Genomic DNA, 54,927 nt, shown 5'->3' with positions numbered 1-54,927 from the left:
TCAACGGCGGCGACGTGTTGTTGCGAATGCTCCTGTTCTGGGCGATCTTCTTGCCCCTCGATTCGCGGTGGGCGGTCGACGCCCGTCGGGTAGATCGGTCCCAGTTGAGTCCGACCGTGGCGTCCGTCGGGACGATGGCGGTCCTGCTGCAGGTGCTGCTCATGTACGTGACCAACGCCATCCACAAATTCCAGAGCGAAAAGTGGACGGGCGGGGAGGCGGTCGCCTACATCTTCCAGGCCGATCACTTCACCTATCTGCTCGGAAACCACCTCGCCGACCAGATCCTGCTGCTGCGCGCGTTCACGTACGCGTGGATGGGACTGATCCTCCTGTCCCCGCTGCTCGTCCTCCTGACCGGACGCGGGCGCGCGGCGATCGCGACGGTGTTCGCCGGCATGCACCTCGGGATGCTCGTCACGCTCCGGATCGACCTGTTCCCGCTGATCGTGATCGCGGGACTGGTGTTGTTTTACCCACCCCGCGTCTGGGACGGCGTCTCCGCGATCGCGACGCGAATCGGGATCGCCGATCCGCTGCAGCGGCTTCTGGCGCGGTTCCAGGCGACGGCGCCCGTGCTGGCGGTTCCTCGACCGACCGAGATCGGCGGAGTTCGATCGCACGTCCCATCGCTCTCGGTCGTCACCGCTCGCGGCCGGGTCCTGTTCGCGACGGTGATTCCGTGGCTGTTGCTGGTGCTCGTCGTCCTCTCGAACGCGGAGGCGGTCGGCTACACGGAGGTTCCCGAGCCGGGAGCGGCAGCCCTCGATACGCTGCAAGCTGATCAGAGCTGGCGGATGTTCGCGCCGAACCCGATATCGACGGCCCAGTGGCTCGTCGTTCCGGGCGAACTGGAGGACGGATCGGAGGTCGACGTGTTGCACGAATCGGACGTCGACTGGGATCGGCCCCCGAACGTCGACGCGACCTACGACACCGCGCGCGAGCGAAAGTACATCTCGAACATGCGCTTCGCCGGCAATAGGAAACACCGGTCGTACTTCGCCAACTACCTGTGTGAACGCTGGAACCGCTCGCACGAGACCGACGTCGAACGGCTTACCGTCTACGGGCTGTCGGACCGGTCCGGGCCGTACGAGGACGAACCGGACGTCGTCGAGGTCAAGCTGATCGAATACGACTGCTCGGGCGAGTTCGTCCAGCGGACGTACTCCTGACGCCGCGAGCGAGTCTCGATCGGCGCCGTCTTTTTCGCGATCGACCGATCGCCGTCCTCGAACCCGTGCGGGGACGATCAGCACGCTGAAGCACCGGGACCGACCAGAAGTCGGTATGAGCGACCGGAGTTCGAACGGGACGACGCGCCATCGCGGAGGCGACGACTGATGGACGAACAAACCGAACGGACCGTACTGGCGCTCGCGATCGGGCTGCCGATCGGTCTCGCGATCGGCGCCGTATTCGTGATCGTCTTCGACGAGTTGCTGCTCGGGTTGTCGTCCGCGCTGACGTTCGGAATCGTCATCGCGGCGTTGCTCGCGAATCGGTGGAGAGAGAAGTCGAACTAGTCGTCGGCGGCAGCGGCCTCGGTCTCGGTGCTCGCGTTCGCCCGTTCGAGGTCTTCGAGGTACTCATCAGCGTCGAGGGCGGCCTTGCTGCCCATGCCGGCCGCGGTCACGGCCTGCTGGTAGTGGTAATCGACGACGTCGCCGGCGCCGAAGATGCCGGGCACGTCCGTCTCGGTCTGGCCGCCGCCGTCGCCGCCCTGGGTGCGGAGGTAGCCCTCGTCGTCCATCTCGACGCCAGTCTCTTCGAGGTACTCGGTGTTCGGGGTGTGACCGATCGCGAAGAAAACGGCGCCGACGTCGAACTTGAACTCCTCGGTTTCGGGATCGGCGATTCGATCGGTCGGATGGCCCTGCTCGTTGTGGACGAGGGTGACGCGGTCGACGCCCTCCTCCTGAGAGCCGTGGATTTCGATCAGTTCGGTGTTCTTCATGATCTCGATTTCGCCCTCTTCGACCTTCTCGTGGACGCGGTCGACCCAGTAGTCTTCGGCGCGGAACTCGTCGCGACGGTGGGCGATGTAGACGGTGTCGGCGAACTTCGTCAGGAAGGTGGCCTCCTCCATGGCGGCGTCGCCGCCGCCGACGACGAGCATATCCTCGTCGCGGAAGAACGCGCCGTCGCAGGTCGCGCAGGTAGAGAGCCCGTAGCCCATGAGTTCGTCCTCGCCGGGGATGCCCAGCGTGCGGGCGCTCGCACCGGAGGCGGCGATGATGGCGTCGGCGGTGTAGACGTCGCCGTTGGTCAGTTCGACGCGGAACGGGCGGGTGTCGGTGTCGACGCGTTCGACGACGCCGTTGATGAGATCGGCACCGAACTTCTTCGCCTGCGCTTTCATGTTATTCACGAGTTCGGGGCCGCTGATCCCCTCGGGGAAGCCGGGGTAGTTCGCGACGTCGGTCGTGAGCGTGAGCTGGCCGCCGGGTTCGTCACCCTCGATGACCAGCGGCTCGTTGTTCGCGCGGCCGGCGTAGATCGCGGCGGTGAGGCCGGCGATGCCGGTGCCGGCGATGATCAGCTTGCGGTGTTCCACCTCGTTGTCGCCGTCGTCGTCGATCCCCAGTTTCTCGTCGAGTTCGCCGGTTTCGTCGAGGGCACTGGTGTCGTCCCAGCCGCCGATCAGTTCGTCGTCGATGAACACTTCGGGTGCGGTTTTGCGGCCGTCCGCGCGCTCGACCATCTCTTCGAAGCGATCGTCGTCTCCGGTGACGTTGTAGGTCTCGTACTCGACTCCCTTGCTGTCGAAGAGATCCGTTGCCTTCTCACAATAGGGGCACTCCTCTTTGGTATAGATCTCGACACGAGGCTGATCGCTCATGCCAGACACTTGGGAAACTGCGCCTAAACCCCTTGCGTTCTCAGCAACGGCACCCGTTTGCTACGACGCACCGAATGCAGTCACTGACGCGCCGGCGTCCCCACCCGGACGGCTTCGTCCCCTCCACGAACTCGATGGTGACGGATACCTCCTCTCTAATCCGCTCGTCGATCGCGGACTCGATCGACGTCGCTTCGTTCCACGGTCCGGACGTAGTCGATCTCTTCGCGCCCGAGCGTTCGGAACACCTCGGTCCGTTTGCGACCCGGGACGAGGACCTGGATCGGTCGCACTTGCAGCGTCCACGACGATTCGCGTAAAACCGATACGCCGACGCGGTATCTCCTCGTGGCGTCGATCGGCCCTCGACGGATTTACGGACTCGACCGGCGTCGTCCCGGGTATGACCGCGGATCTCGAAGAGAAAACGGATCGGTACGGCGACCTGCTCGCCGAAGCGCTCGAAGCGGCGACGATCGCCCCGCCGGAGGGTACGCCGATGGCGACGGCAGCCGAAGAATGCCGAGAGATGGCCGCGTCGTACCTCGCCGACGGCGATCACTTTCGAGAGAACGGCGACCTCGTCAACGCGCTCGCGTCGTTTTCGTACGGACACGCGTGGCTCGACGCCGGTGCGCGAGTCGGATTGTTCGATGTTCCAACGGACGGCCACCTATTCACGGTTTGAGCCGGCTTCGGCGGTTCCAGGAGACGCGAGCTCCAATCTGTGTGGGTACTACTGTTTTATCCGTCCGGAATGGACGTCCGAACGACGAGGTGGTCCCGTGCCGTCGTCTCCCGCGACCGAATCCGGCTTCGCCCGGTCACCGACGATCGACGCGGCGAGTATCGCCGGGTGGGCAACCCACACATTCCGAACGATTAATAACCATATAACCGAAACATATATAACAGGATATCCAGACAGTTTATAAGCTGGCCGAAATCTTTATATCCCTTACGGCCTTACTCTATGTTAGCTGAGGCGACCGGGTTTCTTCTGGTTACCCCACCCGGGAGCCCCGAGTAACCGACCCGATATCCCATGACAGACACCAATATCCGAACGTACGAGAGAGAGGCGGAGGAGGAATCGACGCCGCGAACCGACGAGCGCGAGCACTGTCCGGAGTGCGGTGGTCGACTCGTTTCGGACACGGAGCACGCCGAGACCGTCTGCGAGGATTGCGGACTGGTCGTCGAGGAGGACGAGATCGATCGCGGGCCGGAGTGGCGCGCGTTCGACGCCGCCGAGAAGGACGAGAAGAGCCGCGTGGGCGCCCCGACGACGAACATGATGCACGACCAGGGGCTCTCGACCAACATCGGTTGGCAGGACAAAGACGCCTACGGCCGGACGCTCTCCAGTCGCCAACGCCAGAAGATGCAGCGCCTGCGCACCTGGAACGAGCGCTTTCGCACCCGCGACTCCAAGGAGCGCAACCTCAAGCAGGCGCTCGGCGAAATCGATCGAATGGCAAGCGCGCTCGGCCTCCCCGAGAACGTCCGCGAGACCGCCTCGGTCATCTACCGCCGCGCGCTCGAAGAGGACCTCCTCCCCGGCCGATCGATCGAGGGTGTCGCCACGGCCTCGCTGTACGCCGCCGCCCGACAGGCGGGGACGCCGCGCAGCCTCGACGAGATTTCGGCCGTCAGCCGCGTCGACAAGATGGAGCTCACCCGCACGTACCGGTACGTGATTCGCGAGCTCGGCCTCGAGGTCAAACCGGCCGATCCCGAACACTACGTCCCGCGGTTCGTCAGCGACCTCGATCTCTCCGACGAGACCGAGCGAATGGCACGGGAACTGCTCGAATCGGCCCGTCAGAAGGGCGTCCACAGCGGCAAGTCGCCGGTCGGCCTCGCGGCCGCGTCGGTCTACGCCGCGGCGCTGCTGACCAACGAGAAGGTCACCCAGAACGACGTCAGCGAGGTCGCCAGCATCTCCGAAGTGACCATTCGCAACCGCTACAAGGAACTGCTCGAAGCGTCGGACACCGCGGCGCCGGCCTGAAGACTGGTATCCGGGTCGGCGTCTCGACGTTCGGTTCAGCTTGACTTGTCGGATTTTCGCGGTGCCGTCGTACGCGCGACAAAGCTTTTGTCGCCCCGTGTGCAAACGGGTATCATGGATGAAACGACCGTTCAACTGTTGTGTCCCGAGTGTGCGAAAGATTGGCAGCTTTCGCCGGACAAACTCCCGACGCCCGCCGAAATGTTCCACTGCCCGAACTGTCACGCGTCTCGGCGTACGTCCGAGTTTATGCGGACGGACCGCGATCTCCAGACGTTGAAACAACTCGGTTGATCGGTCGCGCTCGTTCCGTTTTCGCCCGTCATATTTTTTCGTCGTGGCGGCCGTTTAGCTCTCGAACGAACCGCTGTCAAAAGATGGAGAGAAACAGCGCCTTACGGCGATAACGCAGCGTTTACGAGCCCAGTGGAATCGAGATTATCGACAGTAGGCGACGGTTTCGATCGGTCTCATAAACTGATACACTAGTAATCGAACAGGGGCTGCATGTTAACGCGACTCAAGATAATAATATAACCCTGCAGTGGATACCATTGGATGGTTATGAAGAAGCAGGAGCTCATTCACCTTCACGGCCTTCTCGCCGAAGTATCGAACCAGTGCGCGGAGTGGAACGACTGCCAGATCGATCTCGAAGAGTACGAATCGCTCGGTATTCGACCGACATCGATTCACAAATCAAAAACCGACCACAAGGCTGCTGTTTTTGCACTCGCAGGGGGAATCACGACGAACATGCGAGAGGGGGAGCAGGAAGCCGTCGCCGCTACCGCAGACTGAGTTTTACGCTGCACCTCTGACCGAAATCGATTGCAGAGACGACCGTCTCTCGTTCTCCTCTTTGTCTCCGCTAAACTCGTTCCGACCGAAACGATCGTCGCGATCGGAGATCGGCGCCGGTGACGATCGATTACCGACTGTTTCAGCGGGAAACCGGGGCCGTACTATTCGACGAGGTCTTCGAACTCGGGAAGGATCTCCTCGTCGTCGTCGTCTTCGTCCGACGGCTCCGCGTCGGCGTCTGAATCCGACTCAGTATCGTCGGAGTCCGTCTCCGCGTCCGCCGTTTTCTCGTCGTCGTCCTCCTCTTCGAGCACGTCGACCTGGTTGACCTCCAGCGGGATGTTTTCGAGCCGTTGCCCGATCTCTTTGCGTGCGATTCGCGAGGCGTGTTCCTCGCGCTCGACGTTGAAGACGGTCATCTCCAGTTCGAGCGCGACGAGCGCCTCGTCCGCTGCGATGAACGCGGGCGGGAGTTCCTCCCCCGACGGTGAGGTCCGCTCGCCCATGTTGATCTCCACGTAGTTCAGATCAGGGTTCAACATCTCGCCCGTCTTCGAGATGGCGATACGGATCGCCTCGTCTTCCGTCTCCACGTCGAACACCGGCACCGCGGCTTCGACGACGACCCTGCAGTTCATACACGGTTATTGTATCGCATCCGGTATGAAGGTTCGCCTCGGTGACCCGGGATCCGGCCCGCGTACCGAGTCAGCGCCCCCGAGCGGCGGTTCTCTCGAGGTTCCCTCTGCAGGGGACCGGTTCGAAAGGGCCAAGCCGTTCCTCACCAACTCTCGTTCGAATGCAGACGGGCGCGATCGCGATCGACGACCTCGCGGGCGGACTCGACCTCTACCGGACGCTCGAAAGCGGCCAGAGCTACCTCTGGCGTCGATCGGACGGCGAGATGTACGGCGGCGACCCCGCGCCCGAGGCGTGGTACCACACGGTCGTCGACGGGCGCTTCGTCGGCGACGGCTCGTCTTCCGGGGAGGTGATCCGCGTTCGACAGCGAGACGGCGTACTGGAGTGGCGGTCGACGACCGACGCGGAACCGATCCTCCGCCGACTCCTGCGCCTCGACGACGACCTCGAGTCGATCGCCGCGGCCGCCCCCGAGGATCCGCTGGTCCGGGAGGCTTACGAGGCACACTGCGGGATGCGCCTCGTCGCGGATCCGCCCTTCGGGACGCTGATCTCCTTCATCTGCTCGGCCCAGATGCGCGTCAGGCGCATCCACCGCATGGTTTCGACGCTCGCCCGCGAGTACGGCGACGCGATCGAGTTCGACGGCGAGGCCGTGTACGCGTTCCCGACGCCGGAGCAGCTCGCGGCCGCGACCGAGTCGGAGCTTCGCGAGCTCGGACTGGGCTACCGCGCCCCGTACGTCGTGCGAACGGCCGAGATGGTCGCGAACGGCGAGGCCCACCCCGCCGAGGCGCGGGATCTCGAGTACGAGGCCGCCCGCGACTACCTCACCCGGTTCGTCGGCGTCGGGGACAAGGTGGCCGACTGCATCCTGCTGTTCTCGCTGGGCTTCGACGAGGCCGTCCCGCTCGACACCTGGATCAGGTCCGCGATCGAGGAGCACTACCCCGACTGCGATCGGGGCTCGTACGCGGCGACCTCGCGGGCCATCCGCCAGCGATTCGGCGGCGAGTGTGCGGGGTACGCGCAGACGTACGTGTTTCATCACCTCCGAACCGGCGAGTGAACCGGCTCAGACCCGCGCTCGCAGCCCGCACCGGCCGTGCGGAACAGTTTTGTTGGATAACCGTCAACTATCGCGTATGAGTACGGGAACGATCGTCTCCTTGCTCGTCGCGGCCGGATTCGTCGGCCTATTCGGAGCGCTGATCAAGTACGCAGGGATGGTCTCCCTGATCGCAGGGTACGATCCGGACGCCGTGACCGACGAGGAGGGACTCGCGGATTTCATCGGGACGAACACGCTGTACGTCGCCGCGCTCTTGCTCGCGGTCGCCGCCGTCGAGTACGCGGAACCGATCGACGCGAGCGAGGGCGTCTGGATCGCGTTCGTGGTCGGTGTCGGGCTACTAACCGTTCGAATGATTCGCGGTACCCGCCGGTACGAAACGGCTCGTTGAAACGATCAGCGGACGATCACTCGTCGTAGTCCTTTCTCCCCGTCACCGCCCAGTAGGCCTGCGAGGCGATCGTCACCGTGAACACGGCGGCCAACACTACGGCGACGCCGATCGCGGCCGTCCGTCCGGCCATGTAGTACGCGAGTCCGGCCGCGGCGAGGACGAACACGAGCGCGCCGACGGCGAGTTCGAGCAACTCCCGGATCGTCGCGCGGCGACTCGAGACGTCGACGAACTCGTCTTCGAGGCGATCGAGGACCCCCATCAGCAAAACTCCCCGAGCGTTCGCTGATCGCGTTTCAGCGGTCGCGCCCGGTAGCCGTACTCGGTCGCGAGCGCGTCCGCGAACGCCTCGTCGGAGCCGTGGTGGGTGTAGACGACCTCGGGATCGATCTCGCAGACTACCGAGACGAGTTCGTCGAAGTCACAGTGGTCGGTCAGCGGGAAGGTGGCGTCGTAGTTCCCCCGGTACCGAAAGGAGTCGTCGACGGCCCAGCCCGAAAAGCCGGCCTTCAGTCCGTCCTCGCGATCGACCGTCCGCTCGACCCACTCCGATCGGGCCTGGTTCGACGGCAGGATCACGATCTCGTCGGTCAGTCCGCGCAGCGAATCGTACGGCTGGCCGTCGAACGAGAGGTCGGTCGCCGACTCGATCGCTCGCGTGACGTCGCGAATCGACTCGGAGGCCAGGATCTCTCGATCGCCGGATCGCTCGGTTGCCTCCCGTGCTATCCACTGCAGTTTCTGCGCCCGGCCGAGCGAGTAGCCGAACAGGAACAGCGGCCGATCGTCGTTGTCGCGGATCCAGTCGACGATTTCGGATTCGAGGTCGGCCTGGGGCGGAAATCGGTACTTCGGTCTGCCGTAGGTGGTCTCGATCACCAGTACGTCCGCCTCGATCGCGCTCGGATCGAACCCGTCGAGATAGCACCGATCGCGGATCGAGACGTCGCCGGTGTAACAGTATCGTCGTCCGGCCTCGTCTTCGATCAGGGCCGCGCGGGAGCCGACGACGTGGCCCGCCGGGACGAGGTCGATCCCCGGCGCGCGATCGACGTACTCGAACTCGGTCCCAGTTCGGGCGGCCGCGATCGCCGCCGTCTCGGCGGAGCAGACCACGGTTCCCGGCGTCGATCGGAACGTGTGATCGGCGTGGGCGTGGCTAACGACGTTCACCTCGCCGACGGCGTTGCGCGCGTCCGCGACGACTGCAGCCTCGCCGTCAGCCTCGAACTCGAAGTGGATCCCGTCCCGATGCCGTACGGTCACTGGGACCGGATACGGGGTCGGACCACCTTGGGTTGTCGGTTCCGCGACCCGGATTCGATTCAGGACGATTTCCGCGCGAACAGTATCTCCGCCGCGTGCTGGTGGGGTTCGTCGCCCGAGTCGTCGTCGAACACGATCTCTCGGCGGCGAACGACGTCCCAGTCCTCGTAGTAGCCCGCCAGCTCGCCAGGTGAGTAGAAGTGCTCGTTTTCCGTCCAGTCCGGTGGCGTCGGGATTGCGGGGTGATCGACGAACGCGAACATTGCGTGCAGTCCGCCGGAGACCGTCCGCTCCTTGAACCGATCGAACTGGCGCCGTCGGTTCTCGGGCCGGATGTACTGGATCGTCCCCGCCGAGTAGACGACGTCGACCGGTTCGGGAGGGACGGCCTCGTTCGCGTCGGCTTCGATCGTCCGAAGGGATGCCCCGCGGTCCCGCGCGAGTCGCTCCGCCTTCCGCAAGCCGTTGGGCGACACGTCCAGCGCGTACACGTCCCACCCCCGTTCGGCGAAGTACACCGCGTCGCGCCCCTCTCCGGCGCCGATATCGATCGCCGTGACGTCGTCGATCGTCTCCGACGCGAGCGCCGCCGTCCGCTCGGCCATCTCGTTCGGCTCTGTTCCCCAGTAGTACTCGTCGCATCCGTACACGCGCTCGAGTTCGTCGAACTTCATCACCACAACATTCGGCTCCGCTGACCTATAGGGTGTGGTCAGGGCGATGATGGATCAGGGAGCGTCGAAGTAGGGTCGAACGGAACACGTGGTCGGCATGGCTGACGACATCGACCTGGCCGACGGTACCGCGGGCGTCAGCGGCACCAAAGGAGTATTCTCCGTACGGTCGCGTAGATCTAACCGGTCGAATGACACGTCGTCTTCCGATCGACGAGATCCGCCCCACCCAGCTGTACATATCGAGCGAAAAATTGGCGGACGTGGTGGAGTGGTTCGATTTCGACGAGCCGAACTACGATCCGCTTCCCGCCTTCGAATACGACGGGGCGTGGTACCTATCCGACGGCCACACGCGTGCGTTCGCGACTGCGCTCGCCGGGTTCGAGACGGTACGGATCGAACGGGACGCGACGCTTCACGAGACGTTCGATTTCGGGGCGTATCTGACCTGTATCGACTGGTGTACGGACGCAGGCGTCGAAACGATTACCGATCTTCACGGACGCGTGGTCGGTCCGGGAACCTACGAGGTGCGGTGGATCGATCGGTGTCAGCAACTCACCGAGCCCATCGAGGACTGACGATTGCCGCTGTCGGCGACTAGTCGCGGTCGATCGCGGAACGAACGGGATTTTTACCGATCGCGATCGATGGCTCGCACATGACAGACCGAAGCCGGGCGCACGTTTTCGTCTCGGGAAAGGTACAGGGCGTCTTCTATCGAGCGACGACCCGCGAGACGGCCCGCGAGCACGGCGTCGACGGCTGGGTCAAGAACCTGCAGGACGGACGCGTCGAGGCCGTCTTCGAGGGCCCCGAGAACGCCGTCGAGTCGATGATCGAGTTCTGCCACGAGGGCAGCCCGGCGGCCGATGTGAACGACGTCGCGGTCGAGTACGAAGAGCCGCGGGGCGAGGAGGGATTCGAGGTCCGGTACTGATTGCCGGAGGCGGGTACCCGCTCGATCGTGCGACCCGACCGAGCGGAATCACACGATTCCGATGACGGTGTTGCAGGTTCTACAACTGATGAAAACCACGTTCTTTCCGCCGACGGTATCGTCGGTCGCTCTCGGTCTGAATCGTTGTTGGCACTGCGGGCAGAGCATAGTGAGTATCGTCGATACTGCGGTCAGACGAATAGATGTATCCGACGCCCGCCGGCGAGAAACCGCCGTCGAAAACCGGCGCCGATCGCCGATCAGTATGTGAAGAGATCGACGCCGCCGGTGACGCCGACGGCCTGGCCCGTGACGAACCCCGCCTGCTCGCTCGCGAAGTAGACGGCGAGCGTCGCGACGTCCTCCCCGCGGCCGAGGTGGCCCGCTGGCGTCGTCCGGGAGATGTCCGTCGCGGTGTCCTCGAAAACGACGGGCGATCGTATTCGGGGGCTGATTTTGGTCCAGTACGAATCGATACCCTAGATTCGTTCCACGATCGTCGCGATCCCCTGGCCGAACCCGATGCACATCGTCGAGAGGCCAACGTCTTTCCCGGTTCGATCGAGTTCGTGGACGAGTTTCGTGATCAGCGCCGCGCCGGTCGCCCCGAGCGGGTGGCCGTGGGCGATCGCGCCGCCGTTGACGTTCGTCCGCTCCCAGAGTTCCGCCCGCGGAACGTCCATCTCCTCGAGCCAGGCGGCGACGACGGAGGCGAACGCCTCGTTGACCTCGAACAGGTCGACGTCGTCGATCGTCAGGTCGGTCTTCTCGAGTACGCCCTCGGTCGCGGGGATCGGGCCGGTGAGCATCGTGACGGGATCGACGCCGACCACTTCGGTTTGGACGATGCGGGCCATCGGCTCCCAGCCGCGTTCCTCGGCGACCTCGCGTCTCGCGACGAGGACTGCGCTCGCGCCGTCGACGATCCCGGAGGAGTTGCCCGCGTGGATCACGCCGTCGCCCGCATCGCGGAACGCGAGCGGCAATTCGCCGAGGCCGTCCGCGGTCGACTCCGGCCGCGGGTGTTCGTCCGCGTCGACAACGCGCGTCTCGCCGTCGACCTCGACTTCGACCGGCGTGATCTGCGACTCGTATCGCCCCGCGTCCCAGGCCCCCTTCCACCGCCGCTGTGAGTCGGCGGCGAGTTCGTCCAACTCGCGACGGCCGAACCCCCACTCCTCGGCGATCCGTTCGGCGCTCTCGCCCTGGTGGACCAGTTCGTCGTAGTGGTCGAAGTACGAGGACGCGACGCCATCGTAGTCGCTGCCGATCGGCGCCCGAGTCATGTGCTCGACGCCGCCGGCGACGAGCACGTCGTGGGCGCCCGTCGCGACCGCGCCGGCGGCGAAGTTGACCGCCTGTTGGCCGGAGCCGCACATCCGGTTTAACTGGACGCCCGGCACGTCGTCGCCCCAGCCGGCGACCAGCGGGGCGAGCCGGCCGATGTTCCCGCCCTGCTCGCCGATCGGCGTCACGCAGCCGTAGATGACGTCCTCGATCGTCCGCTCCGGATCGAACCCCAGTCGCTCTTCTAAGGCGAGCAGCGGCTCCGCCGCGAGATCCTGCGGGTGGACGTCCGCAAACGCGCCGTCGCGATCGCCGAACGGCGTCCGAACGGCGTCGACGATAACTGCCTCTTGCATGTGCGATTCGAGAACGGCTGACACGAAATATCCTGTGGACGCGGATCCTCGTCGGCGAACGTCTGTTCGCCACCGTCGCCGTCGCGGGTCGGCGGTCGCACGTGACCCGCGAGGTCCGCAATGTTGAACGGCGGGCCGGACGAAGACCAGTGTATGATCACAGGCGAGCGGATGGCTGCCGTCGACGAGAACGCCGCCGCGCTCGGCGTACCACGAAAGCAGCTGATGGAGTCCAGCGGGAACGCCGTCGCCAGGCAGGTTCGAGAAGTCGCCGACCCCGGCGATCGGGTCGCGATCGTCGCCGGCCGGGGGAACAACGGCGGCGACGCGTTCGTCGCCGCCCGATTTTTAGACGAGTACGATGCGACGACGATCCTGCTCGGCCGATCGGACGCGATCGGGACCGAGATCGCCCGCGAGAACTGGGAGGCCCTCCGGCGGGCGGGGTACGAGACGCGGGAAGTAACGGATTCGAGCGAGTTCGAGCTGCCCGATTGCGACGTGACCGTCGACGCGATGCTGGGGACGGGGATCAGCGGCGAACTGCGCGAGCCCGCCGCGACCGCCGCGCGGGCGATCAACGAGGCCGACGCGACCGTCGTGGCGGTCGACGTTCCGTCCGGGTTCGACGCGAACGCCGAACCGGACGCGGAGGACGCGGGCGACCACGCCGAAAACGGCGTCGAAGCGGACTACGTCGTCACGTTCCACGACGAGAAGCCGGGGCTGTCCGATCTCGACGCCGAGGTGACGGTCGCCGATATCGGCATTCCGGCGGCCGCCGAGCGGTTCGTCGGCCCCGGTGACGTCCGTCTCGCCCGGCCCGACGATCGGGAGGGCCGACCCTATATCATCGGCGGCGGACCGTACACCGGCGCGCCGGCACTGGCCGCGCAGGCCGCGCTGCGGGCCGGCGCCGAGCTCTCGTTCGTTGCGGCCCCCGAGTCCGTGACTGGCGAGATCCAGAGCTACGCAGAGGATCTGATCGTCCAGCCCTACGAGGGCGCCCGTCTCACTCCGGACCAGGTCGACGACCTCGTCGAGACCGCGGAGCGGTACGAGAACGTCGTCGTCATCGGCCCCGGACTCGGGAACGCCGACGAGACCCTGGACGCGACCCGCCGGTTCCTCGAATCACATACGGGCCGTGCGGTCGTCGACGCGGACGCCCTCCGGGTCGTGCCCGAGGTCGAGACCGAGGCGACGCTGATCTGTACGCCCAATCGCGGGGAGCTGGCGGCGATGGGCGGACCCGACACCGACGATCTGGCCGCGGCGGCCGACGAAATCGAGGCCTTCGCGGCCGACCTCGGCCACGTGATCCTCGCGAAGGGCGCCGCCGACGTTATCACGGACGGCGATCGGACGCGGATCAGCCGATCGGGCACCCCGGGCATGAAAGTCGGCGGCACCGGAGACCTGCTCGCCGGTATCGTCGCCGCCCTATTCGACCACGCCGACGCGATCGACGCTGCGGCCGCGGGCGCGCATGTCAACGGGCTCGCGGGGGAGCGACTGGCCGAGACCGACGCCAACGGCTACGTCGCGTCCGACATGCTGTATGCGATCCCGGAGGCACTGTGGGGTGAGACCGATGGGTGAGAAAGACGAGTCAGCGGCCGACGACCTCACCCACACGACCGCCGAGGGCGACGTGCAGATGGTCGACGTCGGCGACAAACCCGACAGCGAGCGCCGTGCCGTCGCCGCCGGCGAGATCCGACTCCGGCCGTCGACGATCGAGGCGATCCGCGACGACCAGGTGGGAAAGGGCGACGTGCTCGCGACGGCCCGCGTCGGCGCGATCCAGGCGGTCAAACACACCTGGGAGGCGATCCCGATGTGCCACCAGATCCCGATCACGAACGTCGACACCGCATTCGACCTCCGCGACGATCGGATCGAACTCGAGGTCGCCGTCGAGACCACCGGCAAGACCGGCTGCGAGATGGAGGCTCTGGAGGGCGTCACGACCGGATTGAACGTCGTCTGGGACATGGTCAAGGCCGTCGAGAAGGACGAACGGGGACGGTATCCGGAGACGGGACTCGAGAACGTCCGGGTGCTCGAGAAGGAGAAACGCCGCCGCTGAACCGATCGACCGAGACGGTAGTCGTCCCTTACTCGAACTCCATCACCGCCGCCGCCCGGAGCAGTTGGTCGACCGTCTCCGGCGGATCGCGGTACCTGGCGTCGCCGCTTCGACGGTCGTATTCGATAACCTTCAGATCGGCCAGTTTCGGAAGGTGGATGTGAAAGAGATCGATTGCGGCGGCTTCCCGCTGCTCGGCCGTCGCTTCGCTTCCGTTCGGTCTGGCTTCGATCGTAGCGACCCAGTCGGCGAGTTCGTCGAGGGTGGTCTGTTCGTTGGCTTTCAGATAGTACAGCACGAGACGACGCCGCCGGTGAGAGAGCGCGTCGAAGAGTTCGTCGACGCGCGATCGCTCACCCTCTGTGGCCAACCGCATCGAGAGGTCGTGCGGGATATTCGAGCCGGCATCCCCGGATCGATCGTCGGCGTCTTCGGTCATCAGTGCACGCTATCGTGGTCGAACGTATTAACAGGTCGTGCTGGATCATTGAAATTGATCGTCCAGACGAACCCCGTTTGAGCGATGGGTATTCATCTCTGGATCACGAACGGGGCTGTATGAACGGCGACGAGTCGTCGGTAGACACCTCGGGAACACACGGAGCGGCGGTCGCGTCCGGGCTGGTACGCGCGGTCGCAGAGGCGACGGGAGCCAGCCCGTACGATGTCCCCGTGCTCAACGACATCGTGGATCCCGACGCACTGAACGCGCTCTTCGACCCCGCGACCGCCGACTCGCCGACGGTGGTCGTCGCACTCGAAATCGACGACGCGGTTTCGATCGTCGAGAGCGACGAAACGATAACCGTTCTCGATCGGCCGAGCGCGTCCGCGACGGACGCGCTGGGCGCGATCGACGACGCGGCGGCGGCGACGGTCACTCACGACTGGGACGGCCCGCAATCGCTACTCTCCACGGTCGTCTCGGCGGTTACGGCCGCGACCGACGCCGACCCGATCGCCGTCCGGGACGCGATCGACGCGGTTCTCGATCGGAACGCGCTGAACGCGCTCTTTCGCCCCCGAGGAAACGGAGTCGCGCGCGGTGAGGGCGGACTCCGCGTGCCGTTTCACGAGTACGATATCATAGTCCGCAGCGGCGGGACGGTGACGGTCCAGCCGACGCTCACCCGAATCAACCGAACCGGCGGGAACCTCCTCGTCGTGGGCTCGGTCCCGCACGAAGTCAGCGAGGCGACCAGCCGCGATCTGCTCGGGACGGCCCCGGATCGCGCCCGCGTCGTCGCCGTCCACGGACACGACGTCGAGAGCGCGATCGATCGGCTGGACGCGGTCGAGGCCGCTCCCCCGCGCTCCGTCGTCGTCGATCACGGCGGCGGCAGCCGATCCGTCGCCGCGATGGAGGCGGCACCCCAACGGCCGTCGGTCAGACCGGTAGCCGGCGATCTCGACGCGCTGGCCGCGGAGCTCGTCGACGCAGTGGAGACGCTCGCGGCCGCGTGCGACGGACTCTCCCCCGGACAGCTTCGCGTCTGTCTCGATTCCCTCGGCTCGATTCGATCGCAGTACGACGGCGACTCCGTCGCCGACTTTCTCGAAACCGTCACGGACCGGGTTCGACGGGCCTCGGGGATCGGCCATTACGTGATGCTGACGGATCGCACCTCCGAACACGTGCGAGCCGTCGAGGAACTGTTTGACGTCGTCGTCGAACTGCGCGTCGGCGCCGACGGCCCCGAACAGCGCTGGCACATCCGCGAGACGGGACACACGACCGAGTGGTTCCAAACCGATGTCGGCGGTACCGAGACGTAATCGGTACCGACGGCGCGGCTCGACGGATTCGAGACCCAAGAGACTCCTATGAAACCGACGTTTCGACCGGCCAACGGCACGAGCGGAATCGTCGTTCACGACCCGATTCAGGGCCGTCAGTTCCCGCTCCGAACCCGCAGCGCGGTCGATCCGAAACCGGCTGATGACGACCGGTTCCTCTTCCCGGTCGACGGCGCGACGACGATCGAGACCGATCGAATCACGCTCCCGTTCGTCGTCGCGGTGTACGTTCGCGACGTCGCCGACGGCGAACTAGTCGCCGAAGCCGAGCACTTCGCCTACGAGGAGCTTCCGCCGGGCGAGTACGTGCTGGAGCTGATGGCGCCGATAAAGATCTACGTCCGCGTCGGCGGGCCGGTGACGATCGCGTCCTCGACCGATCACATGCGGATCGAGTTCGACGAGCGCCGCCGCCTGGAAATCGGCGCGCGCTCGAACCACCGCCGTCCGGAAACGACGGTGACGACGACGGCCGACCCGGCCGATCTGATGGCGGCCGTCTCGACGTTCGGCTCCGCGCTGAAGACGCTCTCGCCGGAGCGCTCGCTCCCCTCCCTCCGCGGGCACCCGCCCCGGCTCGAACTCGGCGGCGAACTCCGGATCCCCGACGAACTCTCCGCGCCGGAAACCGGGATTCGGATCGAGCTCCCGCCGGAGCGATCGACGGTCTACGCGGCGAGCACCCTCGCGTACTATCTCGGGGCGACCCTCGAGCCGGGACCGGAGCCACAGATCGTCACGCGAACCGATCGGACGTACCCGCTCTCGGGCGAGGGTCGCGACTTCGAAGACGAGGTGGAACGGGTCCTCGGGCGGTGTTTCCTGCTCGACTGCGTCGCGAGGACCGAAGGGCTCTATCGGATCGCCCTCCACGAGCGCGACGTGCTCGACGATCGACTCGACGTCGACTGGCGGGCGGCGTACGACGCGTCGCCCGCCGACCGACTGGAGACGTACCTGTCGGTCCCGTACGCCGACCTCGCCGACCTCGTCCCGTCCTGGCGACTCGTAACGTACGCGACCCCGGCCCCGCACAACGCCACCTCGCTGCCGTTCGTCGTCAACGAACTCTCGTTGATTCGATCGGCGGTCGGCCGATCGTCGACGCCGGAACCGGCCGCGGCGGCTCCCGGTATCGACGAGTTCTTCAGATCGTCGCGGGCACCGGCGGATACCGCCGTCGGGACGACGAGGCGATCGAGCGAAGGACCCGAACCCGCCGACGCGTCCTACGTCTCGCTCCCGGACACCGACTCCCTGGAGATCGCGTGGCTCGGTGACGAACGGCCCGTCGGCGCGAACCACCTGCTCGACTGCGGGTTCGAACACCGCATCGAACGAGGGCGGCCGTCCGACGAGGTGGAGATCACCGTCGTCTGTAACGATCCGGCGATGAGCGCCGAGTACGACGACGCGAATCGATCGCTGTACGGTAACCGCCACGAACTACCGTTCGACGTCACGGTTCACTACGATCTCGCCACGGCGGAACTCGAAGACGTCCTCGCGACCGACACCGACTTTCTGCACTACATCGGCCACAGCGAGTCGGACGCGTTCATCTGTCACGACGGCCGGGTGAACGCGGCCGACGTCGATCGGATCGGTCCCCACGCGTTCCTCCTCAACGGCTGTACCTCCTACGAGCAAGGAATCAGGCTGGTCGAGGGCGGAAGCGTCGGCGGAATCGTCACGCACAGCGACGTCGGCAACGAGGACGCGACGGCGATCGGACGGTCGATCGCGCGGCTGCTGAACGCCGGGTTCTCCCTTCGATCGGCGCTCGTCATCGCTCGCGATCATCGAATCGTCGGCACGCAATACCTCGTCGTCGGCGACGGTTCCGCGCAGGTCGCACAGAGCGAGGGCGGGACGCCGGTTCGCTTTCGCGTCGACTCGCGGGACGACGGCCGGTACGATCTGGTAGCCGAAACCTATCCGACGGTGGAGGCGGGGATGGGAGCGATGTACATCCCGTACCTCGACGACGTCGACTCGCACTTTTTGACCGGCGGGGCGCTGCCCACCTTCGCGGTCGAAGCGGACGAACTAACCCAGTACCTTCGTCTCGAGGACCTCCCTCTCGTCTTCGACGGGTCGGCCGGGTGGACGGACGCGGTCGACGTCTTCGACCGCTAATTCCTGCGAAAATTACAGTTGTACGCTTTCAGTAGGTGGTTCCGCCGGCGGCGGCCGCTGCCGATCCAGCCTGCGAGAGCGCAAGCAGGATCGCGAACAGGATGCCGATCAGCCGCGGGTTTTCGGTGATGTGCGCCAGTAAGCTGCTGTTATCTTCGGACATTGCATGCTACGAACGGTATGCGAACACAATAAATGTATCGTAATCGTGACTGTACAAAATCACTTGTGATTACTCGCTGCGAGTAAACTGGAAAGACCGAATTACGTCAACATAATTCGATACTACTGCGATGTGAAGTCGATCGCGGCCGTGAGAACGCCTCACGCGGCCGGACATCGAACTGGGGGTCGATACGACTCGCGTCGGAAATCGAGACCGTTAGGGGCACCGAAACGGTCCCGTTTCGCGGGTGCAGCTCGATCGAGATGACACTCCAAACGAAACTCGGGGAGACGATCGGGATCGAGCATCCGATCGTCCAGGCGCCGATCGGGAGCGCCCGGTTCCGAACTCGCGGCGGCGGATCTGGCGGACTGAAGCGGCGATCCGGTATCGGCCGCCGCCCTCCCGTCACTGCATCGACGCCCCGTTCGCGCGGAAGCTACTTTTTTCTCCGCGGCCTACGGCGACTCATGCCGTCCGAGGACGCGGACGAGGTAGCGGCCGGATCACCGAAGCCGGACCGAAGCGAGTCGGACGCCGCCGTCGAACCGGCGAGCGCGGCGGAGCCGACGGAGTCGACCGCCGGGCGAGCCGAACTCGTCTCGGAGCCCAGCGACGCGTTCCAGGCGCTCGGGAACGAGATCCGGATGGGGATCCTGGAGACGATGCTCGATCGGACCGACGGCGAGAACCGGTCCCGGACTCCGTTCTCCGAACTGTTCGAGGACTCGGACGTCGACACGTCCGCCGGCTTCGCCTACCACCTCGAGCAACTCGTCGGACCCTACCTGCGAAAGTACGACGACGGTTACGAACTCACGTACGCCGGCGAGCGGATCGCCCGGGCGATCGCTACCGGCACGTACACTCGCAGGGTCGATCTCCCTCCGGTCCCTCTCGACGATCCCTGCCCGTTCTGCGACGGGGCGGCCCTCGAAGCCCGATCGACCGATAACGTCGTGACGGTCGCCTGCGACGACTGCGACCGAGCGCTGTTGCGCCTCGGGTTCCCGCCGGCCGGGCTGGAGGCCCACGGTCGGGACTTCCCCGCCGCCTTCGACCGCCATCACCGCCACCGACTCGCCCTGTTTCGGGACGGAGTTTGTCCGGACTGCAGCGGCGCGGTTACCGCCGGGCTCGTCACGCCGTCGGCGGACGTCGCCGACGCGCTCCCCGAAGAGCTCGCGACCCACGTCCAGGCCGAGTTCGAGTGCGGGTCCTGCGGAACGGCCGTCCGCTGTCCCGTCTCGCTCGCGCTGCTCGAGCACCCGGCGATCGTCTCGTTCTACCACGAGCGCGGGGAGGCCGTCCGCGATCGGCCGATCTGGAACGTCGGGCACGAGTGGGCCGAGCGGGTGCTCTCCGAGGAGCCGCTCGCCGTTCGCGTCGTCGTCGAACTCGACTCGGACGTGCTCGCGCTCTACGTGGACGAGCGACTGACTGTGGTCGACGTCCAGCGGGCGGCCGAGGAGACGACCGACTGACGGCCGATCCCCGACTCTGGCCGTCGCCGCGCTATCGATCCTCGTCGTCGAGTTCTTCGAGCGCGCCTTCGAGGTCGTCGTCCGAGAGCGGCGCGACGGTTGCGGACGTCGCGTCGAGCGTCCACGCGTCGAGGGCCGCCGGTGCGAGGTCGTCGTCAGTCGTCAGATCGAGCGCCTCGAGCGCGACCGCGGTTCCCTGCTGGAGGTCTCTCCGGCTACCGTCGGCCAGTTCATCCTCGAAGAATCCCCTGACTGCGGCCGCGTCGTGGCCGATCGCCGTCGCCCGCCAACCGTACGGGGTCCCGCTCGGGTCGACCTCGAAGAGCCGCGGCCGACCGCCGGCCCCGTCCGAACCTCCACGATCGATCCCGGCGACGAGCAGGGCTGAGCCGTACGGCCGCGAGCCGCCGCTCTGGGTGTGTTCCTGGACGTGATCGGCGACGTGGGTCGCGAGCGCTCGCGTATCGATCGGTTCGCCGTAGCGGACGCGGTGCTGCTGGCCGACCCGGCGGGCGACGTCGACGAGTTGCCGCGCGTCGGCGGCGTGGCCGGCGGACGCGATCGCCAGGTGATCGTCGATGCGGTGGATCTTCTCGACGGTCGTCGACTCGAGCAGCGGCGATCGCAGCCGCTTTCTGGCGGCGAGAACGGCGCCGTCGTCGGTGACGACGCCGACGCTCGGCGACCCCCGTTCGACTGCCTCCCGGGCGTACTCGACCTGGTAGAGCCGCCCGTCGGGAGAGAAGATCGTGCTGCCGCGATCGTAGGCCTGCTGGTGGGCGCTCGACTCCATCTCAGGCCACCTCCTCGGTTCCGTCGCCCGCCGCGTCGGCGGGTCCGCCCTCCTCGGTCGCCGCGATCGCGCGCTCTACGCCGTCGTACTGCGCCAGTTCGAACTCGTCGGAAGTGATCGTCGCGATCGTCATCCCGTCGCCGCTCGCGGTGTCGCGTTCGGTCGCACCTCGGACGGCGGTCGCGGCGATCGATCGCAGGTCCGACAGCGGGAGGTCGGCCTCGTAGAAGCTCTCGAGCGCGCCGTAGGCGAGCTGTCTGCCGCTGCCGCTAGCCGCGTACTCGCTTCGCATGACGCCGCCGCCGGGGCCGATCTGGTAGACGGCCGGCTCGTCGTCGACGCCGGCGAGCACGAGGTCGAGGATCCGGTACGGACCGCGCCGGAGCAGGTCTCCGGCCACCGTCGCCGCCGTCTCGACCGACGCGGAGCGGTCGTGGCGCAGTTCGTAGACCCGGAGGTCGGCGCGAAGGTGGCGCACGAACGACTGAGCGTCGCTGACGCCGCCCGCGAAGGCGACGGCCGTTCGCTCGTCGACGGCCTCGACCTTCTGGACCGCGCGGTTCGTCACGAACCGACCGCCGCCGATGCTCGCCCGCGTGTCGGCCGCCAGCACGACGCCCCCGTGGCCGACGGCGCCGAGCGTCGTCGTCCCGGTCTCGACGATGCCGTCGTCGGTCGTTCCGCTCCGGTCGATCGATCGGTGCGCCGACGAGGAGCGGTCGACCGCCCGCTCGCCGACAGCGGCGTCCCTCCAGCCCGGTGCCGTGGGATCGTGTGTTGCGTGTTCCATCGACGGAAGAGACGGGACGGCTCGGAATAACTGTTAGCTAAAATATATTTTAGCCGGGCGGGCGTACGAACTCGGTTCGGCCGTCGACGATCGACGGTCACGCCGTACTGCACCGGCGTCCACCCCCGATCAGAGGTCCATCCCGCCGTTGACGTCGATCACTTCGCCGGTGACGTACGAGGAGTCCTCGCTGGCGAGAAAGCGTACGACCGCGGCGATGTCTTCGACCTCCGCCAGTCGTTCGAGCGGGATGCCCGCGATGATCCGATCGAGGACCTTGTCCGGGACGCTCTCTAACATGTCCGTCCGAGTGAAGCCGGGCGCGACGCAGTTGGCCGTCGACCCACCCTGGGCGAGTTCGAGCGCGATCGTCCGCGTGAAGCCGAACATGCCGCTTTTCGCCGTGGCGTAGTTCGCCTGTCCGAAGTTCCCCTGTTTGCCGACGACGCTGGAGATGTTGATCAGCCGCCCCTCGTCGGCGTTCCAGATGTCGTCGTAGAACTCCTGCGTACAGTTGAACGTCCCGCCGAGGTTGACGTCCATGACGCGGTCCCACTCCTCCCGCGACATGTCCGTGAACTGGACGTCGGCCGTGATGCCGGCGTTGTTCACGAGGACGTCGGCCGGACCGAACGCCTCGTGGCACACCTCGCGCATGCGCTCGACTTCCTCGCGTTTCGTCACGTCGGCCTGCGCCGCGACGGCCCGTCCGCCCGACGCTTCGATCGCCTCGACGGCGTCGTGTGCTGATCCCTCCGACGATCGATAGTTGATCACGACGTTCGCGCCCTCCTCTCCGAGGTATTCGGCGATCCCTCGCCCGATGCCGCGTGCCGAGCCTGTGATGACGCAGGTGCGCCCCTCCATGGACATACGTGAACGTTGCACCTCCGGTCCTATATAACGACCCGTGGAATGACAGGACGTACTGCCGTGGCGACGGCTCCGGTGGCCCGCTCCCGGTCGACGATCGGTTCCAGCCGATCGGCGTCGGGGGAGCCGCGGCCGCCGAACGCTGCCGTTCGAGACCGTCGGGACGAGAACCGGGTGAGAGGGAGAGAGAAATCGAGGGGCGTCGCGGTCGCGATCACTTCTCGGTCGCCTGTTCGATCCAGCCTTCGATCCGGCTGGGTGAAATGCTCGTTTCGGTCGCGAGTTCGGCCGCGTCGGCGTTCGCCAGTTGGTCGAACGTTTCGATGCCCGCCGCCGAGAGATCCTCCGCGTACGCCTGGCCGACGCCGGTGAGGTCCGTCAGATCGTCGGTTTCGGCCTCGATCGCGTCGGAGACGTCCTCGTCGGTGATGTCGTCGGCGAGGTCATCGTCGACGGTCATCTCGCCCGGTTCGGCGGGTTCCTCCTGGACGTCGTCCGTGGCGCGTTCCGCGATCTCCCGGTCCGATCGGGCCTCGTCGCTCAGGTGTTCGCCCTCCGCCTGCACGCCGCCTTCCGATCGCGCGCCGCCGTCGGTCGCATCCGCAACGCCCGTTTCGTCGCCCTCGACGTCCTCGGCGAGCGCGGCGTCCGCCTCCTTGGGTTCGGGCGCGGCGGGTTCGGCGTCGACGGCGTCCTCGCCGTCGGATCGCTCCTCGAACCACTCGCAGACGTCGGGCCAGAGTTCGGCGTGGCTCCGCGAGGAGACGGACATGCCGATGTGGCCCGTCGCGAACTCCATGATCTCGGTGTCCGCCGAGGGAATCGCGTCGTTGAACGGCTTGGAGGCCTCCGGCGGGATGAGGTGGTCGTATTCGGCGACGATCTGGAGGACGGGCATGTCGATCTCGGTGATGTCGACGTGTTTGCCGTCCAGGTAGAGTTCGTTCTCGACGAGCTTGTTCTCCTGGTAGATGTCCTCGATGAACTGCTCGTAGGCGGCGCCGGCGACGTCGATCCCCTCGCTGAGCCAGCGCTCCATCCGGGCGAAGTTCTCGACGAAGTCCCCGTCTTCCATGTTGTCGTAGAACCTGACGTACTTCGTCAGGTTGTTCGCGACGGGATCCATCAGCGCGAAGCCGACGTCGAGGAACTCCGCGGGAACGTTGTCGAACGTCTCGGTGACGACTTCGGGGTCGTAGTACTCGTCGGCGCCCCAGAGTTCGAGGACGCCGCCATCGCCGGTAAAGCAGAGTCCGGCGGCCATCAGGCCGAGGTTGCGGACCTTCTCGGGGTAGAGGGCGGCGTACATTGCCGACATCGTTCCGCCCATGCAGTAGCCGAGGATGTTGATCGCGTCCTGGCCCGAGCGCTCGCGGACGGCGTCGACGCAGTTGTCGACGTACCGGTCGACGTAATCGTCGAGCGTGAGCGATCGATCGAGGATCGAGGGCTCGCCCCAGTCGATCAGGTAGACGTCGAAACCGGCCTCGAGCAGCGTCCCGACCACCGATCGATCCGGCTGCAAGTCGAGGATATACGGCTTGTTGATCAGCGCGTAGACGACGAGGATCGGCACGTCGTGTTGCTCCTCGGTCCGGGGCTCGTAGTGGAGGAGTTCGAGCTTGTTCTCCTCGTAGACGACTTCGCTCGGGGTCTGACCGACGTCGACGTTCTCGACCGTTTCGGTCCGGTCGGGGGCGACCCGGGTTTTCTCGGCCACGTCGGCCGCCTGTTCCCAGGCCTGGCGTTGCATATCCAGGACGGTTGTGAATGGATTCGTCATTGCTCGTCTTCTATGTGTTCGAGGACACGGTCGAGTTTTTGCTCGACGGCGTGCTGGCGACGTTCGAGTTCGACGAGCCGATCGCCGACTTCGACGATGTCGCTCTCGGTCGGGAGTCCGAGAGTGTGCAGCGTCTCCTCGGCGGCTTCGTCGGCCTGCTGCTGGAGTTCGAGGACGTCGCCGACGGTTTCGCCGGTCATCCGGGCGAAGGCCGTCGTCGACATGACCTCCTTGAACGCCTCGTTGGCGGTGTTGAGCCAGATGTCGCGGAACTCCTCAATGTCGACGTCCTCGCCCTCGAGGGCGTCGTTCGTCCGATCGACCATCTGCTGGGAGGCGTTCATCCACGTCTCGTAGGCGCGGGCGTACCCCTCGACACCGTCGGAGAGTTCGTTCTCTTCGCTTATCTCGCCGACGGTTTCGGACCAGCTCTCGACGAACCGGGCCTGGGCCTCCATGTTGTCCTCGAGCGCGTCGAGGAATCGTTCGTTCCACTGTTCGACGAAGTCGTTCCAGTTCTGCGTCTGGGGCTGCTGTGAGTCTGCCATTGGTGAAAAGTGGTGGCGTTCGAGTGAAAAAACTGCGCCTGCGATTACGCCGAAACGTCGAACTCGTCGGCGGCGTCCTCGACGTTTTCGGCGACGGCCGTCACGTTCTGCTCGACCTGCTCGTGGGCCTCGAGGAAGGCGTCGAACGAGGAGTCGACGACCTCGGAGTAGTTGTCGGCGAACTCGTCGTAGGCGGCTTCGGACTCGTCGATCGCTTCGACGAGCGCCTCGAGCGACTGGGACTGCGCCTCGGTGGCGGCGTCGAAGCCCTCGTCGACGAGTTCACGAGCGTCGTCGAAGTCGGCGACGTCCTCGGGGAGCGACGCCTCGACGGCGTCGAAGTAGGCGTGGATGGCGCCGCGGGTGAACTCGGCGTTGGACTCGAACAGCGCGCCCGACGTTTGGACGGCGTCGGCGACGGCGCCGATCGAGGTCTTCTGGGCCTCGAGGGCGTCGTGGGTGAGGTTCTGGGACTGTTCGACCGCGGTGCGCTGTGCGTCGAAGACGGGTTGGATCGGGTTCTGTGTCATGGTTACGTGGTGTGGGTGTGGTTAGTCGTCTCGGTCGCGTTTGACCGGGACAACGATCGTCTGGACGATATCGCCCTCTTCGATGTCGAGGGCCTCCCGTTCGGGACCGGGAATGCTGATCCGACCGCCGCTCTGGACGCGAGCCTTGAACGTCGCCGTCCCCATGTTCATCGGCCCGAAGGCCGACGCGGTGTCGAGCGGGTTCGACGACGCCTGCATCAGCCGTTTCATCATCTCCTGCTGGGATTCGGCGACCTGCTCGCCCGCCTCCTGCATCTGCTCGGCGAACATCGCGGGCGGGAACCAGAGCGATCGGTCGGAGTCGTCCGTCATCACCCGTACCGAGGTGCCCCGAACGGATAAAGTTTACCCTCAAATTCCATCTAATGCCATCAATTGGTTCAGTTTGGGTCGGAACGATCGACCACGGCCGATCGCCAAATCGCCCGGAAACCTGCCGAGCGCCGGTCTCGACGCCTTAAAGAGTGGATTGCTTCAGCCAAAGAAGTCATAACCCCCCCACACATACCCGCGGATAGATGTCTCAGCAGAACACTGGGGGAAGCAACTTCGTCGCCCTTACGACCGCCTGGTCGGAAATGACGCAGCATCTGTTGCAGAGCGCGACCGCCGCAAACCGGGCCGCCGTCTCCGCGATGTTGCCACCGACCGGGAGCTCGGATCGTTCGGATTCCAACACCGTTCCCGCCTCCATCCCGTCGATCGATCACTCGAGTCTCGACTGGCAGTTCGACCGGACCGTCGACGATCGTGACGAGATCGGCGTCGGCGACGCCGTCACCTTCGAGAAGCAGCTGACGGAAGCGGACGTCCGCGCGTTCGCCCACATCAGCGGCGACACGAACCGACTCCACCTCGACGAGGAGTTCGCCGCCGAGACGCGGTTCGGCGAGCGCATCGTCCACGGGACCCTGGTCTCCGGACTCATCAGCTCCGCGCTCGCTCGCCTGCCCGGACTCACCATCTACCTCTCGCAGGATCTCGAATTCGTCGGCCCGGTCGCCATCGGCGATCGCGTCTCCGCGCGCGTCGAAGTCGTCGAAGACCTGGGTAACGATCAGTTCCGCCTCGAGACGATCATCCGCAACGAGGACGAGGACACGACGGTGATCGACGGCGAAGCGGTCGTCCTGATCGACGACCTCCCCGAGTAACCGCGTCGATCGGAACCGCTCGATTCTCGCGTTCCCCGCGCCGGCGGCTCGAGGCGGCTTCGACGCCGGCGATTTGCTCCTGGCTCACCGCGCGGTAGCGACCGCCAGACACGTCGTACCCGGCGCGATCGGCCGACGAGTGACCTTCTCCGAAATATAAGTAGTTCCTCGCGAAACGAGCCACCATGACACTGTTCGGGACCGCCGGAATTCGCGGGCCAGTTGAGGAGGTACCCCCGTCTCTCGCCCTCGAAGTCGGACAGGCCGCCGGCGAACCCGGCGCGACGTTCGTCGTCGGCCGGGACGGCCGGGAAACGGGAGCTGCACTCGCCGCGGCGATGGAGGCCGGCCTCGAAAGCGCGGGCGCGGACGTTCGTCGCGTCGGCGTCGTCCCGACGCCCGCGCTCGCGTTCGCCTCGCGGAGCCGTCGCGGGGTGATGCTCACCGCGAGTCACAACCCGCCGGCGGATAACGGGATCAAACTCTTCGCCGACGGCGTCGAGTACCATCGGGACGCCGAACGGGCGATCGAGGATCGAGTCGCGGGCTCCGGGCCCGCGCTCGCGCGGTGGGACGAGTGGGGGTCGTCGCGCCGGCTCGACGTCCTCGAACAGTACCGCGACGCCGTCGTGGCGTACGTCCGCGAAGCGTTCGGAGCGACGGGATCGGCGGCGAGCGCGGAGTCGTCCACCGATCGGCTGCTTGCGGGGCTCTCCGTCGCCGTCGATTGCGGCAACGGGATGGGCGCGCTGGCCACGCCGGAGGTGCTCGATCGGCTCGGCGCCGACGTGACCGCGGTGAACGCGTCGGTCGACGGCCATTTCACCGCCCGCCCGAGCAAACCGACCCCCGAGACGCTGTCGGAATTCTCCGACTTCCTCGCCGCGGGGTCGTTCGACCTCGGGGTGGCGCACGACGGCGACGCCGATCGGCTCGTCGTGCTCGATCCCGACGGGGCGGTGATCCACGAGGATACCGTGCTCGCGGTCGTCGCGGCCCACTACGCCGCGGAGAGCGAGGCCGCCGATCCCGTCGTCGTCACCACGCCGAACGCCTCGGCCCGCATCGACGAGCGGGTTCGCGCGGCGGGCGGTCGCGTCGAGCGGGTTCGACTCGGGGCGCTCCACGAGGGGATCGCCAGGGAACGGGAGGTCGGCGCCGCGGACACCGAAGTCGTCTTCGCCGCGGAGCCGTGGAAGCACGTCCACACCGCGTTCGGCGGCTGGATCGACGGGATCACGAGCGCCGCCGCGATCGCCGCGCTCGTCGCCGACGCGGGCGATACCGACGCGCTTCGGGAGCCGGTCGCCGAACGCCCCTACCGAAAGGTCAGCGTCGATTGTCCCGACGCGGCCAAGGCCGACGTGATGACCGCGCTCGAAACCGCCCTCCCGGACGCGTTCCCCGGCGCGTCGGTCGACACCGACTACGGCGTTCGCCTGGAGTTCGACGACGCGTCCTGGCTCCTCGTCCGACCGAGCGGAACCGAGCCGTACGTCCGGCTCTACGCCGAGAGCGACGACGTCGACGCCCTGACCGACGAGGCCGGCGAGCTCGTCGAGGCGACGGTCGACGACGTCACCGCGGCGTAGGTGCCGACGCTCGATCGTCTCGCGCGGCGATCGACCACGACCAGCCGATCGATTGTCGGCGTCAGTCCGCGATCGGTTTCGCGGTCGTGCTGGACGATGAGCTGCCCGAAACGGCTATTTAAGATAAATATGTTTCGATAGGTATAAATCAGTGGTTTACGCTAGTCCGCCCGATGGTACGAGATCGGCGGACAGTATTGAAGGGGAGCGCGATTGCTGGACTCACGGCACTGGCAGGTTGCGTCGGTGGGTTCGGGGCCGGCACCGAGTCGGACGTCCAGATCGGGATGGTGTACGCGACCGGCGGCCTCGGCGACGACTCGTTCAACGACATGGCCCAGCAGGGCCTTCAGCGGGCGAACGAGGAATTCGACCTCTCGTACGAGAAGACGGAGCCGGACAACGAAGGCGAGTTCGAGGACGCACAGCGCGGCTTCGCCGAATCCGGCGACTACGACCTCATCAACTGCATCGGCTACGCCCAGGAGGAGGCCCTCATCGAGAACGCCGAGCAGTATCCGGACCAGAACTTCACCATCGTCGACGCCGTCGTCGACGCGGACAACGTCCGGAGCTACGTCTTCGGCGAACCGAAGGGCTCGTTCCAGGTCGGCCATCTGGCCGGGTTGCTCACCACCGAGGAGTTCTCGGCCGGCGCGGGCGAGACGAACCCCGACGCGAACGTCGTCGGCTTCGTCGGCGGGACCGAAACGGCGCTGATCGAGTCGTTCCACGCCGGGTTCGAGGCGGGCGTCGAGTACGCGAACGAGGACGCCGAGGTCGTCTCCTCGTACATCGGCGACTTCAACGCCACGGCCCGTGGACAGGAGGCCGCCCGATCAATGTACCAGGACCAGGACGCGGACATCATCTTCCACGCGGCCGGCCGAACCGGCATCGGCGTCTTCCAGGCGGCCCAGGAGGAAGGGCGGTTCGCGATCGGCGTCGACGACGACCAGTCGATGTCCAACCCGGACTTCGCCGACGTCATCCTCGCGAGCATGGTCAAGCGCGTCGACACCGCGGTCTACTCGGCGATCGAGTCCGTCGTCGACGACGCGTTCGAAGGCGGTCAGACGGAGACGCTGGGCCTCGAGCAGGACGGCGTCGGCACCGTCTACGGCGACGAACTCGGCGACCAGATCCCCCAGGAGATCAAAGATCAGGTGGCGGAGTCGAAACAGGCGATCATCGACGGCGAGATCGACGTCCCGAGCGAACTGTAACCGCATGACCGAGTCGGGAACGGGAACGACGGGCGGGACGGGATCGAGCACGGGGGCGGGAGACGGATCCGCGGACCGGACGGCTCCGGACGGCGATCTCGCCGTGCACATGGACGGCGTCACCAAGCGGTTCCCCGGCGTCGTCGCCAACGACGACGTCGATCTGCGCGTCGAACGGGGCACCGTCCACGCCCTCCTCGGCGAGAACGGCGCCGGCAAGACGACGCTGATGAACGTCCTCTACGGGCTCTACGAACCCGAGGAGGGCCGCGTCGTCGTCGACGGCGAGGCGCGATCGTTCGACTCGCCCCGGGACGCGATCGACGCCGGCATCGGGATGATCCACCAGCACTTCATGCTCGTCGACCCCATGACGGTCGCCGAGAACATCGCGCTGGGGGACGAACCGACGAAGTGGTTCGGCATGGCGGTCGACCGCGATCGCATCGAGCGCGAGATCCGCGACCTCTGCGATCGGTACGGGTTCGACGTCGATCCGGGGGCGACCGTCGAGGAGTTGAGCGTCGGGGTGCAACAGCGCGTCGAGATCCTCAAGGCGCTGTACCGGGGAGCCGACGTCCTCATCCTCGACGAACCGACGGCCGTCCTCACGCCCCAGGAGGTCGAGGGGCTCTACGACGTCCTCGAGGAGCTTACCGACCGGGGGAAGACGATCATCTTCATCACGCACAAACTCGAGGAGGCGACCCACGCCGCGGACGCGATCACCGTCCTCCGGGACGGGGAGTCCGTCGGAACGGTCGACCCCGGCGCGACGAGCCGCGAGGACCTGGCCGAGCGCATGGTCGGCCGGGAGGTGATCCTCGAGGCCGAATCCGAACCGACCGAGACGGGCGACGTCGTGCTCTCGACGCGGAACGTCACGGTCGAAGACGCCCGCGGCGTCGAGGTCGTCTCCGGGATCGACCTCGACGTCCGGGCCGGCGAGATCGTCGGCATCGCCGGCGTCGACGGCAACGGGCAGGCCGAACTGGTCGAGGCGATCACCGGCCTGCGGATCCCCAAAACGGGGACGATCAGCTACCGGGACGACGACGTCACCGACTGGTCCCGGCGCGATCGGATCGAGGCCGGGATGGCGTACGTCCCCGAGGACCGCCACGAGCGCGGGCTCGTGATGCCGTTCGACCTGGTCGAGAACGGCGTCCTCGGCAGCCAGCGATCGGCGGCGTTCGCCGACGGCGACCGCATCGACTGGGCCGGCGTCCGCGACCACGCCGAGGAGATCATCGAGACCTACGACGTCCGCCCGCCGGACGCCGACGCCGCCGCGCGATCGTTCTCCGGGGGGAACCAGCAGAAGTTCATCGTCGGGCGCGAGTTCGAACGCGACCCGTCGCTGGTCGTCGCGACCCACCCCACCCGGGGCGTCGACATCGGCTCGACAGAGTTCATCCACGATCGGCTCCTGGAGCTTCGCCGCGAGGGGGTCGCGATCCTGCTCGTCTCCTCGAAACTCGACGAGGTCCGCTCGCTGTCCGATCGGCTGGCGGTCATCTACGAGGGCGAGTTCATCGACGTCACCGATCCCGACGCCGTGACCGAGGAGGAACTCGGCCTGCGCATGGCCGGCCAGCGGCCCGGGGACGATCGCGGCGAGTCCGGCGACAACGTCGATACCGGCGACGCGGGCGGTACCGGCGGCTCCGGCGCCGACCGCGAGCCGACCGACGCCGGGGGTGAGGCCCGATGAGCGCGCCGAAAGAGCGGCTCGATCGACTGCTCGAACGGCTTGTCCGAGCCTCAGTCCTCGAACGGATCGTCATCAGCCTCGCGGCGCTGCTGGCCGCCGTCCTCGTCGGCGGCGTGCTCGTGTTCGTCTCGGGGGGGTTCGCCTCCTGTCGGGCCGGACTCGATCTCGCCGGCCGGACGTTCTGTTACAACCCGATGCAGGTGTACTACGAGCTGTTCCTCGGCGCGCTGGGCCATCCGCTCGAGGGCGGCTGGAGCCCCACGAACTACAGGCTCGCGACCACGCTCCAGCAGACGACGCTGCTGATCTTCGCCGGGCTGTCGGTCGCGGTGGCGTTCCGCGCCGGCCTGCTCAACATCGGAACCCAGGGCCAGCTCGTGATCGGCGGGCTCGCGACGGCCGTCACGGTCGTCTACGCGGCGGCGATCGTCCCCGGCGGCTTCGTCGGGACGATCGTCCTCATCCCGCTGGGCGTGCTCGCCGGCGCGGTCGTCGGCGGACTCTACGGCGCGATACCGGGAATTCTGAAGGCCTACGCCGACGCCAACGAGGTCATCACGACGATCATGCTCAACTTCGTCGCCGTCGGCGTCACGTCGACGCTGCTCTCCTGGCGGTTCCAGGACCCGAACAGCAGCACCTCGAAGACGAGGTCGGTCCCCGAGTACGCCGAGATCCCGACGATTCCGCACGTCGGCTTCGAGCGGATGGACTTCTCGCTGCTCGCGCTCGGCTTCGCCGTCGCGCTCATCCTCGGGATCGCCTGGCTGCTCGCGCGAACCTCGTTCGGATACGAACTGCGGACCAGCGGCATCCAGCCGGCGGCGGCCGCCTACGGCGGCGTCGACGAGAAGCGAATGACCGTCGCCAGCATGACCCTCTCCGGGGCGCTCGGCGGCATCTCCGGCGCGTTCTGGGTGCTCATGGTCCACGGCAGCTGGCGCGAGAACGTCCCGTCGATCGGCTTCGACGGGATCGCCGTCTCGGTGCTGGCGGGCAACAACCCGATCGGCGTCGGCGCCGCGGCGCTCCTGTTCGGCGTCATCAAGAGCGGGCAGCGATCGATCGGGACCGCGACGAACGTCCCGCCGGAACTGGTCGGCATCCTCTCCGGCCTGATCATCCTCTTCGTCGCGATGCCGGAGTTCTTCCGGCTGCTCGGCCGTCGGTACGTCGACGTCGGATCGCCGGAGCCCGTGCGAGCCGACGGCGGCACCGCCGGGGCCGACGGAGGTGCGGACGATGCGTAACGCGCTGCACAACGCGCGCGAACGGGCCGCCCGTCGCCCGGTCGAAGCGACGATCGGCGGGCTCGTCCTCCTGCTCGCGTTCCTGTGGCTCACCCCCGCGAGCTGGCAGGCAGCGACGCTGCGACTGGCCGTTCCGATCGCGCTCGCCGCGATCGGCGGCATCTTCGCCGAGAAGAGCGGCGTCATCAACATCGGGATCGAGGGGCTGCTCATCGTGTCGGCGTTCAGTTCGATCATCGCCGTCCACTGGCTCGGCGACGGCGCCGCGACGATGGGGCTCTCGAACCAGTGGTGGGGCCTGCTCGCGGGCGTGCTCGCCAGCGTCCTGCTGGCGCTGGTCTTCGCGATCGTCTGCATCGAGTTCGAAGCCGACCAGATCATCGCGGGGCTCGCGGTCTGGCTCATCTCGCTCGGGCTCGCGCCGTTCGCCTCGCGGATCGTCTTCGGCAGTCCGAACACCGCGAACATTACACGCTTCGGCGCCGTGACCGTCCCGGTGCTGTCGGAGCTCCCCCTGGTCGGCCACCTGCTGTTCGACGCGCCGCCGCAGGTGTACATCATGCTTCTCGGGGCGGCCGCGGGCTGGTACGTGCTCTCCCGGACGACGTTCGGGCGCTGGGTCGTCGCCAGCGGCGAGAACCCGAAGGCCCTGGACACGGCCGGCGTCGACGTCCGCAAGGTCCGGTACGCCGCGGTACTCCTCTCGGGCGTGTTCGCCGGCCTCGGCGGCGCCGGCTTCGCGCTGGGCCACCTCGGCACGTTCGCCGGCGGCGGCGACACGGCGATCGGCGGCCGCGGCTTCATCGCGATCGCGACCTACCTGCTCGCGAACTACCACCCGATCGGCGCGCTGCTCGGCTCGTTCCTCTTCGCCGGGCTCAACTCGATGCAAAACGGACTCCAGACGGCGGGTTACGCCATCCCGTCCGAACTCATCCGGACGATCCCGTACGTGACGGTCATCGTCGTGCTCGTCTTCGTCGGTCGGACCCGCCTCCCGGCAGCCGCCGGCGACCACTACGAGTCCGGCGAAGACTGATCGCGATTCGATTTGTGGACTGTATTTGGAATACGTCTATTCGCTACGGTAGCGATAGATTCGGATTTCCCACAGCTGTTTACAGCAGAACCGCACTGACAGTAAAGTGTCCCGCAACCGTGACCGATCGTATGACCCTCGACGCGGTTCGCGTCGTCGACCTGACGCGGCTCCTCCCCGGCCCGTACGCCACCCAGTTGCTCGCGGACCTCGGCGCCGACGTGATCAAGGTCGAAGATCCCGATCGCGGCGATTACGCGCGACACCTGCCCCCGTTCACCGAGGACGGCGCCGGCGCGATCTTCGAGGCCGTCAATCGCGGGAAGCGAAGCGTCGCGCTGGACCTGAAAGCCGACGACCAGCGGGAGGCGCTCCTGCGACTCGTCCAGGACGCGGACGTCCTGATCGAGAGCTTTCGCCCCGGCGTCGCCGATCGGCTCGGCGTCGGCTACGAGATCGTGCGCGATCGCAACCCCGATATCGTCTACTGCTCGCTCTCCGGCTACGGCCAGGACGGGCCGTACCGCGACCACGCCGGCCACGACCTAGGGTACGTCGGCCTAGCGGGCCTGCTCGACGTGACGCGATCGGATACCGAGGAGCGACCCAGAATTCCGGGCTACCCCGTCGCGGACATGGCCGGCGGACTGTTCGCGGCGTTCGCGATCGTCTCGGCGCTGCTGGATCGGGAACTCGGCGACGGCGGCGGGACCTACTTGGACTGCTCGCTCTCCGACGCGGCCCTGTCGTTCTCGCAGGCCGTCGCGTTCCCGGCCCTCTCCGGGGACGACCCCCGGCCGGGCGACGGCCTGCTCACCGGCGGCTATCCCTGGTACAACGTCTACGAGACCGCCGACGATCGCTACGTTACGCTCTCGGCGCTCGAACCCACGTTCTGGCGGGCGTTCTGCGAGGCGATCGACCGATCGGACCTCGTCTCCCTCCACGGGACGATCGACGAAGCGGAACAGGCCGCGCTCCGAGAAGAACTCGAAGCGATCTTCGTCGATCGTCCCCGCGACGAGTGGGTCGAGTTCGCGGAGCCGGAGATTCCGATCGCGCCCGTGCTGACGCCGGCGGAAGCGCTCCATCACCCGCAGTTCGCCGATCGGGAGCTGGTCCGTCGGGGCGAGTCGCCGGCGATCCTCTCGCCCGTCTCGGCGGCGTCCGACGCCCCGGCGATGGTACCCGATCACGGCGAGCACACGCGATCGATTCTCGAATCCGCCGGCTACGACGACGCGGCGATCGACGCGTTGCTGGAGGAGTAGGCGGAGGCCGATCGCGATCGCCACGAGCGATCGATCGCGGACGGCCGGTCGGTACTTTCTTTTCCGAACCCGGGATACCCCTTGACATGACCGCAGAGGAACTCGTCGCCGCCGCCCGGGAGATCCAGTCGCAGGCGCACGTCCCCTACTCCGAGTACCGCGTCGGGGCCGCCCTCGAGACGGCCGACGGGGAGGTATTCGTCGGCTGCAACCTGGAGAACGCGAACTACAGCAACAGCCTCCACGCCGAGGAAGTCGCGATCGCCGAGGCGGTAAAGAACGGTCGCCGCGAGTTCTCTCGAATCGCGGTCAGTTCGGATCGGCGGGACGGCGTCACCCCCTGTGGGATGTGCCGCCAGACGCTCGCGGAGTTCTGCGACGACGATCTGATCGTGATCTGCGACAAGGGCGAGGGCGATGTCTCGGAGTACACGCTCGGCGAACTACTGCCGAACACGATCACGGAAGATATGCTCGACTAGGGGCGATCGGTCCTGCACTGCTGGGTGAACTCCGTCGAACGCGATCGGCTTCAGTCAGTAGTCGACGCAGAGGGACCCACGAGATGCTGATCTGCGCCGGGTCGTACAGGCCGACGTAGCTTCTGCGGGCGATCAGTACTGGGGAGATACGCAACAAAACTCAACAGTTCGGACCGCAAAGCCCGTAGAACTGTGACGTATAAGCAGCGACAGCGGTGAAGACGACGAAAGCGACGATAGCGATAATACGGGTTGTTCCACGGGTGTAAAGGTGTCGAGCGACGAGGGTGGGGAACAAGGTGAGAATTAAAGCGGGAACGACGGCCATAAAGACGAAATCGGGTGAGAGCGTGTCGAGCCCAGTTTCGTCAAAACCGATCATCGAAGCGAGTTGGATGGGAATGAGGAAGACGAGAGCGAGAAGCCAGGCGAGTGCAAAGCCGGTATCCCGGAGTCCGACATCGTCGATGAACGAGTGTTGTGACGACATAGATAAATTATATGTTTGAGGGGTTAAAAAGAGGAGGGACGATTCGTCGCCCGTTCAAAACGAAGTGAGGGTACCCGTTCCCGATGCATATCCGCTGCTCAGTACGCAGATGTACCGCTCGATCGGATCGACCCGCCCGAGTCGAAACCGGGACTAGGCGATGTCCGTACTCCCCTCCAGCCGATCGCGGAGGATCGTTCGGTGACACCGCTTCTTGTCCGTGTTCTCGAAACAGACGAGGGCGATCGACTCGCCGCTTTCGAGCCGATCCGCCAGCGATTCGATCGCCGCCTGCGCCTCCGAAGACTCGTCGAGGTGCTCGCGGTACCGATCGTCGAATCCGACCCGATCCCAGGCGGCGTTGTGCGCGCCCTCCTCGCAGAGCCCCTGCATCTTGAGGTCCTCCTCGGCGTCTTTCGTCGAGTCGAGCAGGCTCCGCGGCGGCCCCAGTTCGGGGACGTTCTCGTCGACGGCCGCGTGGAACCACGGCGTCGGATTCCGGACGACGCCGACGAGCGTCACGTTCGGCGGGACGTCGGCCCGGTCGTGCTGGATTGCGGCGACGTAGGTGTCCGAAAGCGTCGCATCTCCCATACGCGGGCTACGCGCGCCCCGCATTTATATCAGGTGTCGGCTCCAATCGCCGCTATTCGATGACTGGTCACAGCGAAGATCCGAACGCCGACGTGCAGTACCACCTCGAAGTCGGCCCCGAGGACGTCGCCGATACCGTCCTCCTGCCGGGGAACCCCGAACGCCTCGAGAAGATCGTCGCCCACTGGGACGATCACGAGATCGTCGCCCACCATCGCGAGTACCGAACGGCGACCGGCCGGTACCGAGAGACGCCGATCTCCGTCACCTCGACCGGGATCGGCAGTCCCTCGGCCGCGATCGCCGTCGAGGAACTCGCCCGCGCGGGGTCGGACACGTTCATCAGAGTGGGCTCCTGCGGGGCGATCCAGGCCGAGATGGACGTCGGCGACCTCGTGATCACGACCGGCGCGGTCCGCCAGGAGGGGACCAGCGACGAGTACGTCCGCGAGGACTACCCTGCGGCGGCGGACTACGAGGTCGTCTCGGCGCTCGTCGCAGCCGCCGAACGGCTCGGCTACGACTACCACACCGGCGTGACGATGAGTGCGGATTCGTTCTACGCGGGGCAGGGGCGACCGGGCTACGAGGGCTTCGAGGCCGCCTGGGCCGAAGACCTCGTCGACCAGCTCTCCGAGGCCAACGTCAAAAACATCGAGATGGAGGCCAGCGCCATCCTCACGATCGCGACCGTCTACGGGCTCCGGGCGGGCGCGGTCTGTACCGTCTACGCCAACCGCGAGACCGGTGAGTTCCGGACGGAGGGCGAGTCTCGTGCCGCCGAGACGGCGACCCTCGCGACCCACCTGCTCGCGAAGATGGACGCCAAAAAGCGCGAGGCTGGCGTCGATCACTGGCACGCCGGGCTCTCGATCGACGAGTAACGCCGTCGGTGGCGACGCCCGCTGGCCGCTCCCGCGAATCAGTTGCTCGCGCGAACCGGCGGCCCCCGCCAGCCGATCGAACGCCAGTAGCAGCCTACTCTCGGTCCCGGATGATGCCGTTCTCGAACACCCGGCGGTTCGGGACGATGTATTCTTCCGAGTCGTCTTCGATCTTCGTGACGAACAGGTCGACCTCCTGGACGATCCCGGACTGGTCGCCGATCGTGATCTCGTCGCCGATGCTGTACGGCTGGTTGAGCAACAGGTAGATGCCGGCCGCGCTCGAGATGAGGAAGTCTTTGAACGTGATCGCCCCGATAATGACGATTCCGGCCGTGTACACCGTCAGCAGAATCAACAGCGGCACGACGTAGACGTTGATCTGTCCCAGCGCGATGACGAAGGCCACGAAGAGCACGGTGTACTTGACGATTTTCGGTATCACCGACACTTCCGGGAGTTTCACCCCTCGAAGGTACTCGCTGACCACCAGTTCCGATTTGTCCGCGACGATGAATCCGAGGATGAGCACGAGGATGGCGATGAACACCTGCGGGATGTAGCTCGTCACGCGCAGCCAGAAGGCGTCAGTGTCGAGCAACTGAGCGATGTGGATCGCCGTCAGGACGGCGATGCCGTAGATGAACCACGAACTCAGCCGGGCGACGATGTCGACCGTCGAGGTGCCGAGCGACTGGGCGGTCCGCTCGAACGGCGTCCCTTCGACGGCGTCCGGCACGCCCGACGCCGAGAGTAACTCCTTATTCAGCCGTCCGACGAGAAAGCCGATGACGAGGCCGAGCGCCAGCACCGCCGCCGCGATGACCGCCGGCTCGTCGATCAGCGTCTGCCACTCTACCATATCAGTACGCCTCCGGATCGACCTCCAGGATGAGCTCGCCCGCCTTGAACGCGCGGACGAGCCCGTCGCTTTCCGAGAGCACGATCGCGATCGCGTTCGTGTCCCGGGTGATCGCACCGCCGGCCATGTGTCGCGCACCCAGCCCCTTCGGGATGTCGACCCCCTCCGCGGACGGTTCGAGGTAACGGTACGCCGAGACGATCTTGCCCGCATCGGAGATGACGAACGCGCCGTCGAGCCGCGAGAACTCCTTCAGCATCACGTTCACGATCGGATCGCCGACGTGGACGTGGGATTTCTCGAAGGGGTTGTACGAGAGCGGCCGCGACTTGTTCATCACCTTCCCCGCGTCGCCGACGACGATCAGCGCGCCCACGGGTTTCCCCTTCTGTCCTTTCTTCCCGAGTTCGATCGCCAGTTCGAGCACCGCTTTGATCACCTCGGGTTCCGCGCGGGACTTCGCGAACAGATCGTAGATGCCCGTGTGCTGATCTCCGTCGGCGCGAACCCTGGAGACGGTATCGATCTCGCCGCCGAAGACGCTCATCGCGCACGCGATCACGTCGCCGTCCTCGATCACGTCCTGTCCGAGGCCACCCTCGATGCCGAAGCGGATCCGCTCTGAGACGTCGTCGAACGCGAGCGGCAGCTCGACGAACGTCTCGGCGCCTACGCCGTTTTCCGTCCCGACGACGATCACGTCGAGGTCTTCGAGTCCCGTGAATCGCTCGTAGTACGACCCGCTCGGCGAAAAGAGCATGACGGCATCGACACTCGAGAAGAGATCCCCGAACACGTCGTCTAATCCGGCCATTGCTCATACAAGTTGCTCCCGCGCGAATAAGCGTTTTGGAGCGTCTGACGTCCGCCGTCTCGCGCTCAGGTTTCGAGCGGCCGAAATTCGCGGCCCTCGCGACCCGTCGGCGATCGCCCGGTCTTCGTATCACCACACCGATGCAGGCATTCGACGGCACAGCACCGTTGCCCTCGACCCGTCGAGTTGGTACGTGACCGACCCACTCAGCCTCGACACTGCGAAACGCCTCATCGCCGCCGCAGAGCGACGAGCGGAGGCGATCGACAACCCGATGGTGATCGCAATCACGAACGACGAAGGCAACCTGATCGCCCAGCACCGGATGGACGGCGCGTGGCTCGCCTCGGTCGACATCTCGCGGAACAAAGCCTACACGGCGGCCGCCCTGGAGACGCCGACCCACGAGTTGGCCGACCCGGCGACGCCCGGCGAATCCCTCTACGGCGTCCAGCACACCAACCAGGGCCGGATCGTCATCTTCGGCGGAGGCTATCCACTCTCCCGGGACGGCGACCTCGTCGGCGCGATCGGCGTCAGCGGCGGCGCCGTCGAACAGGACATGGACGTCGCGGAGGCCGGCCTCGACGAGTTCGAGGAACGCACCGCCTAGCGCAGTCGATCGGCCGTGGATGGGTGCCGGAGGGCGACGTTCCAAGCGACAAAGCCACCAAAGTCGTGCCCAACGACGTGGGCCGACTCCCGACCCTTGTTGTGGATCTGGTGCCGCTCGCTGTAATCGAGCTGACCGTTCAATTCTCGACGCGCAAGGGCAGTCAGATAGCCGCCAGCATCAACGAGAAACTCCGTCTCGCCGATGTCGTGTTTCTCGTCGAGTCGATGGAGAAACGCCGCCGCGGGACCGACCCCGCGGCGGCTGAACACGCCAATTTCGAGCAAGAGCTTTGATTCCGTATCGATCGCGGCGTACAGCCATTTCTTGTCACCACCGACCTCGATCTGTTTCTCATCGACCGCGACCCGCGACGGCTCCGCTGTCGGCGGGTCGCTCTGGGACTCTGACAGCGTATGCGTCCAACTCCAAATTGCGCCGTGAGATCGGTCAATGCCGAGTAATTCGAGGACTGCGACGACTCCTCTTACCGACAATCCCATCGAATAGAGACGCACCGCGACACCCGTCAGGGTATTCGGGGTGCGCTCGTTCTCCCAAACCTCATCACAATCCATGTCGAAGCGCTCTGTGAGCAGATCTTCGAGTGTCATAGACACCACTCACTACGACCTGCTCACTTCTCAAGCTCCCTCAACTAGATAGTAGCCTGAAGATAGTCCCGCTATTATGTGAATGAATCCAGAGTACCTAATCAGTTTTCTTGAATTGCATCAATCACCATTGCAGCCGCTACAATTGGCTCTTTGGGGACGTTGATAGTATTATCTATCTTAATCTCATAGCGATCCTTCATCGATATCTGTCCGGATATCGAACCAACATGACCGCCGTCTCCATCTGTTATTTCGTATTTATGTGGAATTAAATTCCCCAATAGACCATTCCGGAATAGGTCCACAAATTTTCGTGAGTTGATCTCAGCGAGTACATCTTCTGTTTCTGCATCGCGTATTCGCCATGTATCCTGGATAATAGAATAATCATTATCTAGAATAACGATCTCTTTTCCTGTTTTTGATTCCGAAAGAACGTAGTCGCCCGCAACGTCTCTCACCTGTTGGGCGTCTATGGTGAATACTTCTTCTCCTGATGGATTAGTGAACGGGAATTTTTCTTTCAACTTGAAAGTTTCTTGTTTTCCCTGAAGAACTGTCTCACCGTTCGAGTCAAGAGCTTCGTACTTATTTCGGGTTAGATTTTGCTCGACGGTATAGGAGTCGTCAGTAAAATCTATTCTATCGATATTGTACTTATTATTTTGGTCCATTATCTTAGATCTATTTCTAAGAAGATTGACCTAATACACTTTGAATCTACCGGTTCTAAATCCATACTGGCGGTAGCATGTCATCTATTGCCACTATCTAGACAATTATGAAGTGAGAGCACCACGTTCATGTGTACCGTTGAACGAATTTGCGTGCGAGCGGGTATTCCCATGCAGTACCGAAGATCGCTTTGGCCGTGGCAATCAGTGTAAAGATCCCTGTAAGGAACCACGCAAGTATCGCTAGGATCAGTAACAGTATACCGATGAGAGCAAATACGGTATCAAGTGGTGAGGGAAGCAGGGACCACTCCATTACCTCACCACCAATCGTTAGCTCGTCAGCACCGGGAATGAACACGAGAATAGCAATAATGGTGAGGGCTAATACTGATGCGTGCCAGTTTAATGCGTTACGGGCATTCGTTTGTGTGAACTCGTTATTCGAGATAAAGTAGACGAGTCCAGCACCAATAATGCCAGTCCCAAGTGCGAATATGTGGACTAAGATCCCGCCGATGGATCGTTCAGTGAGCAATTCTGGGCCGGGACTCGGAGTGGATGTTGTTGATGTCATTTGTGTCGTGTGTTGTAGTGTCTAAAGTGTCTTTTAATCGATTCATCAGCGCAGTCAGTTGAAAGGCGATTCCCTGTGACTGTGACGTCTGCGAATCCACCGAGCTGCGCGTTCGGTGACGAGCAATAAGAGGCTCACAAGCAGTACATCGAATGCCGTATCCCAGAAGGCAATATCGCTTCCTGTGCCGCTGATGTCTGCCCCGATGACGGTTATAATGCCGCCGAATACGAACAGCACAAGGCTGAGTTGGAGGCCAGCGAGCACGAGCGTGCGGATTCCTGCCGTATCCGACATGGTGAGGAAGCCGCGTGTGGAGAGCCGATCCAGTGGGGTCTCGGTCGTGAGGGCTCGCTTCCCTTCCGGTGACAACGGCCAGTTTGACTCTGGATGGTTGATGTAGTACAGGGTAACTGACTCAGGATACGTCTCAGTGGCAACGATGTCAATTTCCTGTAACTCATTCAACCGGTTCCGGACGGTCGCCTTGCTAACGTCGGGCTTGACACGCGCTTGGAGCTGGCGAATCGAGAAGAATGGCCGATCTGATTCGATCATCGTCTCGACAACATGCTCCTGTGTCAGCGTATTGTCGAGGTTTCGGTCGATTCGGTCGTCGATCCAAGTCGGAAGGCCGGGCACGGTAGTCCGAGGTATATTCTGTGATCCATATAAAGGGTGGAGCGGATTTCGCGGCCGCGAACCGCGAATTCGCGGCCATCAAATCGTGAGAGAGCGGTGATTCGACTCGATGAACCGATGCGTAAAAGTGTAGCAAAGAAAACGGCGAACTCAACCCGTGGTTGCTACACGCCAGCTTCCGGTTTCAAGTGCGGCTTCACGGACCAGTCTACGTTCGCGCCGGGTCAGATAGTCTCGTGGGGAGTCGTCGTCGCTCGATGAGAATCTCTGGTCGTGATCCCACTCACAGTCAGGGTGATTGTCTTCAAGATATATATAGTACCGAGCGATTGCCTCCTCCGTTTTACCTTTCGTTGAATTTGAAACATCCCGGTAAAGGACGTCCTCTTCGATGTACTCAGTTGCGAGCGCGGGCTCAGGTGGGATCGAGTACCGATCTTCGCGGTCCCATGACCACCGATCGAATCGCGCGGCGCGGTATCCAGTTTCATACGCGGTGTAGTCGGAGTACCCTTCCCCTTTCTCTGGTGTTTTCCCGCGTGTTCTCATCCATTGATGAATCGATGACAGTGGTCTGCGTAGTCTGCGTGTTGCTGTTCGTTGAGGTATTCGGCGTTCGCCGCTGGAACCAGTTTGATGGTGCGTCCTGCTTCGATTTGACTGTCGCAGCGTTCGTTTTGCTTGGCTGTCATGGTTGCTGGCACAAGCAAAACCGCAAGACGCGAAGGAGGTTGAGTGCGCGGGACCGGATTCGAACCGGAGGAAGACGATCGCTCACTTCGTTCGCGCTGCGACTCCCAGGGTTCGAAACCGCTGACCGCATTCTCCGCTCACGGCGTTGTTCGCGGAGAATGCGCGGGACCGGATTCGAACCGGCGGACCCCTACGGGACAGCGTCCTAAGCGCTGCGCCGTTGGCCTGGCTTGGCTACCCGCGCTCACGTCCCGCTTTTCTCGAATCGAGTAAGAACCTGTCGATCCGCATTACTCGTGTTTCACCGGCTCCTCGGGCGACCAGTCCGGGGGAACGATGAACGTCACGTGCTCCGAGTCGCGGAGTTGGTGGAGCTCCGCCGCCTGTTCGGCCAGTGATCGATCTCGGTACGGCATCTCGAGACCGCAGCCAGTACAGACGAGCTTGCATGTTGGCTCTTTCATGGGCGGGACGCAAGCCGCGGCTCGAACCCGAGCGACGAGCGTCGTCGTCTCGTTCGCACCTGTCGTGCTTTAGTAGTCGTCTCCTAGTGATTCGGTGGTTGAACGGCCGGATCGCTGAATCATTGGTATCTGCACGTTGGTCAGCGTAGCGCCGTATTGGACGATCGTTCGAGCGACGGCGGGCGATCGAGCGACGACGAGCGTCGGTGCGCCGCGCTCGCCGCCGGCGTCGGTCCGTGGGTTTATCCTCGATGCCGCGATAGCTGGTCGTATGCACAGCGCCAGGGACCGCCTCGAATACGAACCGTGGCTCGAGCAGCTCGACGAGATCGGCGATCGACTCGATCTGTCGGCCGAGGCGCGGTCGTGTGCGACCGACCTCTTTCTGTTGGACGTCCCGGAGTCCGATCGCTCGAAACGACCGGTCCTCGCAGCCAGCGTCTACGCCGGCGCGCTCGTGGCGGGCGACGGCCGAACGCAGGGTGCGGTCGCCGACGCCGCAGACGTCTCTCGGCTCTCGATCCAGTCGCGCTGGAAGGACCTCCTCGAGGCCGCGGGTCTCGAGCCGCCCGGCTGGTAGCGCCAGTTGCCGATCGTTTCGTCGGTCAGGTACTCGCTTCTCGCTCGTAAGTGTACACTACGCTGACGAAATCGACGAAACGGTCCGCGAAGCCGAGTCTCCGGATCGCAAAACGGTGCCCCAATCCGCGCGACGCGGCGACCGATCGCCCGGACCGCCGTCACTCCTCGTCGGAGAAGACGGCGCCGTGCTCGTCGATTTCCCCCTGGACGATCCGGGTACTCGAGATGATGTCGCCGTCCTCGGCGAGGACGTGCGGGACGACGACGATCTCCAGCGGCTCGTGGCCTCGTTCGCGCCGGATCTCGTTAATTCGCTCGCCCCCGTCGCGGGTTTCGGGTGAGACGACCAGATACTCGAACTGCGGTTCGGTCGCGATGCCGGTCGGCTCTCCGAGCGGCCGGACCTCGAACTCGCGATCGTACTCGTCCGCGAGTCGATTGAGTTCGGTTTCGAGGGCTCGCTTCCGATCGTCGTACGGCCTGACGTGCCGTTCGACGTGGCGCGTCTTCGGCGCGAGCTCGTCGGTCGTCAACCCGACAGTCACGTCTCCGAGTTCGAACGCTCGTTCGAACAGCCGCCGGTGGCCGTCGTGAACGGGGTCGAACGTCCCACCAAGCGCGACGTCCATACCCCATCCCAATCCCGCGGTGCGTATAAAACGGTCGAATCACCCCTCCCCCGCGATTCGGTCGCCGTCGTCCGTTCCCAGCTAGGTTTTCGACAGTCGTCGAAACTACCTTTCGCATCGTTTTTTACCCTCCCCCACACTGTCGTCGGTATGGGACTAGACGAGGACGCCCTGGAGTATCACCGGACGGACCCGCCCGGAAAGATCGAGATATCGACGACGAAACCGACGAACACGCAACGGGACCTCTCGCTCGCGTACTCACCCGGCGTGGCCGCACCGTGTATGGAGATCGACGAGGACCCGACCGACGCCTACACGTACACGGCGAAGGGGAACCTCGTCGGCGTCGTCTCGAACGGCTCCGCCGTGCTCGGACTGGGGGACATCGGCGCGCAAGCCTCGAAACCCGTCATGGAGGGGAAAGGCGTGCTCTTCAAGCGGTTCGCCGACATCGACGTCTTCGACATCGAACTCGACGAGGCGGATCCCGACAAACTCGTCGAGGCGGTGAAGATGATGGAACCGACCTTCGGCGGCGTCAACTTAGAGGACATCAAGGCGCCCGGCTGTTTCACGATCGAGGAGCGTCTCCGCGAGGAGATCGATATCCCCGTCTTCCACGACGACCAGCACGGGACGGCGATCATCTCCGGCGCCGCGCTGCTCAACGCCGCCGACATCGCCGGGAAGGACCTCGAAGACCTCGAGATCGTCTTCTCCGGCGCCGGGGCGAGTGCGATCGCGACGGCCCGCTTCTACGTCTCGCTGGGCTGTAAGAAGGAAAACATCACCATGTGCGACTCCTCGGGGATCATCACCGAGGAGCGCGCGCGGCGCGGCGACGTCAACGAGTACAAGCGACAGTTCGCCCGCGACGTCCCCGAGGGCGACCTCGCCGACGCGATGCGGGGCACGGACGTCTTCGTCGGCCTCTCGATCGGCGGCATCGTCAGCCAGGAGATGGTGCAGTCGATGGCCGAGAATCCGATCGTCTTCGCGATGGCCAATCCCGATCCGGAGATCGGCTACGAGGAGGCCAAGGCCGCGCGCAACGACACGGTCATCATGGCGACGGGCCGATCGGACTACCCGAACCAGGTCAACAACGTCCTCGGGTTCCCGTTCATCTTCCGCGGCGCCCTCGACGTCCGCGCCACCGAGATCAACGAGGAGATGAAAGTCGCCTGCGCCAGGGCGCTGGCGGAACTCGCCCGCGAGGACGTGCCGGACGCGGTCGTTAAGGCCTACGGCGACGACCCGATCCAGTTCGGGCCCGACTACATCATCCCGAAGCCGGTCGATCCGCGCGTCCTCTTCACCGTTGCGCCATCGATCGCCGAGGCCGCGATGGAGTCGGGCGCAGCCCGCACCGAGATCGACCTCGACGAGTACGAGGAGGAACTCGAGGCGCGCCTGGGCAAGTCCCGCGAGATGATGCGCGTCGTGCTCAACAAGGCCAAGAGCGATCCCAAGACGGTCGCGCTCGCCGAGGGAGAGAACGAGAAGATGATCCGGGCGGCCTACCAGATCCAGGAGCAGGGGATCGCGCTTCCGATCCTCATCGGCGACGAAGGAGAGATCCGACAGACCGCCGCGAGCCTCGGCCTCGACTTCGATCCGACGATCGCCGACCCCGAGGTCGGCGACTACGACGCTTACGCCGAACGGCTCCATGAACTGCGCCACCGAAAGGGGATCACGCGGACCGAAGCAGGCGAGCTCATCGAGAACGACTCGAACTACTTCGGCAGCGTGATGGTCGAACGGGGCGACGCCGACGCACTCCTGACCGGCCTCTCCCACCACTACCCCTCCGCGCTGCGGCCGCCGCTGCAGGTGATTGGAACCGCAGACGATGTCGACTACGCCGCGGGTGTCTACTTGCTCACGTTCAAGAACCGCGTGATCTTCGTGGCCGACGCGACGGTCAACCAGGCCCCCGACGAGGAGGTCCTCGCGGAAGTGACGAAGCAGACCGGCAAGCTCGCCCGACGGTTCAACATCGAGCCGCGGGCGGCGCTGCTGTCCTACTCCAACTTCGGCAGCGTCAACAACGAGGGGACCCGCAAACCCCGCCGAGCCGCGAAGATGCTCCAGGCCGATCCCGACGTCGACTTCCCGGTCGACGGCGAGATGCAGGCCGACACGGCGGTCGTCGAGGACATCCTCGAGGGAACCTACGGCTTCTCGGAACTCGAGGAGCCCGCGAACGTCCTCGTCTTTCCGAACCTCGAGTCGGGTAACATCGGCTACAAGCTGCTCCAGCGGCTGGGCGGCGCGGACGCGATCGGCCCGATGCTCGTCGGGATGGACAAACCCGTCCACGTCCTCCAGCGCGGCGACGAGGTGAAGGACATCGTGAACCTCGCGGGCGTGGCGGTCGTCGACGCCCAGCAGGAATAACGACCACCAGCTTCGGTAGCGGCCCCTCTCGTGGCCAGTAAGCGTTTAAGGAGTCAGAACTATCGTCGCGTATGTCACGATGGGGGGCCGGGCGCACGATCGGCGAGCGCGCCGTGACGATCCAGATCGGCGCGGTCCTCCTCCTCGCGATCGCGTTCTCCGCCCTCGCCCTCTATCAGGTCAACGCCGTTCCCGAGCAGAACCGGGCCGTCGAGATCGATCACAACGATCGCGTCCGGGGCGATCTCGTCGAGCTACGAGATTCGATATTGAACACGGGAACGACCGGCGGAACGCTCGGCGTGTCGATCGAACTCGGCACGCAGTACCGATCCCGGTACGCTACTATCAATCCGTCCCATCCGAGGGGAACTGTACGGACGATCGAACCGGGATCGAACGTTACGATCGCGGAACCCGACGGCAGCGAACACGAATTCGAAACTCGACACTTGGTGTACGAACCCGACTACAACGAGTACGAGCGGGCTCCTCGGACGGTCATCGAACACTCCTTCGTCTACGATCAGTTCGGCGACGCGAACGTCTCCGTTGGGGCACAGCGGTTGGTCGGGAACGAACGCATCTCGCTGATGCTCCTCGACGGGGACCTACACGAACAGGCGGCCGGTACGGCGTCGGTGACCGTCGAATCGCTCGATCCGGTGCGGACGACGACGCTCGACGCCGGAACGACGATCACGTTGCCGACCCGAAGCGTCGAACGGTGGGAAGCGGCGCTCGACGAAACCGGCGGGGTGAGCTATAACGATACCGAGAGCGGTTCCAGCGTGGTGACGATCGACCTCGAGGACGAGTTCGAACTCGAGATCGCTCGGGTCGGCGTGGGGAGCGGTGGAGAATCGTTGGGAGACGGCTTTGCTATCGGATCCGAGAGGAACACTGGGGGAGATGGAAACGGGAGCGGTGCGTACGAGGTCTGGTTCGAAGGCGCCGCGAAGAATGCGTCGGAATGCGAGGATGGCGAGGGCTGTGACTACTATATCGAGGCGGGGGCAACGCCACGGTTCACGGCCGACGCCGGCGCCTCCGAAGCGTCGTTCGACTTCGCCTACGACACCGCTGCCGGCGTAACGGTCGAAAACTTCAGCGAGGACAGTAACCGGGGTGAAACCGAATTTGACGTCGAGGGAGAGGGGACGCTCGAACTGTACGTCTCTAGCGGCGGCAGCAGCGATACGCTCACGATCGATGTCAGGGAGCGCAAGGGCCTCGTCGTGACCGAGGTTGATCCGCAAGATCCCGTCGAAGAGGGCGAGGACCTGCTCGTCGACGTCGTCGTCGAGAATCGGGGCGAGCGAGCGACGACTCAGGAGATCACGTTGGACGTCGACAGCGAGCAGGACGGCACGTTCGACGCGGTCGACGGGATCGAGGAAACCGTTGCCCCCGGTGCGACCGAGAGGGTCACGCTAACGTACACGACCCAGACGGGGGACGAACCGGAAATTGACGTTCGCGGACGGACGATCGACGACGATACTGGCATCGTTCGGGCTGCGGAAGTGTACACGATCGACGACTTCCTGGGCGTCAAAATCGTCGACACGGACGACCCAGTTACCGAGGGCGAAACCATGGAAGTGACCGTTGACGTGCGTCAGACCTTCGGCGCGGACGTGATACTCGAAGTCGACGGCACCGAGGTCGACCGAACCTCCGTCAACGAAAACGGCGAGGTCACGCTCACCTGGGACACCGTAGCGGGTGACGCCGGCACGCACACGCTCACAGCCATCGTAAGCGGCTACTGGTCCGAAGACCAAGACGAGACGAACGTGACGGTGACCGAACCGACGTTCGAGGTCGCAACCGCCGAAATCACCGGCGAGAGCGGCGGGGGACAGGCGGGCGTCTCCCAAGTGACGTTCGCCTACGAGATCAACCCGGGCGTCGACGTCGCGTTCACCGTCTACGACACCAACGGGAACGCGGTCAGCGACACCGTCACGGAGACCTCTACCGGGGCGTTTACGGAGGTCGCCGTGGACGTCGACGCCGGTTCGACTTCGCCCGGACGGGAACCGCGCCCGGTCGAAGCCGAGGCCAGCGTGGTCGGTGGCGAAACCTGTAACGTAATGATCGACGACGGCGACGGAAACGGTCCGTTCGATCTCTGTTCATGAGGCGACTGTAATCGCTTCTCCGACGATCGTCGAAACACCAAACGACAATACCATATAGCGTCGTCATTATTCACCACCCATGACAGCAGTCGGTATCGACGCGATCGAGATCTGGACCGGGAATCTCAAACTCGACTTGCCCGGCACGTTCGCGCCGCAGAAGGGCGAAGACCCCGAGAAGTACACGAAGGGGCTCGGACTCAACGCCAGCTCGTTCCCCGACAGTTACGAGGACATCGTGACGATGGCGGCGAACGCCGCCCGCCGACTGATGGAGCGAAAGGGGCTCGAGCCGGACGACATCGGCCGGATCGACGTCGCGACCGAGAGCGCGTTCGACAACTCGAAGCCGGTTTCGACGTACGTCGCAGGCTGCCTCGAACAGGTGTTCGGCAGCGACTTCCACCACGCGAACAAGGGCGAGCGCAAGTTCGCCTGCATCGCGGGCACCCAGAGCTTGGACGACGCGTACAACTGGATCCGCGCGGGCCGCAACCGCGGCCGCGGTGCGCTCGTGATCGCGACCGACACCGCTCTCTACGCCCGCGGCGACGCCGGCGAGGCGACCCAGGGTGCGGGCGCGGTCGCGATGTACATCAGCGAGGATCCGAGCCTCGTCGAACTCTCGACCGATCAGGGCTACGGCTCGGCCGACGAGACCGACTTCCTCAAGCCGAACCAGCAGTTCCCCTCCGTCGACGGTAAGCGATCGATCCAGGTATACCTCGCCCGGATGCGCGAAGCCTTGGAGGACTACGAAAGCGTCGCGGGCGACGTCCATCCCGACGATTTCACCTTCGCGCCGTTCCACACGCCGTTCCCCGGCATGGTCCGGAGGGCGGCCCTGCTCGCGTACCGGCACGTCATCCGGGACACGAGTATCGAAGACGATCTGGCCGCGGAGATCGGCCGCCAGCCGCGCGCCGAGGCGTTCGACGACGACGAAGCGTACCACGACGCGCTGCGCGAGTACATGGACGCGCTCAAAGAAACGGAGCGCTACCAGGCGTGGTACGACGCGACGATCGATCCGACGCTGACGATCTCCCGCGAGGTCGGCAACTGGTATACCGGATCCGTCCACGTCGCCCGCGCGAGCGCGCTCAAGACGGCGTTCGAGGCCGGCAGGGATCTGACCGGCGAGACGCTGCTCATCGGCTCCTACGGCAGCGGCGCGCAGGCGGAGATCCACGCCGAAACCGTCCAGGAGGGCTGGGAGTCGGAGATCGAAGCGCTCGACGTCGACGAGCAACTCGACGCCCGCTACGAACTCTCCTGGGCGGACTACGAGGAGATCCACGACGCCCACAACCACGAGATGGACGTCGACGTCGAGGAGTTCACGACGCCGAGCGACGAGTTCGTCTTCGACGGCTGGGGTCGCATGGGCGAGCGGAAGTACCGCTACGTCGAGTAGGCGGTTCCGATCGATCCGAGCGGCGAAGTTTTCTCCGCGGGTTTTCTCCGCGATCGATACCCCGGATAAATGAGGGCGCGCCGTCTACCTACGAGTATGGACGACGATTCGGACGGCCGGGGGTGGATCTCGGAGCGAACGGGGCTGACCCTGCTCACGGTGGCGAGCGCCCTGCTCGCGATGCTCATCATCCTGCCGTACCTCCAGTACATCCTCCTCGGAGTCGTGCTCGCGTACATTCTCATGCCGGCACAGCGGCGTCTCGAGACGTACGTGCGACCGATGATTGCGGCACTCACGCTCGTCGTCGTCGCGATCCTCGCGATCCTGCTGCCGACGATGTACGTGCTCGCGCTCGCGCTCCGGCAGGCGCTCGAACTGATTACGGCGATTCAACAGGGGACCCTCGCCGTCGAGGACGTGGAGGAACGCCTCGAGACGACAGGTCTCTCGGTCGATCTCGTCGACCTGTACGAGACGTACCAGCAGCCGATCGAGACGACGTTACAGGGATTTGCGACCACCGGCATCGATTTCGTCACCGGTCTCCCTGCAATTCTCATCGGATTGACCGTGACGTTGTTCGTCCTCTTCGCGCTGCTGCGCGACGGCGATCGGCTGGTCGCCTGGACCCAACGGGTCGTTCCGGTCGAGGACGACGTGTTGGCGGAGTTGTTCGCCGGACTGGATCAGCTCATGTGGGCGTCCGTCGTCGGCAACGTCGCCGTCGCGGCCATCCAGGCGGTGTTGCTCGGCGTCGGACTGGTGCTGCTCGGCGTCCCCGCGATCGCGTTCCTCACCGTCGCGACGTTCGTGCTCGCGTTACTACCGCTAGTCGGCGCGTTCGGGGTCTGGGTCCCGGTTTCGCTCTATCTCATCGCGGTCGGGCAGTTGATCCCGGCGGTCGTGCTCGTCGCTTACGGATCGATCGTCAGCATGTCGGATACGTACCTGCGACCGGCGCTCATCGGCAAGACCGGCGCGTTCAACTCCGCGATCATCGTCGTCGGCATCTTCGGTGGTATCGTCGTCTTCGGCGGCGTCGGCCTCTTCGTCGGACCGGTCGTCCTCGGCGGCGCGAAGATCGCGCTCGATCTGTTCGCCCGCGAGCGATCGGCCAGTCCCGACGTTCCGCCGGCACAGCACGCGGCTCCCGCCGACGTCGGTCCCGCCGACGCGACCGACGCGACCGACGACGCGGCGACGGATACCGATCCGGACACCGGGATTCGGACCGAAAATGCCGCGGCGGACGCGGATCCGGAGGACGCTGACGCCGAGGCGACGGTGAGAAACGAGCGCACCGACCCCTCGACGCCCGACGCTCCCGGCGTCGACCCCGGCCGCGATCCCGAACTCGAGTCCGACGCCGATCCGGACGAGGATGCGTCGTGACCGGTCCCTGGTGCGGTCGCGGTTCGACCCTCGGCGCGCCGTAGAGGGGCCGAAGGGGTGCGTTCATTATCCCGTACCCGTTAGAGCCGTGTATCGTGTCTCGGATCGAACCGCGCTGCCGACCGCATCGGTGTGGGAAGGGACTGTCCGGATCGGTCGACCGAGACCTGCGCGACCTGGCCTAACTATGCACGGAACAGACACCACGGGGAGTCCGTACGCTCCCCACACGGCCGACGAACAGGCGGCGATGCTCGAGGCGATCGGCGTCGACGCGATCGACGACCTCTTCGACATTCCCGCGGACGTACAGTTCGACGACGAGTTCGGGATCGACGCGCGGACGGAACGCGAGACCCGACGGCTCGTTCGCTCGGTCCTCGGTCGCAACGACGACCTGACGGAGTTGCTCGGACGCGGCCACTACGGCTACTACGTGCCGTCGCTGGTCGACCACCTCGCCGATCGATCGGAGTTTCTCACGTCGTACACCCAGTACCAGCCGGAGATCTCGCAGGGGTTCCTCCAGGCGCTGTTCGAGTACCAGTCGCTGCTGGTCGAGCTGGCCGGCCTCGAGATCGCGAACTGCTCGATGTACGACGCCGCGACGGCCCTCGGCGAGGCCGCCACGCTCGCCGATCGGGTCCGCGAGACGAGCGGCCACCGCGTGCTCGTCCCCGACCTGTTGCTCGACGGACGAAAGAGCACGCTCTCGAACTACGTCGCCGGCACCGACCTCGAGATCGAGACGTACCCGATGGACGACGGCAACGTCGACCTCGCGGCGCTCGAAGAGCGCGTCGACGAGGAGTGCGTGATGGTCTACGCCGAGAACCCGACCGTCCGCGGGACGATCGAGGAGCGCCTCGACGCGATCGGCGATATCGCGGCCGACCGCGACGCGCTGTTCGTGCTCGGCTCCGATCCGATCGCGCTCTCCCTGCTCCGGCGGCCCGCCGACGTCGGCGCCGACGTCGTCGTCGGCGACGCGAGCGTGCTCGGGCTGCCGACCAGCTACGGGATGGGGCTGGGTCTGTTCGCCTGTCGCGAGGAGTATTTGCGCCAGGTCCCCGGCAGGCTGGTCGGCGCCAGCGAGGACGCGACCGATCGGCGCGCGTACACGCTCACGCTGCAGACCCGCGAACAGCACATCCGGCGCGAGCGGGCGACGAGCAACATCTGCACGAACCAGGCCTGGGTGGCGCTGCGAACCGCGATGCACGCCGCCTACCTGGGGCCGTCCGGCATGATCGACCTCGCCAAACGCGGCGTCACGCGGGCGGAGGACCTCGCCGCGCGACTCGACCCGATCGTCGGCGTCAAGGCGCCGGTCCACGATCGTCGGCACCTCCGCGAGTTCGTCGCGCACGTCGACCAGCCCGCGGCGGCGGTCGCTGCGGACCTCGAAACGTACGGCTTCGCGGTGCACGTCATCGACGATCACCTGCTCCAGGTCTGCGTCGCCGGCGTCCCGGACGATCGGGTCGACGCCTTCGTCGAGGCGATCGAGGGGGTGATGGGATGACGGCCGACCAGGACGGATTCGGTAACGGAGGCGGATCTCGCGGCAGTCGGTACGACCAAGCCCGCTACGTCGACGACGGGCAGTACGAACCGCTGCTCTCGGAGAAGGATCGAACGAGGGTCGAGATCGACGGCGACGATTCGCCGCTACCGGACGACCTCACCCGGGACTCGCTCGAGCTCCCGGAACTCTCCGAGCCGGAACTGGCCCGCCACTACACGCGGCTCTCCCAGATGGTCTACGGGATCGACAGCGGTCCGTACCCGCTCGGGTCGTGTACGATGAAGTACAATCCGAAGTTCACCGAGGACGTGGCCGCGCTGCCGACCGCGGCGGTCCACCCCGATCGGTCCGACCGATCGATCCAAGGGGCGCTCGAACTCATGTACCGGTTGCAGGACTACCTCGGGCGGATCGGCGGAATGGACGCCGTGACCCTCCAGCCGCCCGCGGGAGCGGCGGGCGAGTTCGTCGGCATCCGGGTCGCCGCGGCCTACCACGAACACAACGGCGAGGATCACCGCGACGAAGTGATCATCCCGGAGAGCGCCCACGGGACGAACTTCGCGACCGCCGCGCTCGGCGGCTACGACGTCGTCTCGCTGCCCAGCAACGACGCGGGACGGGTCGACCTCGACGCGCTCGAGGCGGCGCTGTCGGAGAACACCGCGGCGCTCATGCTGACGAACCCGAACACGCTCGGGCTGTTCGAGCGCGACATCGCCGAGATCGCCGAGATGGTCCACGACGTCGGCGGATTGCTCTACTACGACGGGGCGAACCTGAACGCCCTGCTCGGCCGCGCCCGGCCCGGCGATATGGGCTTCGACGTGATGCACTACAACGTCCACAAGACGTTCGCGACGCCCCACGGCGGCGGCGGTCCCGGCGCCGGCCCCGTCGGCGTCGTCGGGGACCTCGCGCCGTTCCTGCCCGCCCCGCGCGTCCGCGAGGACGGGTCGGGGAAGGGGACCGAACCAGCGTACGAACTGTTCGATCCCGAGCACACGATCGGGAAGGTCCACGGCTACCACGGCAACTGGCTCGTGCTCGTGAAGGCCTTCGCCTACATCGCCCGCCTCGGCGACGAGGGGCTGCTGGATGCCAGCGCGAAGGCGGTGCTCAACGCGAACTACCTCGCCAGCCAGATCGAGTACGACGTGCCCTACGGGCCGTTCCACCACGAGTTCGTCGCCAGCGCGGGCGACCAGGATGCCGCTGACGTCGCCAAGCGGATGCTCGACTACGGCGTCCACCCGCCGACGACCAAGTGGCCCGAGATCGTCCCCGAGGCCCTGATGACCGAACCGACCGAAGTCGAGGGGAAGGACACGCTCGATCGGCTCGCCGCCGCCTTCGACGCGGTCGTCGCCGAGGACGATGAGACGCTCGAGGCTGCGCCCGATCGGACCACCGCCCGCCGGATCGACCAGACCAGCGCGGCGCGGAACCCGCGGCTGTCGTGGCAGGCGCTCGACGACGAGTGATCGAGGAGGCCCGATCGCGATACCCGATTCGGGAATTCGATCGCCGATCAACAGCGTCGAAAACCGGCGCTCCGAGGACCGGCTTACGCGTCCGCGTCGGCGCTGGAGTCGATGCCGTCGATCCGGACGAAGCCGTAGTCGCAGTTCGGACAGTGCCACTTCACCTTCTCGCCAAGGTGCAGCGTCGTGCTCGCCGCGCGGTAGAACGTGACCTCGCCGCAGTTGGGGCACTCGTGGTCGAGTTCCATCGTCATGTGCGAGGGTATCGACCGAGGCGAGTTTAACGTACTGGTTTGCGGGTCGCAACCGTCGCTCCCGAGATGCTCCAAACAATCGTTCTCGGGGCTGAGGCGAAAAAATACGACAGCGGAGTT

At 65.3% G+C, this 54,927-nt stretch carries 59 protein-coding genes, 1 tRNA gene and 1 pseudogene (1 of these 61 running past the window's edge); 32 read left to right on the top strand and 29 right to left on the bottom strand.

Annotation, left to right across the window (positions count from 1 at the left end):
* Both MUH00_RS01150 and MUH00_RS01145 read left to right on the top strand, forming a co-directional pair.
* Positions 1-1,178, top strand: the 3' portion of a protein-coding gene (locus MUH00_RS01150) for an HTTM domain-containing protein (protein WP_247001838.1). Its footprint begins 412 nt before the window's first position; the window shows 1,178 of its 1,590 coding nt (coding positions 413-1,590); its start codon lies beyond the left edge, outside the window; it ends in the stop codon at positions 1,176-1,178.
* 168 nt (positions 1,179-1,346) lie between these two features.
* Positions 1,347-1,529 carry a hypothetical protein gene (locus tag MUH00_RS01145; protein WP_247001836.1) on the top strand — a complete coding sequence of 61 codons (183 nt, stop codon included), beginning with the start codon at positions 1,347-1,349 and terminating at the stop codon, positions 1,527-1,529.
* Here the strand turns inward: MUH00_RS01145 and MUH00_RS01140 are convergent.
* Together MUH00_RS01140 and MUH00_RS01135 are read right to left on the bottom strand one after the other, a co-directional pair.
* A complete protein-coding gene (locus MUH00_RS01140) occupies positions 1,526-2,845 on the bottom strand; it encodes an FAD-dependent oxidoreductase (protein ID WP_247001834.1) in 1,320 nt (439 codons plus the stop codon). The genes MUH00_RS01145 and MUH00_RS01140 overlap by 4 nt on opposite strands.
* Positions 2,846-3,000: 155 nt before the next feature.
* Positions 3,001-3,138 carry a hypothetical protein gene (locus tag MUH00_RS01135; RefSeq protein WP_247001831.1) on the bottom strand — a complete coding sequence of 46 codons (138 nt, stop codon included), beginning with the start codon at positions 3,136-3,138 and terminating at the stop codon, positions 3,001-3,003.
* A 110-nt stretch (positions 3,139-3,248) separates the two neighbouring features.
* Between MUH00_RS01135 and MUH00_RS01130 the strand changes: the two genes are divergently transcribed.
* From MUH00_RS01130 to MUH00_RS01115, 4 genes are all read left to right on the top strand, one after another.
* Positions 3,249-3,533, top strand: a complete 285-nt coding sequence (locus tag MUH00_RS01130; RefSeq protein ID WP_247001830.1) for a DUF357 domain-containing protein — start codon at positions 3,249-3,251, stop codon at positions 3,531-3,533.
* Between the two features lie 357 nt (positions 3,534-3,890).
* On the top strand, positions 3,891-4,859 hold the full coding sequence (locus MUH00_RS01125; RefSeq protein WP_247001828.1) for a transcription initiation factor IIB: 969 nt from the start codon (positions 3,891-3,893) through the stop codon (positions 4,857-4,859).
* A 114-nt stretch (positions 4,860-4,973) separates the two neighbouring features.
* Positions 4,974-5,153: a DUF7836 family putative zinc-binding protein gene (locus tag MUH00_RS01120; RefSeq protein ID WP_247001826.1), complete on the top strand. Its 180-nt coding sequence runs from the start codon at positions 4,974-4,976 to the stop codon at positions 5,151-5,153.
* Positions 5,154-5,423: 270 nt separating this feature from the next.
* The gene (locus tag MUH00_RS01115) at positions 5,424-5,660 is read left to right on the top strand and encodes a UPF0058 family protein (RefSeq protein WP_247004037.1); all 237 of its coding nucleotides are present in this window, start codon (positions 5,424-5,426) and stop codon (positions 5,658-5,660) included.
* 164 nt (positions 5,661-5,824) lie between these two features.
* Here the strand turns inward: MUH00_RS01115 and MUH00_RS01110 are convergent, their stop codons facing one another.
* On the bottom strand, positions 5,825-6,301 hold the full coding sequence (locus MUH00_RS01110) for a DUF555 domain-containing protein (RefSeq protein ID WP_247001824.1): 477 nt from the start codon (positions 6,299-6,301) through the stop codon (positions 5,825-5,827).
* Positions 6,302-6,462: 161 nt separating this feature from the next.
* Between MUH00_RS01110 and MUH00_RS01105 the strand changes: the two genes are divergently transcribed.
* Both MUH00_RS01105 and MUH00_RS01100 read left to right on the top strand, forming a co-directional pair.
* On the top strand, positions 6,463-7,374 hold the full coding sequence (locus MUH00_RS01105; protein WP_247001822.1) for a DNA-3-methyladenine glycosylase family protein: 912 nt from the start codon (positions 6,463-6,465) through the stop codon (positions 7,372-7,374).
* Between the two features lie 76 nt (positions 7,375-7,450).
* The gene (locus MUH00_RS01100; RefSeq protein WP_247001820.1) at positions 7,451-7,768 is read left to right on the top strand and encodes a DUF3784 domain-containing protein; all 318 of its coding nucleotides are present in this window, start codon (positions 7,451-7,453) and stop codon (positions 7,766-7,768) included.
* Between the two features lie 16 nt (positions 7,769-7,784).
* Here MUH00_RS01100 and MUH00_RS01095 read toward each other — a convergent pair whose 3' ends face one another.
* The 3 genes from MUH00_RS01095 to MUH00_RS01085 are packed head-to-tail and all read right to left on the bottom strand — an operon-like array spanning position 7,785 to position 9,711.
* A complete protein-coding gene (locus MUH00_RS01095) occupies positions 7,785-8,033 on the bottom strand; it encodes a hypothetical protein (RefSeq protein ID WP_247001818.1) in 249 nt (82 codons plus the stop codon).
* Positions 8,033-9,037, bottom strand: a complete 1,005-nt coding sequence (locus MUH00_RS01090) for an MBL fold metallo-hydrolase (protein WP_247001816.1) — start codon at positions 9,035-9,037, stop codon at positions 8,033-8,035. Before MUH00_RS01090 ends, MUH00_RS01095 begins: the two co-directional genes overlap by 1 nt.
* Positions 9,038-9,096: 59 nt before the next feature.
* The gene (locus tag MUH00_RS01085; protein ID WP_247001814.1) at positions 9,097-9,711 is read right to left on the bottom strand and encodes an SAM-dependent methyltransferase; all 615 of its coding nucleotides are present in this window, start codon (positions 9,709-9,711) and stop codon (positions 9,097-9,099) included.
* Between the two features lie 266 nt (positions 9,712-9,977).
* Here MUH00_RS01085 and MUH00_RS01080 point away from each other — a divergent pair, with 266 nt between their 5' ends.
* Complete coding sequence (locus MUH00_RS01080; RefSeq protein WP_247001812.1) at positions 9,978-10,295, top strand: histone acetyltransferase; 318 nt, start codon at positions 9,978-9,980, stop codon at positions 10,293-10,295.
* 80 nt (positions 10,296-10,375) lie between these two features.
* On the top strand, positions 10,376-10,654 hold the full coding sequence (locus MUH00_RS01075) for an acylphosphatase (RefSeq protein ID WP_247001810.1): 279 nt from the start codon (positions 10,376-10,378) through the stop codon (positions 10,652-10,654).
* 260 nt (positions 10,655-10,914) lie between these two features.
* Here the strand turns inward: MUH00_RS01075 and MUH00_RS01070 are convergent, their stop codons facing one another.
* Together MUH00_RS01070 and MUH00_RS01065 are read right to left on the bottom strand one after the other, a co-directional pair.
* Positions 10,915-11,058 (bottom strand): SDR family oxidoreductase, encoded by a 144-nt coding sequence (locus MUH00_RS01070; protein WP_247004035.1) that lies wholly within the window; start codon positions 11,056-11,058, stop codon positions 10,915-10,917.
* 75 nt (positions 11,059-11,133) lie between these two features.
* Positions 11,134-12,297, bottom strand: a complete 1,164-nt coding sequence (locus tag MUH00_RS01065; RefSeq protein ID WP_247001808.1) for a thiolase family protein — start codon at positions 12,295-12,297, stop codon at positions 11,134-11,136.
* Between the two features lie 153 nt (positions 12,298-12,450).
* On the opposite strand from MUH00_RS01065, the gene MUH00_RS01060 reads away from it, so the two are divergent.
* Positions 12,451-13,899: an NAD(P)H-hydrate dehydratase gene (locus tag MUH00_RS01060; RefSeq protein ID WP_247001806.1), complete on the top strand. Its 1,449-nt coding sequence runs from the start codon at positions 12,451-12,453 to the stop codon at positions 13,897-13,899.
* Positions 13,892-14,389: a cyclic pyranopterin monophosphate synthase MoaC gene (gene moaC / locus MUH00_RS01055; protein ID WP_247001804.1), complete on the top strand. Its 498-nt coding sequence runs from the start codon at positions 13,892-13,894 to the stop codon at positions 14,387-14,389. Before MUH00_RS01060 ends, moaC begins: the two co-directional genes overlap by 8 nt.
* Positions 14,390-14,417: 28 nt before the next feature.
* Here the strand turns inward: moaC and MUH00_RS01050 are convergent, their stop codons facing one another.
* The gene (locus MUH00_RS01050) at positions 14,418-14,828 is read right to left on the bottom strand and encodes a DUF7344 domain-containing protein (RefSeq protein WP_247001802.1); all 411 of its coding nucleotides are present in this window, start codon (positions 14,826-14,828) and stop codon (positions 14,418-14,420) included.
* Positions 14,829-14,947: 119 nt separating this feature from the next.
* Here MUH00_RS01050 and MUH00_RS01045 point away from each other — a divergent pair, with 119 nt between their 5' ends.
* Together MUH00_RS01045 and MUH00_RS01040 are read left to right on the top strand one after the other, a co-directional pair.
* Positions 14,948-16,165 (top strand): DUF7504 family protein, encoded by a 1,218-nt coding sequence (locus tag MUH00_RS01045; RefSeq protein WP_247001800.1) that lies wholly within the window; start codon positions 14,948-14,950, stop codon positions 16,163-16,165.
* A gap of 48 nt (positions 16,166-16,213) precedes the next feature.
* Positions 16,214-18,325, top strand: coding sequence for a hypothetical protein (locus MUH00_RS01040; RefSeq protein WP_247001798.1), 2,112 nt, complete (start codon positions 16,214-16,216; stop codon positions 18,323-18,325).
* A gap of 28 nt (positions 18,326-18,353) precedes the next feature.
* On the opposite strand, the gene MUH00_RS22820 is transcribed toward MUH00_RS01040, so the two are convergent.
* Positions 18,354-18,488: a DUF7503 family protein gene (locus MUH00_RS22820; RefSeq protein WP_256464801.1), complete on the bottom strand. Its 135-nt coding sequence runs from the start codon at positions 18,486-18,488 to the stop codon at positions 18,354-18,356.
* Between the two features lie 473 nt (positions 18,489-18,961).
* Here MUH00_RS22820 and MUH00_RS01035 point away from each other — a divergent pair, with 473 nt between their 5' ends.
* Positions 18,962-19,975: a Lar family restriction alleviation protein gene (locus MUH00_RS01035; RefSeq protein WP_247001796.1), complete on the top strand. Its 1,014-nt coding sequence runs from the start codon at positions 18,962-18,964 to the stop codon at positions 19,973-19,975.
* 31 nt (positions 19,976-20,006) lie between these two features.
* On the opposite strand, the gene MUH00_RS01030 is transcribed toward MUH00_RS01035, so the two are convergent.
* The 7 genes from MUH00_RS01030 to MUH00_RS01000 all read right to left on the bottom strand — a co-directional run bounded on the left by MUH00_RS01030 (position 20,007) and on the right by MUH00_RS01000 (position 25,625).
* Complete coding sequence (locus MUH00_RS01030; RefSeq protein ID WP_247001794.1) at positions 20,007-20,768, bottom strand: archaeal proteasome endopeptidase complex subunit alpha; 762 nt, start codon at positions 20,766-20,768, stop codon at positions 20,007-20,009.
* Between the two features lies 1 nt (position 20,769).
* On the bottom strand, positions 20,770-21,558 hold the full coding sequence (locus tag MUH00_RS01025) for a proteasome subunit alpha (RefSeq protein WP_425603031.1): 789 nt from the start codon (positions 21,556-21,558) through the stop codon (positions 20,770-20,772).
* A gap of 129 nt (positions 21,559-21,687) precedes the next feature.
* Positions 21,688-22,431, bottom strand: coding sequence for a beta-ketoacyl-ACP reductase (locus tag MUH00_RS01020; RefSeq protein ID WP_247001792.1), 744 nt, complete (start codon positions 22,429-22,431; stop codon positions 21,688-21,690).
* 214 nt (positions 22,432-22,645) lie between these two features.
* Positions 22,646-24,214, bottom strand: a complete 1,569-nt coding sequence (gene phaC / locus MUH00_RS01015; RefSeq protein WP_247001789.1) for a class III poly(R)-hydroxyalkanoic acid synthase subunit PhaC — start codon at positions 24,212-24,214, stop codon at positions 22,646-22,648.
* Positions 24,211-24,762, bottom strand: a complete 552-nt coding sequence (locus MUH00_RS01010) for a poly(R)-hydroxyalkanoic acid synthase subunit PhaE (protein ID WP_247001787.1) — start codon at positions 24,760-24,762, stop codon at positions 24,211-24,213. The genes phaC and MUH00_RS01010 overlap by 4 nt, the downstream gene beginning before the upstream one ends.
* 44 nt (positions 24,763-24,806) lie before the next feature.
* Entirely contained in the window at positions 24,807-25,292 is a 486-nt protein-coding gene (locus MUH00_RS01005; RefSeq protein WP_247001786.1) for a hypothetical protein, read from the bottom strand.
* 21 nt (positions 25,293-25,313) lie between these two features.
* The gene (locus MUH00_RS01000) at positions 25,314-25,625 is read right to left on the bottom strand and encodes an AbrB/MazE/SpoVT family DNA-binding domain-containing protein (RefSeq protein WP_247001784.1); all 312 of its coding nucleotides are present in this window, start codon (positions 25,623-25,625) and stop codon (positions 25,314-25,316) included.
* A 206-nt stretch (positions 25,626-25,831) separates the two neighbouring features.
* Between MUH00_RS01000 and MUH00_RS00995 the strand changes: the two genes are divergently transcribed.
* The 8 genes from MUH00_RS00995 to cdd all read left to right on the top strand — a co-directional run bounded on the left by MUH00_RS00995 (position 25,832) and on the right by cdd (position 35,041).
* On the top strand, positions 25,832-26,467 hold the full coding sequence (locus tag MUH00_RS00995; protein ID WP_247001783.1) for a MaoC family dehydratase: 636 nt from the start codon (positions 25,832-25,834) through the stop codon (positions 26,465-26,467).
* Positions 26,468-26,652: 185 nt separating this feature from the next.
* A complete protein-coding gene (locus tag MUH00_RS00990) occupies positions 26,653-28,059 on the top strand; it encodes a phosphohexomutase domain-containing protein (RefSeq protein WP_247001781.1) in 1,407 nt (468 codons plus the stop codon).
* 173 nt (positions 28,060-28,232) lie between these two features.
* A complete protein-coding gene (locus MUH00_RS00985; RefSeq protein ID WP_247001779.1) occupies positions 28,233-29,285 on the top strand; it encodes a BMP family lipoprotein in 1,053 nt (350 codons plus the stop codon).
* Positions 29,286-29,289: 4 nt separating this feature from the next.
* Positions 29,290-30,999 (top strand): ABC transporter ATP-binding protein, encoded by a 1,710-nt coding sequence (locus MUH00_RS00980; protein WP_247001777.1) that lies wholly within the window; start codon positions 29,290-29,292, stop codon positions 30,997-30,999.
* Positions 30,996-32,249 (top strand): ABC transporter permease, encoded by a 1,254-nt coding sequence (locus tag MUH00_RS00975; RefSeq protein WP_247001775.1) that lies wholly within the window; start codon positions 30,996-30,998, stop codon positions 32,247-32,249. The genes MUH00_RS00980 and MUH00_RS00975 overlap by 4 nt, the downstream gene beginning before the upstream one ends.
* Positions 32,242-33,288, top strand: coding sequence for an ABC transporter permease (locus MUH00_RS00970; RefSeq protein WP_247001773.1), 1,047 nt, complete (start codon positions 32,242-32,244; stop codon positions 33,286-33,288). The genes MUH00_RS00975 and MUH00_RS00970 overlap by 8 nt, the downstream gene beginning before the upstream one ends.
* Positions 33,289-33,419: 131 nt before the next feature.
* Positions 33,420-34,559, top strand: coding sequence for a CaiB/BaiF CoA transferase family protein (locus MUH00_RS00965; RefSeq protein WP_247001771.1), 1,140 nt, complete (start codon positions 33,420-33,422; stop codon positions 34,557-34,559).
* Between the two features lie 86 nt (positions 34,560-34,645).
* Positions 34,646-35,041, top strand: coding sequence for a cytidine deaminase (gene cdd / locus MUH00_RS00960; RefSeq protein ID WP_247001769.1), 396 nt, complete (start codon positions 34,646-34,648; stop codon positions 35,039-35,041).
* Between the two features lie 160 nt (positions 35,042-35,201).
* On the opposite strand, the gene MUH00_RS00955 is transcribed toward cdd, so the two are convergent.
* Complete coding sequence (locus tag MUH00_RS00955; RefSeq protein WP_247001767.1) at positions 35,202-35,531, bottom strand: hypothetical protein; 330 nt, start codon at positions 35,529-35,531, stop codon at positions 35,202-35,204.
* A gap of 153 nt (positions 35,532-35,684) precedes the next feature.
* Positions 35,685-36,125: a DUF488 domain-containing protein gene (locus tag MUH00_RS00950; RefSeq protein ID WP_247001765.1), complete on the bottom strand. Its 441-nt coding sequence runs from the start codon at positions 36,123-36,125 to the stop codon at positions 35,685-35,687.
* Between the two features lie 59 nt (positions 36,126-36,184).
* Between MUH00_RS00950 and MUH00_RS00945 the strand changes: the two genes are divergently transcribed.
* Entirely contained in the window at positions 36,185-37,009 is an 825-nt protein-coding gene (locus MUH00_RS00945) for a nucleoside phosphorylase (RefSeq protein ID WP_247001763.1), read from the top strand.
* Between the two features lie 94 nt (positions 37,010-37,103).
* Here the strand turns inward: MUH00_RS00945 and MUH00_RS00940 are convergent, their stop codons facing one another.
* Both MUH00_RS00940 and dacZ read right to left on the bottom strand, forming a co-directional pair.
* Positions 37,104-37,871 carry a mechanosensitive ion channel family protein gene (locus MUH00_RS00940; protein WP_247001761.1) on the bottom strand — a complete coding sequence of 256 codons (768 nt, stop codon included), beginning with the start codon at positions 37,869-37,871 and terminating at the stop codon, positions 37,104-37,106.
* Position 37,872: 1 nt separating this feature from the next.
* Entirely contained in the window at positions 37,873-38,685 is an 813-nt protein-coding gene (gene dacZ, locus MUH00_RS00935; RefSeq protein ID WP_247001759.1) for a diadenylate cyclase DacZ, read from the bottom strand.
* Between the two features lie 193 nt (positions 38,686-38,878).
* On the opposite strand from dacZ, the gene MUH00_RS00930 reads away from it, so the two are divergent.
* Positions 38,879-39,298, top strand: a complete 420-nt coding sequence (locus tag MUH00_RS00930) for a GlcG/HbpS family heme-binding protein (protein ID WP_247001757.1) — start codon at positions 38,879-38,881, stop codon at positions 39,296-39,298.
* A gap of 104 nt (positions 39,299-39,402) precedes the next feature.
* Here the strand turns inward: MUH00_RS00930 and MUH00_RS00925 are convergent.
* The 6 genes and pseudogenes from MUH00_RS00925 to MUH00_RS22815 form a co-directional block, all read right to left on the bottom strand.
* A pseudogene (locus tag MUH00_RS00925) lies at positions 39,403-39,912 on the bottom strand (IS6 family transposase); the annotation flags it as partial.
* Positions 39,913-40,013: 101 nt separating this feature from the next.
* Positions 40,014-40,589, bottom strand: coding sequence for an LURP-one-related family protein (locus tag MUH00_RS00920; RefSeq protein ID WP_247001755.1), 576 nt, complete (start codon positions 40,587-40,589; stop codon positions 40,014-40,016).
* 127 nt (positions 40,590-40,716) lie between these two features.
* Complete coding sequence (locus MUH00_RS00915; RefSeq protein WP_247001753.1) at positions 40,717-41,166, bottom strand: magnetosome magnetite crystal formation protein family; 450 nt, start codon at positions 41,164-41,166, stop codon at positions 40,717-40,719.
* 54 nt (positions 41,167-41,220) lie between these two features.
* Positions 41,221-41,808 (bottom strand): hypothetical protein, encoded by a 588-nt coding sequence (locus tag MUH00_RS00910; RefSeq protein WP_247001751.1) that lies wholly within the window; start codon positions 41,806-41,808, stop codon positions 41,221-41,223.
* Positions 41,809-42,660: 852 nt separating this feature from the next.
* Positions 42,661-42,745: transfer RNA gene (locus MUH00_RS00905), tRNA-Leu, on the bottom strand.
* A gap of 46 nt (positions 42,746-42,791) precedes the next feature.
* On the bottom strand, positions 42,792-42,917 hold the full coding sequence (locus tag MUH00_RS22815; RefSeq protein ID WP_256464814.1) for a hypothetical protein: 126 nt from the start codon (positions 42,915-42,917) through the stop codon (positions 42,792-42,794).
* A gap of 319 nt (positions 42,918-43,236) precedes the next feature.
* On the opposite strand from MUH00_RS22815, the gene MUH00_RS00900 reads away from it, so the two are divergent.
* Positions 43,237-43,545, top strand: a complete 309-nt coding sequence (locus MUH00_RS00900) for a transcription initiation factor IIB family protein (protein ID WP_247001749.1) — start codon at positions 43,237-43,239, stop codon at positions 43,543-43,545.
* Between the two features lie 160 nt (positions 43,546-43,705).
* On the opposite strand, the gene MUH00_RS00895 is transcribed toward MUH00_RS00900, so the two are convergent.
* Positions 43,706-44,176: a phosphopantetheine adenylyltransferase gene (locus MUH00_RS00895; protein WP_247001748.1), complete on the bottom strand. Its 471-nt coding sequence runs from the start codon at positions 44,174-44,176 to the stop codon at positions 43,706-43,708.
* A gap of 150 nt (positions 44,177-44,326) precedes the next feature.
* Between MUH00_RS00895 and MUH00_RS00890 the strand changes: the two genes are divergently transcribed.
* The 6 genes from MUH00_RS00890 (at position 44,327) to gcvPB (ending at position 54,553) form a co-directional block, all read left to right on the top strand.
* The gene (locus MUH00_RS00890) at positions 44,327-46,582 is read left to right on the top strand and encodes an NADP-dependent malic enzyme (RefSeq protein WP_247001746.1); all 2,256 of its coding nucleotides are present in this window, start codon (positions 44,327-44,329) and stop codon (positions 46,580-46,582) included.
* 71 nt (positions 46,583-46,653) lie between these two features.
* Entirely contained in the window at positions 46,654-48,729 is a 2,076-nt protein-coding gene (locus MUH00_RS00885; RefSeq protein ID WP_247001744.1) for a COG1470 family protein, read from the top strand.
* A 79-nt stretch (positions 48,730-48,808) separates the two neighbouring features.
* Positions 48,809-50,146, top strand: coding sequence for a hydroxymethylglutaryl-CoA synthase (hmgB, locus tag MUH00_RS00880; protein ID WP_247001742.1), 1,338 nt, complete (start codon positions 48,809-48,811; stop codon positions 50,144-50,146).
* Positions 50,147-50,242: 96 nt separating this feature from the next.
* Positions 50,243-51,541 carry an AI-2E family transporter gene (locus MUH00_RS00875; protein WP_247001740.1) on the top strand — a complete coding sequence of 433 codons (1,299 nt, stop codon included), beginning with the start codon at positions 50,243-50,245 and terminating at the stop codon, positions 51,539-51,541.
* A gap of 187 nt (positions 51,542-51,728) precedes the next feature.
* Positions 51,729-53,066, top strand: a complete 1,338-nt coding sequence (gcvPA, locus tag MUH00_RS00870; RefSeq protein ID WP_247001738.1) for an aminomethyl-transferring glycine dehydrogenase subunit GcvPA — start codon at positions 51,729-51,731, stop codon at positions 53,064-53,066.
* Complete coding sequence (gene gcvPB, locus MUH00_RS00865) at positions 53,063-54,553, top strand: aminomethyl-transferring glycine dehydrogenase subunit GcvPB (protein ID WP_247001736.1); 1,491 nt, start codon at positions 53,063-53,065, stop codon at positions 54,551-54,553. The genes gcvPA and gcvPB overlap by 4 nt, the downstream gene beginning before the upstream one ends.
* Positions 54,554-54,636: 83 nt before the next feature.
* Here gcvPB and MUH00_RS00860 read toward each other — a convergent pair whose 3' ends face one another.
* Entirely contained in the window at positions 54,637-54,807 is a 171-nt protein-coding gene (locus tag MUH00_RS00860) for a DUF7838 family putative zinc beta-ribbon protein (RefSeq protein ID WP_247001733.1), read from the bottom strand.
* Positions 54,808-54,927: the final 120 nt, after the last annotated feature.

It is taken from the genome of Halosolutus gelatinilyticus, from assembly GCF_023028105.1.
In the GTDB taxonomy this organism is placed as follows: Archaea; Halobacteriota; Halobacteria; order Halobacteriales; family Natrialbaceae; genus Halosolutus; species Halosolutus gelatinilyticus.
Note: the sequence above shows the minus strand (reverse complement) of the source record. Positions and strands in the feature narration are given on the sequence as shown.

What these genes read in the sequence shown, in the direction of transcription:
- MUH00_RS00860 (WP_247001733.1), bottom strand. Translation starts at nt 54,807, where the DNA reads ATGACGATGGAACTCGACCACGAGTGCCCCAACTGCGGCGAGGTCACG.
- MUH00_RS00875 (WP_247001740.1), top strand. Translation starts at nt 50,243, where the DNA reads ATGGACGACGATTCGGACGGCCGGGGGTGGATCTCGGAGCGAACGGGG.
- MUH00_RS00890 (WP_247001746.1), top strand. Translation starts at nt 44,327, where the DNA reads ATGGGACTAGACGAGGACGCCCTGGAGTATCACCGGACGGACCCGCCC.
- MUH00_RS00920 (WP_247001755.1), bottom strand. Translation starts at nt 40,589, where the DNA reads ATGGACCAAAATAATAAGTACAATATCGATAGAATAGATTTTACTGAC.
- MUH00_RS01100 (WP_247001820.1), top strand. Translation starts at nt 7,451, where the DNA reads ATGAGTACGGGAACGATCGTCTCCTTGCTCGTCGCGGCCGGATTCGTC.
- MUH00_RS00995 (WP_247001783.1), top strand. Translation starts at nt 25,832, where the DNA reads ATGTCTCAGCAGAACACTGGGGGAAGCAACTTCGTCGCCCTTACGACC.
- MUH00_RS00985 (WP_247001779.1), top strand. Translation starts at nt 28,233, where the DNA reads ATGGTACGAGATCGGCGGACAGTATTGAAGGGGAGCGCGATTGCTGGA.
- MUH00_RS01005 (WP_247001786.1), bottom strand. Translation starts at nt 25,292, where the DNA reads ATGACACAGAACCCGATCCAACCCGTCTTCGACGCACAGCGCACCGCG.
- MUH00_RS01125 (WP_247001828.1), top strand. Translation starts at nt 3,891, where the DNA reads ATGACAGACACCAATATCCGAACGTACGAGAGAGAGGCGGAGGAGGAA.
- MUH00_RS01140 (WP_247001834.1), bottom strand. Translation starts at nt 2,845, where the DNA reads ATGAGCGATCAGCCTCGTGTCGAGATCTATACCAAAGAGGAGTGCCCC.
- MUH00_RS01085 (WP_247001814.1), bottom strand. Translation starts at nt 9,711, where the DNA reads ATGAAGTTCGACGAACTCGAGCGCGTGTACGGATGCGACGAGTACTAC.
- MUH00_RS01145 (WP_247001836.1), top strand. Translation starts at nt 1,347, where the DNA reads ATGGACGAACAAACCGAACGGACCGTACTGGCGCTCGCGATCGGGCTG.
- moaC (WP_247001804.1), top strand. Translation starts at nt 13,892, where the DNA reads ATGGGTGAGAAAGACGAGTCAGCGGCCGACGACCTCACCCACACGACC.
- MUH00_RS01130 (WP_247001830.1), top strand. Translation starts at nt 3,249, where the DNA reads ATGACCGCGGATCTCGAAGAGAAAACGGATCGGTACGGCGACCTGCTC.
- MUH00_RS00990 (WP_247001781.1), top strand. Translation starts at nt 26,653, where the DNA reads ATGACACTGTTCGGGACCGCCGGAATTCGCGGGCCAGTTGAGGAGGTA.
- MUH00_RS00950 (WP_247001765.1), bottom strand. Translation starts at nt 36,125, where the DNA reads ATGGGAGATGCGACGCTTTCGGACACCTACGTCGCCGCAATCCAGCAC.
- MUH00_RS00915 (WP_247001753.1), bottom strand. Translation starts at nt 41,166, where the DNA reads ATGACATCAACAACATCCACTCCGAGTCCCGGCCCAGAATTGCTCACT.
- MUH00_RS00955 (WP_247001767.1), bottom strand. Translation starts at nt 35,531, where the DNA reads ATGTCGTCACAACACTCGTTCATCGACGATGTCGGACTCCGGGATACC.
- MUH00_RS01040 (WP_247001798.1), top strand. Translation starts at nt 16,214, where the DNA reads ATGAAACCGACGTTTCGACCGGCCAACGGCACGAGCGGAATCGTCGTT.
- cdd (WP_247001769.1), top strand. Translation starts at nt 34,646, where the DNA reads ATGACCGCAGAGGAACTCGTCGCCGCCGCCCGGGAGATCCAGTCGCAG.
- MUH00_RS01120 (WP_247001826.1), top strand. Translation starts at nt 4,974, where the DNA reads ATGGATGAAACGACCGTTCAACTGTTGTGTCCCGAGTGTGCGAAAGAT.
- gcvPA (WP_247001738.1), top strand. Translation starts at nt 51,729, where the DNA reads ATGCACGGAACAGACACCACGGGGAGTCCGTACGCTCCCCACACGGCC.
- MUH00_RS01000 (WP_247001784.1), bottom strand. Translation starts at nt 25,625, where the DNA reads ATGACGGACGACTCCGACCGATCGCTCTGGTTCCCGCCCGCGATGTTC.
- hmgB (WP_247001742.1), top strand. Translation starts at nt 48,809, where the DNA reads ATGACAGCAGTCGGTATCGACGCGATCGAGATCTGGACCGGGAATCTC.
- MUH00_RS01110 (WP_247001824.1), bottom strand. Translation starts at nt 6,301, where the DNA reads ATGAACTGCAGGGTCGTCGTCGAAGCCGCGGTGCCGGTGTTCGACGTG.
- MUH00_RS22820 (WP_256464801.1), bottom strand. Translation starts at nt 18,488, where the DNA reads ATGTCCGAAGATAACAGCAGCTTACTGGCGCACATCACCGAAAACCCG.
- MUH00_RS01050 (WP_247001802.1), bottom strand. Translation starts at nt 14,828, where the DNA reads ATGACCGAAGACGCCGACGATCGATCCGGGGATGCCGGCTCGAATATC.
- MUH00_RS01105 (WP_247001822.1), top strand. Translation starts at nt 6,463, where the DNA reads ATGCAGACGGGCGCGATCGCGATCGACGACCTCGCGGGCGGACTCGAC.
- MUH00_RS01010 (WP_247001787.1), bottom strand. Translation starts at nt 24,762, where the DNA reads ATGGCAGACTCACAGCAGCCCCAGACGCAGAACTGGAACGACTTCGTC.
- MUH00_RS00975 (WP_247001775.1), top strand. Translation starts at nt 30,996, where the DNA reads ATGAGCGCGCCGAAAGAGCGGCTCGATCGACTGCTCGAACGGCTTGTC.
- MUH00_RS01045 (WP_247001800.1), top strand. Translation starts at nt 14,948, where the DNA reads ATGAACGGCGACGAGTCGTCGGTAGACACCTCGGGAACACACGGAGCG.
- MUH00_RS01035 (WP_247001796.1), top strand. Translation starts at nt 18,962, where the DNA reads ATGCCGTCCGAGGACGCGGACGAGGTAGCGGCCGGATCACCGAAGCCG.
- gcvPB (WP_247001736.1), top strand. Translation starts at nt 53,063, where the DNA reads ATGACGGCCGACCAGGACGGATTCGGTAACGGAGGCGGATCTCGCGGC.
- MUH00_RS01030 (WP_247001794.1), bottom strand. Translation starts at nt 20,768, where the DNA reads ATGGAGTCGAGCGCCCACCAGCAGGCCTACGATCGCGGCAGCACGATC.
- MUH00_RS01025 (WP_425603031.1), bottom strand. Translation starts at nt 21,558, where the DNA reads ATGGAACACGCAACACACGATCCCACGGCACCGGGCTGGAGGGACGCC.
- MUH00_RS00895 (WP_247001748.1), bottom strand. Translation starts at nt 44,176, where the DNA reads ATGGACGTCGCGCTTGGTGGGACGTTCGACCCCGTTCACGACGGCCAC.
- MUH00_RS00980 (WP_247001777.1), top strand. Translation starts at nt 29,290, where the DNA reads ATGACCGAGTCGGGAACGGGAACGACGGGCGGGACGGGATCGAGCACG.
- MUH00_RS00970 (WP_247001773.1), top strand. Translation starts at nt 32,242, where the DNA reads ATGCGTAACGCGCTGCACAACGCGCGCGAACGGGCCGCCCGTCGCCCG.
- MUH00_RS01075 (WP_247001810.1), top strand. Translation starts at nt 10,376, where the DNA reads ATGACAGACCGAAGCCGGGCGCACGTTTTCGTCTCGGGAAAGGTACAG.
- MUH00_RS01115 (WP_247004037.1), top strand. Translation starts at nt 5,424, where the DNA reads ATGAAGAAGCAGGAGCTCATTCACCTTCACGGCCTTCTCGCCGAAGTA.
- dacZ (WP_247001759.1), bottom strand. Translation starts at nt 38,685, where the DNA reads ATGGCCGGATTAGACGACGTGTTCGGGGATCTCTTCTCGAGTGTCGAT.
- MUH00_RS00900 (WP_247001749.1), top strand. Translation starts at nt 43,237, where the DNA reads ATGCACAGCGCCAGGGACCGCCTCGAATACGAACCGTGGCTCGAGCAG.
- MUH00_RS22815 (WP_256464814.1), bottom strand. Translation starts at nt 42,917, where the DNA reads ATGCCGTACCGAGATCGATCACTGGCCGAACAGGCGGCGGAGCTCCAC.
- MUH00_RS01095 (WP_247001818.1), bottom strand. Translation starts at nt 8,033, where the DNA reads ATGGGGGTCCTCGATCGCCTCGAAGACGAGTTCGTCGACGTCTCGAGT.
- MUH00_RS01065 (WP_247001808.1), bottom strand. Translation starts at nt 12,297, where the DNA reads ATGCAAGAGGCAGTTATCGTCGACGCCGTTCGGACGCCGTTCGGCGAT.
- MUH00_RS00965 (WP_247001771.1), top strand. Translation starts at nt 33,420, where the DNA reads ATGACCCTCGACGCGGTTCGCGTCGTCGACCTGACGCGGCTCCTCCCC.
- phaC (WP_247001789.1), bottom strand. Translation starts at nt 24,214, where the DNA reads ATGACGAATCCATTCACAACCGTCCTGGATATGCAACGCCAGGCCTGG.
- MUH00_RS00940 (WP_247001761.1), bottom strand. Translation starts at nt 37,871, where the DNA reads ATGGTAGAGTGGCAGACGCTGATCGACGAGCCGGCGGTCATCGCGGCG.
- MUH00_RS00945 (WP_247001763.1), top strand. Translation starts at nt 36,185, where the DNA reads ATGACTGGTCACAGCGAAGATCCGAACGCCGACGTGCAGTACCACCTC.
- MUH00_RS01020 (WP_247001792.1), bottom strand. Translation starts at nt 22,431, where the DNA reads ATGTCCATGGAGGGGCGCACCTGCGTCATCACAGGCTCGGCACGCGGC.
- MUH00_RS01060 (WP_247001806.1), top strand. Translation starts at nt 12,451, where the DNA reads ATGATCACAGGCGAGCGGATGGCTGCCGTCGACGAGAACGCCGCCGCG.
- MUH00_RS00885 (WP_247001744.1), top strand. Translation starts at nt 46,654, where the DNA reads ATGTCACGATGGGGGGCCGGGCGCACGATCGGCGAGCGCGCCGTGACG.